Origin of the sequence: Microcoleus sp. PH2017_08_TRC_O_A (genome assembly GCF_020738665.1) — a bacterium.
Lineage (GTDB): Bacteria > Cyanobacteriota > Cyanobacteriia > Cyanobacteriales > Microcoleaceae > Microcoleus.
Genome location: NZ_JAEQCE010000038.1, coordinates 1 through 57003, shown reverse-complemented (window position 1 = coordinate 57003; position 57003 = coordinate 1). Strand labels below are relative to the sequence as shown.

Below are 57003 nucleotides of genomic sequence, written 5' to 3'. Positions count from 1 at the left end.
ATAGCAGTATATTAGTCAACTGTATTGCTTTATATCTAAGAAAGAGCGCTTAAGCGCAACTACGTACCTTTATTGCAGTATCTATTTTTCAGAGGAGTTGTTTTTAAATTCGATAGCTGCATCATTTTTTTTTGTTATTCAAACGCCTTGGTGCTTTTAATTTTGCTTTCATGCGATAGTGTAATTGCTTGTGTAATGTTTGATATTTGACTGATATTTGATAGTTATCTTCTACCCAGGCCGCAATTTCTTTGTAAGTTGTGAATTCACAGGATTCCTCACTTAACTTTTCTGCAATTCCTGCTATTACTGCTGAGGGAATTATTCTGGGTCTACCAGTTGCTTGCCGTATTTTTAACAGTTCTTGCAGACCGCCAGCACTATATTGTTTTAACCATCTATGTACAGTAATTCTATGTACACCTAAACGTTCAGCTACATCTGTAAGGCTTTGGCTATATCCAGTCTTTAACCAATAAAGTGCCTGGATTTTTGAGCGATTAGTCAAGGTTCGTTGCTGCGACAGAAGTTGTTTTAATGCGTCGGCTGTTACATCAATTCTTTCTTGGTAGTTTACTTTCATAGAACATTTCTCAAAGCCTAAGCGTCATTGTAGCATATTTTTGGGTAAATTCTCTAAGCTTTAGCAGTTTTGATGAGCGCACAAATGACCCGATTTCGTAAAGGAATCGGGTCATGCGTGTTATGTTTTTTAGCGGTTATGGTTAGCGGCAAGTGCGATATTTGACGTGATAAACTAAACCGCGATGAGCTAAATCGAAGGAGTCAACGGTGGCTGTGCCGGCACCGCGGGCTGTCATCGAAGCATTTACTCGCATATTTACACTGTCGCCACAGCGAGACCACACATCTGCTACAGTGGCTAAGCTATCTCGAACGTTGTAGTTGGTTTCGCCGTTGAAAGTGCGAGAAAAAACTGGGCCCTTGGCTCCAGCAAAAAAGTATTCTGCTCTGAGGTTTCCGCTGGTTTTAGGAGCAACGTAACCGCGATAATCGGCATCGTAAATCGAAATTTGGAAGCCTTGGGGTACTTTGATGGGAATGCTCAAATTGCAGCTTTTCCGGGTCTCTGCTGAGACGTTTCCTTGGGCTACAAACTTATCAAATAGGATGCTGAGTTCTTGACCGTCGGGGCTGACGCTGACGCTGGCGGATCTGTCTGGGCAACCGCTACCGCCGTAGCTTGCACCTAATATTTGAACTGATGGGTTAGCAGCCAAGGCTGGGCTGATAGCAGCAGTGGTTAATACTGTGGCTAGCAATAGTTTTACAAATTTCATGGATGTTCTCCTTAATGTTTTTTTGTTAGGACAAACCTGAATTATTCAAGGAAGATTGAGGCGATACCCTTCCAATTAGGAGATGGCAAGCCTTTACTGAAAAGGCAGTCAGACTCTGACTGGGAGCTAGATCGCTGTACCTGGCTCGGAGCTTGATCAAGTAGCATTAGTTGATGGACTAATACTTGTTTTGTCCTGATACTTTCTAAGATTCATGGCATTTAGAGATTGTTCCGGAAAATTCGATGATAAAAAATTGATTTTTTTTTACAGGTGTTTGCGGGAACAAAGCTCTATTTTTTTTGTCTGCTGCTGCGCGGAAAAATGTTTTTTCAGCAGCAAATATTTTCCCGTGGCTATTTGTTGAGAAAAGATGCTTGAATTCTGGAATCATAGGCTTTGTAGCTGTAGTAAAATGATCTGTGTGGTAGCGGGTAACGGTAAAAAAGAGGAGAGATGTATTCTCAGGCAGATCTAGGTAGGGAGAGATGATAGTAAGGTAGATTAACTCTTCACAAAAAAATGAGTTAGTGTTATCGACCATCTTTTGATACAGCACAAGTTAACTCTCGTGCTGCAAGCTCAAGCGCACACGGGAAAATTTCGTTAACTGCTGAAAGAAATTGGGATGCTGCTAGCCTGTGAGGTGACGCGAGATTTGCTGCTGAAATACGAAGAAATGGAAATGCCGATCGCTAAAGTGAGATGTTTTGATTGTCGATCGCATTCTGGTTGCTGCTAACTCAGCAGTGGCGGCAGTCGATCGGCTTAAACAAGTGAATCCGAAGTCTATTAAGTTTTTGTCCTTGCTGGCGGCGCTGGAGGGAATCGATATTGTACTGGGACTTGCAGATGTGGCGATCGCCTTTATTGCCCTTTGTAAATTGAATTAAATATATTTTTGCTGTATATGCTAATACATTCATTTAACAAAACTTTGTTAACATGAATCTTGGTTTGATATTGCCATAATTTATAAATAGTTACATCTTTATGTCAGGAAAAACCTATATATAGCAAGGATTACAGGATTCTTAAGATTTTATTCACAAATTGCATTATCAAGATGTATTTACTGCATCTAATCGTTAAATTCTATGTATTTAGTATAACTAATGGCAGCAATTACTACATAAAATAGAGGTATGATGCTCACTGCTTACGATCGACTAATAACTTTTTTTGAACGAGGAAAAAAACAATGGAGACTACAGCACAGAAGCAAGCCCCACATCAGACTGCTGAGGAAGTGAAAATTAACGATATCAACAGCTTGGAGTTTGAGCTTTGGGCTAAAGCGGTCAAACGACAGATGATTGCAGCACTCTCTAAAAAGGCCGCGATCTAACATCTCTGGGTTTTTGTGTGCAAGTGGTGTAAATTAACTTAACAAAATTGTTGTCTGCATTGTTGTCGGATCTCTATAGGGGGAGATCGAGAGAAGAGAAGGAGAGGGGGAGAGGGGGAGAGGGGGAGAGGGGGAGAAGAAAACTTTTTGCTTCTTCCTTGTTTTGAACGCACGGGTGGCCGGAAACTGGGTTTTTTTGCGGAAATACTTCTGTTGCGACGGGCAGAAATGGTAAAAAAACTGGTTTCTTTGTACCAAGAGTGTGTCCGTGACTTTTATTTCTGCCGAAGGTTTTTTCCCGGATTACCAGAAAAACATGGTTTAAAGCCTCTGCCTTAAGCGGGAGAAATTAAAACAAGACTATTCATTACTCGAATCCTCAAACTTCCAGGTAGAGGTCGCCCTCAACTGTCAACTGTCAACTGTCAACTGTCAACTGTCAAGATCGCTTATCAACCGCCGCTAGCAATCGCAGATTTCCGTCTTGAATCTGCACCGCTTTTACGGTTCCCACAGCGACTCTTTGTTGACCGTTAGCCATCGCTACTTCTATCTTAATCTTGGGGTCAGCCTGCAAGCCCAGGCGCCCCCACAACCATTTGATTTGAGTAGCAGGAAAAGAGCGGACTTCTACATCGGCAAAGGGCGGATTAACCCAGCGGGTTCCGTCGTAAAAACTGGCTACTTGTACCTGATACCAAACTTGTTCTCCGGTCAATTTTAACTCGTTTTTCGCTTCTGGTTCCAGCCACTCAGCGGGATTAATACTGCTAATTAAAGTAGCAGAACCCATAATTTGACTTTTGTGGTCTTCTAAACTTTCAGCCACAGAAATTGCTTCCTCAAGTTTATTGACCAAATTGCGAATTCTAGTTCGAGTTTCGCTGTCAGTATCTGGTTGCTGGTCGAGCCAATTCATCGCCTCGCGAGTTCCGTCTTGAGAGGCTACAATCAGGGTACCCCAAGCTTTGACATCGGCGTCAGCCGCGTTGACTCTCAAGGCGGCGTCTACGCGGTTCATGATCCGCCCGCCTTCATTTTTGAGGGTGGTGGCAATTTCGTGAGTGTTGCTGGGATCGGCTTCAAATACTTGCAAAGCTTGACTCCAGCGGCCGTCTATCAATTCTGCGAGAACTTGTTGGCTGGGACTGGCCCAAGATGCGATCGCCTGAGCACGAGTAATTTTAGCATGAAATTCGATCGTCTCTAGTTGAGCTTGGGCGACTGCGGGCCAATTCTGACCGGCTTTGGCTTTAGCTGAACGCATGACATTTAATCCGGGAGACCAAAGTCCGCTTTTTGCCAGTCGCAGCCCATTTTTATAAGTCTGGTCATTGAAGGCAAATTCTTCTAAGGAAATCGCGGTTAATTGAACTGGGTTCGGGATAAATTTGCGCGAACCAATTTGATAAATGGTAAATTGCGGTTCTAAACCAATTGTTTGGTCGATCGCCAACTGGGGGTTTTGCCCCTTAACAATTTGCTGCCAATTCGGCGCTTGTCCGGCCGCACTCGCCCAATCCAACAGCGAGATTAAATGATTTTGACTGGGGTTGTAGCGAACGACTTGTCCGTAGGGAATTTTCTTGTCGCCCCGCACGAGTTTACCGCTGACATTAAACCAAATGCCCAATTCGGGGGGCTTGCCGTCAAAGCGGCGCAGTTCTGTTAGCGGTAGCGACTGATTTGAGGCTTGATTGTTGGATCCAGAGTCATCCAAAGAAGCAATGACAAAAGATTCCGCCGGGCCTTCTATATTCACAGAACTTGCTAGCTGAAAATACTGTACGGTATCGGAATCGCGATCGGGAAGTTGCACCCGCTTGTACACGCGAAGTTCGACAATTTGACGGCAAGGATTTTTGCAAACTGTAGAAGCATTAACTGTTCTTTCCACCATCACCGGCAACAGCAAATCGGAAATAGAATTATCTGCGGATTTCTCAACAGGAAGCGGTAGGGGTTCGCCGGTGATGAATCCCAATTTGCGGATGCTGGCTTTGATTTGATCGAGAGTTTGGATGGTATCTCTGCTACCTGTAGGCAGGCGCGACCATCCGGGTACAAACTGAGATATCAATCTGTTCCCGTTGGGATCGACAATTAGCTGGTAACTCAGCCAAGCGCCACCTCCCATCAAAGCTGCACAGCCGCACAAGACGCTGAGGGCTGTCAAATTAGCTACCAGTCTTTTCCAAGGATATCTGGCGGGAGTTGGGGAACCAGGTATGGGAAGCTGGGACTCTTGAAGTTTTTTGGCGCGTCGGTTTTGGCGGCGGCGTCTTGTCGGAGAAGGAGTAACTTTGCGATTTTCTGGGGGTTTGGCTCGATTTTTTGAGGAGTTTATTTTGTGTTCCATCGTCGAAATTTTAGAATTTAGATTTTAGAATTTAGAGTTTAAATTTGGAATAGCCGATCGTACTGCCGACCTATGATATCCCAGGTATATTGGCTTTCAACGAGCGATCGGGCCCTCAGAGAGAGTTCCTGTCTTAGCTGATAATTTTCAAACAAACTGGTAATCGCCTCAACATACTCCTGAACTTCGTTTGCCCGCAAGGCCCTTGTCGGGGAAGGCCCGCCACCGACGGTTAAACCCTCCAAACCTCGATCGCTAGCAACTACAGGCGTTCCAGCCGCCATCGCCTCCAAAGTTTTATTTTTAATTCCAAAACCAATCCGCATCGGCACCACACAAACAGCAGCCTGATGCAAATATTCTGCCACCCTTTGCACCCTGCCTACTACTTGAATTCCCGGAAGTTTCCCCAAGGCGAGGACTTCGGGAACTGGCGAGGTGCCGACTAGGGTGAGGGTAGCATCGGGATACCGCTGCTGCAACTTTGGGAGTACCTGCAAACTGAGAAACCTGGCCGCGTCTATATTGGGCAAATTGTTCATGGCGCCTGCAAAGATTAAGGTGTGTCCTCCTGGATCGATCGACCGATAGGGAAATTCTGCCAAATCCACGCCGTTAGGAATCACATCAATGGGAGGGACAAAAAAATCTGCTTTCCCTCCGAGGCTGCCAGAGGACAGCAATTCTAGCAGTTGCTGCTTGTCTGTGGATGTGGTGGCGACAATACGGGAGAATTTGGTACAGTAACGTTTTTCGTAGCGGGCGAGTAGCGGTAAATTTAGTCGATCGCGCAGGGGTTTTTGGGAAGTCCCGGTGGCTAACATTTCCCTGCAAGTTCCCCAAACGGAACTGTGAATGTTTGCAACAGTTAGCAGTTTTTGCCGCCATTCTGGACGCACATAAATCTCGTTAACGCTGTGTTCGCAGCTAACAGCATCACATTTGCCTGTTGTGACTAAATTGTCTGCCCAATTTTGCATTGCTTGAGAGTAGCTGGAGATTACGTTCGGAGGCGTCCCGGATAACAAAAATTGACTAAATCTGTGGAATTTTCCTATTATTTCGTTCATTTTCTCATCAATCCCCCCCTTGTTAAGGGGGGGAGGAAAGAACCCCCCCTCAGTAGTCTCCTTGTTAAGGGGGGGAGGAAAGAACCCCCCCTCAGTAGTCTCCTGATTGAGTCTTAGCCCCCCCTTAGCAAGGGGGGGTTGGGGGGGTGTCTGCGGGTGGAGGAAAACTGCTAATTGTGTAACTTGTTGCCTCAATGCGTCGATTTGTGAGTCAGTGACATCTGGCGATCGCACAGTACCAAGAATTACATCATGCCGCCGGCTCAAGTATTGCAACAAATTAAATGTCCTTACCTGAGTTCCGCCGCGGCTTGGCGGATAGGGAAAAGTTGAAGAAAGCATCAAAATTCGCATGGGATGTTGAATAAATAAAGTTGCCACTGTCACGATAAAATTGATTGATAAAACCTGTTTAACAATCCTCCCACCTATGGATGAATTATCTGTTAAGGCGCTGCTCGAAGATTTGAAAAAGTCTGACGAAAGCGTGCGCGATCGGGCTACTACAGAACTCTGGCGCACTTGGTTTAACCAGAAGGGTGACTACGGGATGCAAGTTCTCAGGCGATCGCAAGTTTCCCTAGATGCAGGAGATGTTCGGCACGCTTTGGATTTGCTGACAAAACTGATTGCGGAAGCGCCGGATTTTGCTGAAGCTTGGAACCGGCGCGCCGTACTTCACTATACCCAAGGCAATTATCAAAGGTCGATCAAAGACTGCGAAACAGTCCTCCAACTAAATCCGGTGCATTTTGGGGCGTTGCACGGTCTGGGTTTGTGCTACGCTGCCCTGGGAGAATACAGAAGTGCTATTCGAGCTTTTCGTCGCGCTTTGGAAATTCAACCTTTTGCATTGGTGAATCAAAAGTTAATTCTGGAATGTACAGCTCGTTTAAATTAAAAGACATAGGGCATTGGGCATTGGGCATTGGGCATTGGGCATTGGGCATTGGGCATAGGTGGTTTCTTTCCCTGAACTCAATTGCGAATTTTTTTCGCAATCTCAATCCCAAATCTAAAATGGTTTTAATGCCGAAAATTAGTGTTTGCATTCCTACTTGCAATCGAGTGCATTTGCTGGCTAGTGCGATCGCCAGCGTGCTAGATCAAACTTATACAGATTTTGAGTTAATTGTCTGCGATGACGGTTCGACGGACACGACTGCGCTGTTGATGTCGGAATTTGTCGTAGCTTGCGGGGCTCCCAGCCATCGCCCGATTCGCTACATTCGCCACCCGCAGAATATCGGCAAAAGTAATAATATGCGATCGGGCTTTGCGGCGGCTAGGGGCGAATATTTTATCAAGTTTGACGATGACGATCGCCTGAGCGCGCAATTTCTAGAGCGGACATCTGCTATTTTAGATAAAGACCCCAGCATTGATTTTGTCAGTACCGACCACTGGGTCATTGATGTCAACAACAACATTGACGAAAACCAGACACAACTGAATTCGCAGCGGTGGGGCCGCACCGAGTTGTCGGCGGGAATTATTGAAGATTTACTTGCTACAGTTTTTCTGAGGCAAAGTTTGCAAATAGGCGCAACTTTGTTTCGGCGCCGCGCGCTGGAAACAGTCGGATTTCTGCGGCCCAATTGGCAAAATTGCGAAGATAACGATTTGTTTGTGAGACTTGCGCTTGCGGGCAAAAAGTGCTATTACTTGCCCGAGCTGTTGATGGAGTATCGATTTCACGCAGGACAGCAAGGATGCGATCGGGCAATTCCCTATTTGAGCGATAAATTGCGCTATTTGACCAGTTACGAATTTGATTCCGAGAAGTTGGAAACAGTCAGGCTCAAGAGGATTGCAGAAACTCAATTAGCGCTTGGTTTGCGGTTAATTGAGGTGGGTGAAACTGCAAAAGGGCGGCGGATGGTGCGAGCTGGGAAGTCGGTTTCTGAGACTAAAATGTGGGCTGCTTTGGGATTGTCGCTGCTGCCAATTGAGTGGCGGGGGAGGGCTTTTGCGCTAGTGCGGGAGTTGTTGAAACGCGAGTTGTGAAAGATGATTTCGAGACAATACCGGGCGGTTGAGACGGCGGTTGAAACCGCGTCTACACAGACAAAACCTGCCTCCGCAGGTTGAAGAGTGGGTAGTTAAAATCACATTTATGGAGACAAAATCTACCGAAAAAGCGGTTTTAATTCTTGATTTTCTTGAGTCCGCGGAGGCGGACATTGTTTGTGTAGACGCGGTTTCAACCGCCGAGTCTTTTATACTGACATTATACGAATGCGTCTTTCACAATACTCCTGACTCTAATTGGTCTAAATAGATAAATTCAGGAGCTTTAACTCCGGCTTCTTCTCTAATTTTAACCAGTGCAGGCGACTCAAAAAATGCCCTGGCATCTGCTGTTGATGTCCACGCGGAGAAATGAACAATTTTGTTGGGTTCATTCTCATACTTCAAAACCTGATACGAGCGCTCGCCAGCTTCTTTTCGGATATTTGCAGCATTGTCAAATACCTTTTTCCAAGCTGCATAATTTTCGACTTCATGAATAATTAAGACATATTGCATAGCAGTCAGATTTTCTGATTATTTCAAAACGTCAAGGGTTCGGCTTACTCCTCTTCTTCCTCAGCACTGTCCTCTTTAAATCCCAACCACAAAAGTATTACCTCTTCTACTTCAAGCATTTTCTCGGATGTCAGACTTCCCAATTTGCGTAGAAGCTTTGCATGAGGGATTGTAATCATATTTTGTACGTCAAATACTCCTTCTCGGAGGAACTTATTTTTGACTTTTACCTCAAATCTTGAACCGCGTAGACTTGTTGTATGTGGCACTAGAGTCGCTAAGGCCCGGTCTTGATTTAAAGCAGGAATACTCACGACCAAACATGGTCTGACTTTCGCAATATAACCTAGATCGACTAACCATATTTCACCACGATCTGGACTATTCATATACGGATTCTTCCTCATCTAACTCTAGAAAAATTCCCTCAGCATTCAGAACTAAATCGTCATCAGACAGGGGCGGAAAGTCTAAATCGACAGTCCGTTTCAAAATTTCCAATACCAAATCTAACCGTTCTGAGTCTGTTAATCGCTCAAAGGTATTCAAGAGTTCTTCTACTAAAATAGTCATAGCTTTTTCCCTAGACTTGCTTATAGCATAGCACAGGTTTTAAGTAGACCAACCTAAAAAAACATAACAGCCAGCTCCCCGCAGCACTTTAAGGCTGCGGGGTTCTAACATCGATCGCGCTTTCCACTAAAGTAGTACATAGTGCCCGATCGCAGTTTTTCCTAAATATCGTGTTTATATTGTCTGAAATTCCGACTGTGTGGTTGCAAATTTCCCTCGTGGGAGCCTGGTTGGGCGTAATTTTGCTGGTGGCTGAAGGGTTAAATCGCTTTACTGCTGTCGGTGCCGAGGTATCGCGCAAGGTGGTTCACATCGGTACTGGAAACGTGATTTTGCTGGCTTGGTGGCTGCAAATACCCGACTGGGTGGGGATTTCGGCTGGTTTTTTGGCTGGTACGATCGCCCTAATTTCCTACCAAGTTCCGATTTTGCCAAGTCTGAACACTATCCACCGCAAGAGTTTCGGGACTTTTTTCTATGCTGTCAGTATCAGCGTTCTCGTCGCTTGGTTTTGGCCGCTACAACATCAAGAATACGCTGCTTTGGGCATTTTAGTGATGGCTTGGGGGGACGGATTGGCCGCTGTTATTGGGCAGAAATACGGCAAACATCTTTATCGAGTTTGGGGAATGCAGAAGAGTTGGGAAGGTTCTGCAACTATGTATTTGGTGAGTTTTGCTGTTAGCAGTTTGATTTTGCTCTTCGTGCAAGGCAATATTTGGCAAACTTGGGCTGTGTCGGCTGTTGTAGCTTTGGTTGCTGCTACTTTGGAGTCGGTGTCTAAGTTGGGAATTGACAATTTGACTGTGCCAATCGGCAGTGGGGCGATCGCCTTTTTGCTCAATCAATTATGGCTAATTGGTTCGTAGTGAGGACTTCAGTCCTCATAAAACTCAAAACATTAACGTCAATCGATTTTAGATTTTAGATTTTAGATTTTAGATTTTAGAGGCGACCCCACTGATAAATTCGGGGGAAGAGAGGATTTTCGATTTTTGATTTGGGATTGATTCCACGGATAAATCACGTGGCGGGTACCACCTTTGAAAATCTTGATCATTACTACCAATTTTTAACGGCAAAACCCCAGCTAAACAAAGCTTAGCTGGGGAAAATTGAAGATATTTCAAAGTAGTTGAAAAACTTACCGTTATTGGGTGAGGCGAATGTCTTTGCCTATCTCACTAGAAATACTCCGATCGCCTTTTCATCTGTCCCATTTAGAGCCTTTGGGTGGCGTACCTTCAAAAGGCTGAACGCCAGTAGCCGGATAATCGTCATCGCTCCGTCTAAAAATCCTCGATGCAGCTTCCGAAACGTAACGCATTGCGCCTACCACAGATTTAGAAAGATTCATAAGAACCGCCTCTCTTTTCTGGCTGTTGATACTTTATAGATTAGTCTGAGTTTCTGCCCTGCGATCGCTTTAGCAATATTTGTTTGAATTACTTATTAGTCTGCAACATCGAAGCAAACTGAAGCTTTTACCAATTCAGTGTTTTGGTCGATCGCCCCAATCTCCTCATATATATTTTGCGATCGATTTGCTGAGATTGCTAAATGCGAACTTTTTAGTGATTCTACCATAATTATTTTGTACCCATCTACACAAAAACCCCTATTAGAGGGCATAAATCATAAAATATTCCGACTCTCTCTGAAATCTTAATCAAACCTTTACAAAAAGATATGGTATTTGTCACTATAATTAAATAAACAAAGTTTGTCCGGGGTTTTTTTGATGAAAACTGCGACAGAAAGCCTGCACGTCACAGGTTTTGAGGAAATCTTAGAAGATCGGGAATTGACGGTTTCTCCAGCAGATTACAGCCTGTTGACCGATCTCTACCAGCTAACGATGGCGGCTTGTTACGTCGGGGAAGGCCTCGACGATCGCCCTGCGAGTTTTGAATTGTTCGCGCGCAGGCTACCAGATGGTTTTGGTTATGCGATCGCCATGGGTTTGGCTCAGGCGATCGACTATCTAGAAAAATTGCGGTTCTCAGAGGCGCAAATTCAGGCTTTACAGTCCACCGGAATTTTTGCCGGGGCCCCCGAGCGATTTTGGGATCTACTCGCTTGGGCCCGCTTTACTGGGGATGTGTGGGCGGTACCCGAGGGGACGGCGGTATTTGCCAATGAACCTCTCTTGCGGATCGAGGCTCCTCTGTGGCAGGCTCAGTTAGTTGAAACTTATTTGTTGAATGCAATCAATTATCAAACTTTAATTGCGACGCGGGCTGCGCGGCTGCGCGATGTGGCGGGCCCGGAGGCTAAGTTGCTGGAATTCGGGACGCGCAGGGCTTTTGGGCCTCAAGCTGCTGTCTGGGCTGCTAGGGCCGCTTTGGCTGCTGGGATCGATGGTACTTCTAATGTTTTGGCTGCTTTGAAATTGGGCCGCAAACCTGTCGGTACGATCGCCCATGCTTTGGTAATGGCTGTGTCGGCTCTCGAAGGCAGCGAAGATGAGGCGTTTGCAGCATTTCACCGCTATTTTCCGGGGGCGCCGCTGTTGATCGATACTTACGATACTGTGGCGGCGGCGCGGACTTTAGCATCGCGAGTCAACAGCGGTGAAATGCCCTTGGAAGGCGTGCGGCTGGATTCGGGGGATTTGGTAAAATTGTCTCGGGAAGTGCGATCGATCCTTCCGGGCGTGCCAATTATTGCTAGCGGTGATTTGGACGAACACGAAATTGCTAGATTAAAAAGTGCGGGTGCTTGCATTGACGGTTACGGTTTGGGAACAAAGTTGGTCACCGGTTCGCCTATCAACGGTGTTTATAAGTTAGTGGAAATAGACGGAATGCCCGTGATGAAAGAGGCCAGCGGCAAGGTAACATATCCAGGGAAAAAGCAAATTTTTAGAACCATGAAAGATGGAGAAATTATCGGAGATTGTTTGGGACTGGCAGCGGACAATATTTACAATTCGGAGCATCATTTACCATTAATGCAATTGGTTGTCAAGGATGGCAAACGATTGCACGAACCCGAAAGTTTGGAGGATATCGCCAAACGAACTGCTGCTTCTGTCGCCAGTCTCCCGGCAGAAACTCGCCAATTAAATAACCCGATTTCGCCACCGATGGAAATTTCTACAGATTTGCAGACTCTCACTCAAAAAACGAAAAAGAGTCATTAGTTATTTGTGTCAACGTCAGACTAAAACTTATGAAATATCTCGCTTATAGCATCGATCAGGTACGTTGTTGGGCTTTAGCCCTCTTTATAGATATAGATAAAGAGGGCTAAAGCCCAACAACGTACCTATTTCCCCATTACCCATTCCCAATTCCCTATGCAAAGAATTGCCTTGTTTGGAACCAGTGCCGATCCACCTACTGCGGGACACAAAACAATCTTGAATTGGCTTGCTCAGCATTTTGATTGGGTAGCAGTTTGGGCGTCGGACAATCCTTTCAAGTCGCACCAAACATCCCTAGAACATCGATCGGCAATGCTGCTGTTAATGATTCAAGAAATTAATTCGCCCAGACACAACCTTTGTTTGCATCCAGAACTCAGCAGTCCGAGGACGCTAGAAACCGTGGAACAAGCAAGATTGCAGTGGCAGGATGCAGAGTTGACGATGGTAATAGGCTCGGATTTGGTGGGACAACTGCCTCGCTGGTACAAATTTGAACAGTTGTTAAAAGAAGTAGAGTTACTGATAGTACCGCGGCCTGGTTATCCGTCAGAACAGTTAGATTTGTGGCAGTTGAAGCGCATGGGTGCAGAAGTGGCGATCGCATCTTTGAATGCTCCCGATGTTTCTTCTACTTCCTATCGGGAAACAGGAGACACGGAAGCGCTAACTCCGACTATCGAAGATTACATTAATCGGGAGCATTTGTACGCATGGCACGAGGCACAAAAAAGAGCGAAGGTTGCTCATTAGCTGACTTTAAAGTAGGAGTAGATAATGTAATTTTCTCCGTCGATACGGTGCAGAACCGCTTGTTGGTGCTGTTGCTAATGCGGCAAGACGAACCGTTTATCGATTCTTGGAGTCTTCCCGGTACTTTGGTGCGCCACGGAGAGTCTCTGGAAAATGCAGCTTACCGGATTTTGTCGGAAAAAATTCGGGTGGAAAATTTGTATCTGGAGCAACTGTATACTTTTGGAGAACCCGGACGCGATCCGAGAGAATTCACCAGGGGCGATCGCTATCTTTCGGTGAGTTACTTTGCTTTGGTGCGGTTTGAAGAAGCTGAATTGATTGCTGGAAGTGTAGTTGCAGGTGTCGGGCACCGCGTCGGCGGCATTGCTTGGTATCCCGTCCAACAAGTTCCGAAGCTAGCCTTCGATCACAATCAAATTCTCGAATACGGATACCGGCGACTCCGCAACAAACTTGAATACAGTCCCGTAGCTTTTGAAGTTTTGCCAGAGCTTTTTACTTTGAGCGATCTGTATCAATTGTATACTACTATTTTGGGGGAAAATTTTTCTGATTATTCTAATTTTAGAGCTCGATTGTTGAAATTGGGCTTTTTGTGCGATACCCGTGTTAAGGTTTCGCGAGGTGCAGGGCGTCCTGCTAGTTTGTACCGCTTTGATGCTGCCGCTTTTGCTCCTTTCAAAAATAAGCCCCTAGTGTTTATATAGCTGTTCCTTGGATGACCTCGCCTAAAAATAGCCGCCACCGACGCTTGCTGAGAGTCGATCGCCAAATTTTAGACTAAGGTTAAATCTCTCAGATTAATCCGTGGAGTCAATCTAAGATCTAAAATCTAAAATCTAAAATCGACTGACATTACGAGTTCAATTGAGTAATATGAGAAAACAATCTATTAAGGAGTGCAGCAGATGAAAGACCCAGATCAATGTGCTAATATTCATGAAGTTCGCGAGGAAATTGATATCATCGATCGAGAAGTGATCGATGCTTTGAGCAAGAGATTTCAATACGTCATTGCAGCAGCCAGGTTCAAAACGAGTGAAGCGAGCGTTAGAGCGCCCGATCGCTTTCAGGCTATGTTACAACAGCGACGCGAGTGGGCTTTGGAATCGGGTTTGAATCCTGATGTGGTAGAAAAACTCTACCGGGATTTGGTCAATCATTTTATTGAGGAAGAATTGAAGCGTTACAAATCTGATTCAGTTGACAGTTGACAGTTGACAGTTGACAACGACCTCTACCTAGAAGGAAGTGGATTGAAGTAATGAATCGTCTGATTTAACTTTCTCCTTAAAAGGGAGAGGCTTTCAACCAATTCTTTCTGGTAATGTTTCCCTACATTCAAGTCTAAGACTATAGGAAATTGAGTCCGCGCGAGCGGACTGCTAGCAAGATTTATTAGGTGACTTGGTAATATGAAAATTGCGATCGCACAACTCAACCCTACTATTGGTGATATCTGTGGCAACTCCAACCTAATTCTGGAGGCGGCGAAACAAGCGCAGATTGAGGGCGCAAACTTATTACTAACGCCAGAACTTTCCCTGCTGGGTTATCCGCCCCGCGATTTGTTGATGAACCCGAGTTTCATTGCAATTGCCACCGCACATTTGGAACAACTGGCGCAAGCTTTGCCACCGGAGTTAGCAGTCATTGTCGGCACTGCCATACCTAATGCTGATGCTGTGAAACTAGGCGAGAAGTTATTATTCAACAGTGCTGTTTTGTTGCAAAATGGCGCAGTGCAACAAGTTTTTCATAAACGCTTGTTGCCTACCTATGATGTATTTGATGAAGATAGATATTTTGAACCTGGACAAAACAGTAATTATTTCACTATTGGTGAACTCAAAATTGGTGTGACAATTTGTGAGGATTTGTGGAACAATGAGGAGTTTTGGGGTAAACGCAGTTACGCGGGCGATCCTATTTCCGATTTGACAAAATTGGGTGTGGATTTAGTGGTGAATTTGTCGGCATCGCCTTATTCTGTTGGCAAGCGGGGAGTGCGATCGGCGATGTTGCAGCACAGTGTCATCCGTTCAGGAATACCGATTGTTTATGCTAATCAGGTAGGCGGAAATGATGATATTATTTTTGATGGCAGCAGTTTTGCGGTGAATCGTCAGGGGAATTTGATTCGGGTATTGGCTTCTTTTGAAACGGATTTTGCTGTGCTGGAATATGACGAAAACAAACAAGATTTGATGGGGGGTGGGAACGGGCAAGATGCCCGTTCCACAACTGATTTGGGATTAGGTGAAGGACAAAAACTAGGTTTAATTGGCAGTGGCGGGAACGGGCAAGATGCCCGTTCCACAACAGATTTAAGTTCTACAACAGATTTAAGTTTTGAACCGCCATTCGGGGATGCGGAAATTTGGGCTGCTTTGGTTTTGGGAGTGCGAGATTATGTTCGCAAATGCGGTTTTTCTAAGGTTGTACTTGGTTTGAGTGGCGGGATAGATTCGGCTTTGGTGGCGGCGATCGCCAGTTGCGCGATCGGGCCCGAAAATGTGTTAGGGGTGCTGATGCCTTCTCCTTACAGTTCGGATCATTCGGTTAATGATGCTTTGGAGTTAGCCCGAAATCTCGGAATTGCGATCGAAATGTTGCCGATCGGCGATTTGATGAAAACTTACGATCGCACTCTCGGCGATTTGTTTCTCAATACCACTTTCGGAATTGCCGAGGAAAATATCCAATCGCGCATTCGCGGCAATCTGTTGATGGCGATTTCTAATAAATTCGGACATTTGCTGCTTTCCACAGGCAATAAATCGGAAATGTCGGTGGGTTACTGCACTCTATACGGCGATATGAATGGCGGATTGGCAGTCATTTCCGATGTGCCAAAAACTCGCGTTTATTCGCTTTGTCGGTGGCTGAATGCAGGGGGATATGTAGGGGCTGTACTCTCGTCCCCTGATAGCGAAATTATTCCAGTTAATATTATCAATAAAGCGCCGAGTGCTGAACTGAAACCGGGGCAGGTTGACCAAGATTCTTTGCCTGCTTATGATATTTTGGATGACATCTTGCAGCGGTTGATAGAACATCACGAATCTGCCCAACAAATTATCGCGGCGGGACACGATGAAGCCGTGGTTAAGCGTGTAGTAAAATTAGTCAGGCAATCGGAGTTTAAACGGCGACAAGCAGCGCCAGGTTTGAAAATTAGCGATCGAGCTTTTGGTACCGGTTGGCGGATGCCGATCGCCAAATCTTCCTCTTATGAAACGCATCATTAAACGCAAAATGGTTAACATCGGCGGTACTTTCGGCTTCGATTTTCTTCTGGGAACTCCCGGAAGCGATACTATGAGAGGATTTGCGGGGAATGACACTATTCAAGGTTTGGCAGGGAATGACCTGATTTTTGGCGATCGCGACAATGACTCGATCGCCGGAAACGAAGGTGCCGATACGCTGTTTGGAGGTCAGGGAAGCGATACAATCTATGGAGGACAAGGTGAAGATGCGATTAATGGCGATCGGGGTAACGATTTACTAATCGGCGGCGATGGCAAAGATATCTTGACAGGAGGCGCGGGCGATGATTTATTTGTGCTAGAAAACACATCCCCTGCATCTACTGTCGCCCAAGCCGATGTGATTACAGATTTTGGCAGCGGCAATGATAAAATTGTCTTAACAGAAGGCATCAAGTTTAGCGATTTGAACATTTCTATTTCTGAGAACCAAACTGTGATGCAAAATAAAAATTCTGGTAACTATTTAGGAGTAGTTTCAGGAAGATTTAATTTGACTGAATCAAACTTTATCTCAATGTTTGGTGGGATGGATATGGGTCAACTTTTACCAGTTTCTGTAAATGCGATTATAGGCGATCGGGCCCTGGGACTAGAAGTGGCGAAAACTCCTCAAGAACAAGCAATTGGCTTAATGTTTCGCACAGAATTGCCCGATGACAGGGGAATGCTTTTTGCGATCGCCCCCCCGCGCAATGTGCGTTTCTGGATGAGAAACGTGCAAATCGAGCTCGATATGATTTTTTTGCGCGAAGGCATAGTGCAGGCGATAATTCCCAACGTACCGCCGTGTTTCAGCGACACTTGCCCCAACTACGGCCCAGACTTTCCCGTTGACGGAGTGATCGAGCTCAAAGGCGGTAGGGCGGCCCAGTTGGGACTCAAAGTGGGCGATCGAATTCCAAATTTGCCCTAAAAGGTATAGCCCTTCTCAGATAGGTTCGCGGACGTTGTTGGGCTTGGGCTCTCTTTGTTTAAGCGGTTATATAAGCTGTCAGTCATACCTCATCTTTCTGATAAATGCTATATATGATATCATGTCTGTTTGATTCGGAATTGTATGATGTTAAATTTTGTAGGGGCGGGTTCACCAACAATAATTGCCCATAATCTACAATCTCATAAACCCGCCCCCGCCCATGCTATCGGACATGATATGATTCTGTAAAAACATTCAACATTTTTGCATCCAATGAATCCTATTGAATTAACAATAATCCCCAATCAAACTCAAGACGGTTTAGCCTACCAACATTTACGCTTACGAATTACTACTCAAGACGGTATTATTATACCAGATGATTTACAAGGTTTGAAAATCCCTCAAAATGTTCAATTCAGCCAAGGAATTGTCATTGAAGGTAGAGGAGCAATTTGGCTGTACGGGTATTTAGTGCACGAATGCCATCCTGCTGCTTGGGTTGGATGTTATGATCCGCGACTAGAAGGCGCCGTGGTAGTAGCAACTCATAAGCACGAAGTATCAGTGGGACAAATAATCAAATTGAACTTACCAACTTAGTAATTTGGTTCGTAGTGAGGACTTCAGTCCGCATCAATAGAAGGACTAAAGTCCTCACTACAAACAAATTGTACAACGTTATTCGATAAAACTTTTCAAAATACCGATAATTTTGCCAGGATTGCCCACAAAATACTCATTGATATCGATCGATATAGTTTGTTCTTCTAGCTGCATAAATTTCCAGAGACTTCCCGTTGTCACAACTCCGTAAACCTTCTTAATTTCATTGCCTGTTTGTTGGTTAAACAATTGAGCTGCGATCGTTTCAGCCATACATTGAGCCAAACCAGATTCTATATTATCATTTTTGGCTTCGACTAAAGCAATAACCGGCGCTTCGATAATTAACTGTTCCGGCGATTTGCTAATCAGGAAATCGCAAAATCCGTTTAAACCTCTCAGGCTATCTACCGTAAAATCTTTACCGGAAAATAAAGCTATTCGATTGTCAAATTGTTTTCTGAGTTCAATCAAAATTGGCGCTACAGCGGTTCTCAGAAAGATGAGGTACGTTGTTGGGCTTCAGCCCTCTTAATTTAAGGGTTATATAAGCTGTCAGTCATACCTCATCTTTTTGAGAAAGGCTATACAATCATTTCCGATCGAGATTTGTCCGAGTTAATTGCCAAAGCTAGCGGAATATTGTACTCTAGGGTTTCCGACAAAAACTGGCTGTAGTTAGCCTCTGGAATCTCTGCAAAAAGTCCGAATTGCTCGCAGAGAGTTATTCCAAATTCTGATTTGATTTGTTCGAGCCTAAATTGGCTGTAGGGCATTTGAAAAACCCTCTAAGAGAATTGACTGGTAAAATTAGATTTTATCACGCGATCGCCCAAAAAACCTTTAATTTTAATTAATATTTATCCTTTCACTTTCACAGGCAAAACGATCGCAAACTCAGTGCCAACTCCAGACTGGGACTTCGCCTCGATAGTGCCGCCATGTTTTTCTACCACAATCTGATGGGCAATTGCCAACCCCAATCCCGTTCCTTTCCCGACAGCTTTTGTCGTGAACAAATGGTCGAATATCTGTTTTTTTACTTCTTCTGGCATCCCGGTTCCGTTATCAGCAATTTGAATTATAATATAATCTTCCCCAATTAAATTAGTGCAAATCGTGATGCGGTTGGGATTGACAGCAATTTCGTGAAAAGTGCGTCCAATATTTAACTCTTCTAAGGCATCGATCGCATTGGCAAGTAAGTTCATAAAAACTTGATTTAATTGACCGGGAAAACATTCAATTTTAGGGATATTACCGTATTTAGCTATCACTTCAATCTGCGGGCGATTTTCGTTAGCTTTTAGACGGTGTTTCAAAATCAAAATAGCGCTATCAATGCCGTCGTGAATATTAAAAGGAACTTTGTAGTCTTTATCGCCTCGGGAGAATGTACGCAAACTGGTGCTGATGCTGGAAATGCGATCGCACCCGACTTGCATGGAATTAATCATCTTCGGTAAATCTTCCAAGAGATAATCGATATCTATCTCTTCGGCATGGTTCGCAATTTCCGATTTGGGTGCATCAGAGCGATACAATTCTAAGTGTTCTATTACATCCCCGAAACTTCTTTTAGCTTCACTTAAATTGCCCGAAATAAACCCAATCGGATTGTTAATTTCGTGGGCGACTCCGGCAACTAAATTACCTAAAGCCGACATTTTCTCATTTTGTACGAGTTGCAGTTGCGTTTGTTGTAAGTCTTTTAAAGTTTGTTCGAGGCGCTGATTTTGCTCTTGCAAAAGTTCCTGTGCTCGCTTACGCTCGGTGGCATCAACACCCAAACCAATAATCCCGATCCTCTCGCCATCGGATTTTTTTAACTGCACTTTTGTGACTTCTAAATAGTGCAGTTTGCCGTCCACAAACATTAGAGTTTCGTTGGAGTAATGGGGCGAATCTTGGGCAAGACAGGCTGCATCTGAAACCAGGCAATTCGCTGCATTTTCTCCTAGTATATCTTTGTAATGTTCGACAGCTAGTAAAGCGGAGAGAGGCACACCGATATCTTGACAAAAAGTGTTGTTGAAAAAGTGTACTTTTCCATGAGGATTAACCATCCAAATCCAAATCGGAGCGACATCAAGAATCGCTTGCAGCATTTGTTTTTGCTCGGCAAGCTGAACTTCTGTTCGGCTGACTTTTGTTAGCATTCGCTCTAATTTTTGGCTGTAATCCTGAGAATTTTTATATAGCAGAGCATTTGACAAACTGATGGCTGCTTGAGAACACAGGAGATTGAGATATTGCAGCCGATCGCGCGTAAAAACTCTTGCAGTTAACAGATTCTCTAGATACAAAATGCCGACTAACTTGTCTCGATCGAGAATCGGCAAACACGACAGGCTCTGCGGTTGGTATTTGAGGATGTAGGAGTCGGACTCCCAATCACATTGTTGAGGAATGTCCCGCAAAATCACAGGTTTTAACAATTCTTTAACGCAATCAACAATGTTTAGGGGCAGGATATCGCTGTTTTTATCGAGTGTTGCGGATGATAAGTCGATCGCCCGATCGACACCCAAATTGTCGATCGCTCTTGCAGCAGCAATTTCCCATTGATTGCCGTTTTGCAAAATCAGCACTCCTTTGTCAACGCCTGTATTTCTCATCGCCAGTTGTATCAGTTTGGCAATTAGTTGATCGAGATCTCTTTCACTAGAAAGCGCTTGACAAGCTTTTAGCAGAGTTGAAAAATTCCCAAAATCTGAGACTGTCGCCGACACAGACGGATTCATCAATGAAGGTACAGATTGATTTTGTTTGACAGGTATCGCGAAGGTTGCTAATGAATCTGTAGCGAGTTTAGCAGGCTGCAAAATCGCTGACAACAATTGAGGATAGCATTTTTCTAATTCATCAATTTTGGCTCTATCTCCCCAGCGCAGATAGCAATCATAGGTGTCTATCATGTAGACTGTAGCAATTTTTTCTCTTCCCAATGACAGGTAAAACTTAGCAGCGAGTTCGCAAGCAAGAGCTTCTTCATTCAAAAAATCGTTAGCTTTAGCTCCGGCAATAGCTCGATCGTAAAGTTCCATTGCTTCTGTAGTCTTCCCAAAAACGCGAAGCCATTCTGCTTCAACCAGATCTAATTTGTGCTGGTGACTATTCGGGTTACGCTGCGCGAATTCTTTGAGGTTTTTTTGAATTACAAAAACACGTTTTAGGATTTGTTTTCGCTTTGTCGGTGCGGCATCTTCATAGATTGCTAAATCTGCCAGCGCATCGTAAAATTCGTGCATCATAGTTACTAGCATTACAACACAACTTTCCCATGAATCTTGTTGGTATCTCCCTGTCTAACTACTTCGGATTGCGGCTGGAATTTATTGCCGATCCGGCGTCTATTTGTGCTAAGATTTATCCCATTTTATCTGGCAGGTTACTATAAATAAAACTTCCCATATAGGAATCTTTCATATATTTTAAAATAACTGACCTCCTTTCGATTTCGTCCTGGAATATCTGTTTGCTTGATGACTATTTCGAGCGATGCAATTAACTGTCACGCGATGCAACTCGACGATCGCATTCTGGCACAACCGCCTCGCAGAAGTCCACAACAAATCGGTAACTGCGGGCGTAGGTTTTTATACTGCGGGCAGGAATTGCGCCCGGAATATCTAGATTTTTGGTCGTTTCGCGCCGATCGGGAAACTACAAGAGTTTGCTACAGGCGGGTTAGCGGTTTCAATCGCCCACAGCCCCGAAAGCGGTTCGATAAATCGGTGTAAAATTCGCGATCGGGCGATCTCCAGGCATTACCGCAGTCAAATGTACTGCATCTATTGTTGCATCCATATTGGCTGACCCCAAGCCAGGAATTAAGTTGAAAATAGTTAGTGTATCTATCTTAGGGCATAAACAGCATAATTTTCGAGCTTTCGAGCTAAAATTCTACTGATCTACTACGGAATAGTATTTTATACTGGGACGATCGGGATTAGAGTTAATTACTTACGTATAAGTTTCTGCGGTTAATATTAAATGCCTTATATGAACGCAAAACACTGGTGTCTTGCGTATTAATGCGCCAATGCAGTGTGCCTAAAAATACTTGTTAATGTTCAGTAAATCTAATATATGAGAATTGGAAATTGGGCATTGGGCATCGGCCAAAGAGGGCATCGGGAATTGGTTGTTATTAATTATCACCAACAACTCACAACTGACAACCAACAAATAACAACCAACAAATAACAACTGACAACTGACTACTAAGAGGGCGGGCACGGGGGCACCGCCCCTACTAACTACTAACTACTGACTACTGACTACTGACTACTGACTACTGACTACTGACTACTTTCGCCCGAGCAACAAATAAGTCATCATTTCTCCTTTACCTTTAATTTCAACAGCACCGCGCATTTTAAAGGAAAAATTATCTTTCAAACGCTCATAAACCGCAGCAGTCACCTGAATTTCTCCCGGAATACCGTTTGATTCCATCCGGTGAGCAACATTCACTGTATCCCCCCACAAATCGTAACTAAATTTAGTTAAACCAATGACTCCCGCCACCACCCCACCAATATTTATCCCAATGCGGAGACTAAAAGTTTGATTGTGTTTGAGATTGAAGCTAGCGAGAGCAGCTTGCATATCGAGTGCCATTTGGGCGATCGCCTCTGCGTGATTTTCTTGCGGTTGGGGCAAACCGCCGACTACCATGTAAGCATCACCAATAGTTTTGATTTTCTCTAAACCGTGCTCTAACGATAACCGATCGAATTGACTAAAAATTTGATTGAGAACTTTCACCGTTTCTGCCGCACTTTTTTGAGATGCAAAATTTGTAAATCCCACCAAATCAGCGAATAAAACGCTGACATCCGAAAAGCTGTCAGCAATTATGCTTTGTCCTTCCTGCAAGCGATCGGCAATCGGTTTAGGCAAAATATTTAAGAGCAATTCTTCAATTTCTTCTTTCTGAAATTTGGTTGTTTCCAAGAGCAACCGCGTTTCAATTTCTGCCTCTTCCCGAGAAGCAATTTCCCGCTGCAACATCTGATTTTTATGCGTAAGTTGCAGTTCTAATTCCCGCAGCCGCAATTGATTTTCAACCCTAGCTAGCACTTCTACTGCTTCAAAAGGTTTAATAATGTAATCCACCCCGCCAATATTAAAGGCTTTCACCTTATGAGAAACTTCTACCAAAGCACTCAGAAAAATAATGGGAATGCCGCGAGTGCGATCGCTAGCTTTCAAGCGACTGCAAACTTCATAGCCATCGATCCCAGGCATCATAATATCTAGCAAAATTAAGTCAGGTTGAGTCAACTCCACAGCTTCGAGTCCCCGTTGGCCGCTAGATGCAAGTCGTACTTCATAGCCTTTTTTCGACAAGATTCGCTCCAGTAAACTTAAATTGTTAAGAGTGTCGTCAATAATTAAAATACTGCCCCTGAATTTTTCAAAAGATAGTTGATTCATCAGCTTGCTAGGAAGTTAGTTAAACTTATAGCCTTTCTCAGAAAGATGAGGTACTCATGGGCATCGGGGATAGGGCATCGGGCATCGGGCATACCTCACTTTTTTGAGAACCGCTATAAGATTGGTTTAAATTCAAAACTTACGCACGGTGCATCGAAATCTTTTTTTTCATGAAACTACTTGTTGAAGCAGGGAGAAAGAGCGATTGGCCCTATTTTTGATGTACGAATGCCTCCTTGACTCAAATGTATACTAATTTGTCAGGCACAACAAAAGCTTTGCCAAAAACTTCATGTTGTGGGTAAATTCGATCGCCCTCCATGTAGATTGATTGACTGGTAAGTTGATTGACTGCTTGGTACCCGTTTTGAAAACAAACATATCGCACTATTCCCACCGCTGTTGCAATTTACACTACACTCATGGACTTACTGGCACAGTTGGCGGGGCTAATTTTCCCGAAATTCTTAGTATAGCTGGATTTAAAAGTACGATCGACATGGCGGGCGATCGAGAAATGGGCGTGATTTTTTCGTCATATCATCCCTGAGTCTCTGGTGCCACATTTTATTAAGAAATAATACAATAATTTTACACATGGGGAAACTCGGGAAGGGAGCAAGTCAAACCATGCGATTAGCGATCGGATCGAGTACAATTTTGATAAGATTTAAGATTCAGAAAAAATTTGCTATTGTCCGTCGGGGTAACAACAATGAGCGATCGACCAATCATTCTCGGTATTGTCGGAGACAGCGCAGCAGGCAAAACCACCCTGACGCGGGGAATTGCCCAAGTATTGGGGCCAGAAAATGTCACTGTGATTTGCACAGACGACTATCATAGGTATGACAGACAGCAGCGCGCCGAAATCGGGCTCACAGCACTGCATCCCGACTGCAATTACCTCGACATCATGCAGCAGCACCTCAGCCTGCTGCGTACAGGTCAAGCAATTCTCAAACCCATATACAACCACCACTCAGGTACATTCGATCCCCCGGAATACATCAAGCCAGAAAAATTTGTAATAGTTGAAGGTTTGCTGGGTTACTCAACCCGAACCATCCGCGATTCTTACGATGTCAAAGTGTATCTTGCTCCCCCAGAAGAGTTGCGAACTCAGTGGAAAGTTAAGCGCGATATTATGAAGCGCGGTTATACTGAAGAACAGGTACTTGCAGAAATAGAAAAGCGGGAACCGGATTCAGAAAATTATATTCGCCCCCAGCGCAAATTTGCCGATGTTGTAGTTAGTTTTTACCCGCCAGAAGCCGACAAAGAATCAAATTTGAGCGTGCGTTTAGTCCTGAGACCAACAATTCCTCACCCTGATTTTACTGAGATTTTAGCTCAAGGCAGCGATAGTTTTAAACCGGCCATTCGTTTGGGACTCGATCGCGATATGGGGAAACCAGTAGATGTTTTAGAAGTAGACTCCCACGCTACGAGCGAACAAGTAAACGAACTGGAAAAGATTTTGTGCAACGAAATGCCCCACCTGCGGGGATTTTGCAGTGCCCAAGGCAACCCGGAAATTGGCAAACTAATCGGCACAACTGGCGAAGTTTTGCAAAGTTACCCGCTAGCTTTGACGCAGTTGCTAGTTGCATATCACATGATGAAAGCAATTCATGTGTATTAGTTAGTTGTTAGTTGTTAGTTGGCAGTTGGCAGTTGGCAGTTGGCAGTTGGCAGTTGGCAGTTGGCAGTTGGCAGTTGGCAGTTGGCAGTTGTTAGTTATTATTGCCATAACCAATAACCAATAACCAATAACCAATAACCAATAACCAATAACCAATAACTAATGTGAGGGCAAAGTCTGATTAACTGTCGCCAATTGCTGAACTTGCAGCGATACTGGCAACTGACTTTGAGGTGCGGGAACCATTTCGCCTCGGAAGTCGAGGAGAGTGACGAGCAGCAGGTAGGCAACTGCTAGGATTACAGAAATGACGCCGGTGATAATAGCAATAATTTTTGAACGTTCCATATTCAGAATATTTTAAGTGCAGCTAATCTTAGTTTAACATTAAATGGAGCAATTATTAAGGGACTTATGCAATACAATATAATCAGGTGCTACTTATTTTTATGACGAAAATGGAACCTGTTATAGATGCGCCAACTTCCACCCAGATGCCAGGGGCTACCCCAGTGGTGCAAACATTCGATCTGGGGAAGTTCTACCGTACTGGCTTCTGGATGAACGAAAAGATTGAATCGCTCAAAAATTGCACTCTGACTGTCTCTGAGGGGGAAACTTTCGGGCTGTTAGGGCAGAATGGAGCGGGGAAAACTACGCTGCTGAAGACTTTGCTGGGGATAGTGCGGCCGACTTCTGGCAGGGCGCTGTTGTTGGGGAAGCCTTTGGGCGATCGCACTGTGAAGCAACGAGTCGGCTATTTGCCAGAAAATCCCTATTTTTACGATTATCTCACGGGCTGGGAATTTTTGCAATTTGCGGCGGGCTTATTTCAAATCCCCCCCTCGATTCAGCGGCAGCGAATTCCGCATTTACTAGATTTAGTTGGGCTAGCTCAATCGGCGGCAATTAAAAAACAGTTGCGCCAGTATTCTAAGGGAATGCTGCAACGGATCGGCATGGCTCAAGCTTTGATTAACAATCCCGATGTAGTATTTTTGGACGAACCGATGTCTGGTTTAGATCCGATGGGGCGCTATCAGATGCGGGAGATAATTTTATCGCTGAAAAATCAAGGGAAAACGATTTTTTTTAATTCGCACGTACTCTCGGATGTGGAGAAGATTTGCGATCGGGTGGCAATTTTGGCTCGCGGTGAGTTAATCTGTGTTGGTGCGATCGATGAACTTTTGGGTAATACTAAAACTTACCGAGTTCAAGGTAAGGGTGGCCATTTGAATATTCTGCAAAAATGGATACCGGATATGGAAGTTGATAATGATTTATGGTACGGTCATTTGCAGGGACATCCGAAGGACTTTATTGCTAATTTGAGCGTGATGGGAGGGCAGCTAATTGGGATGAATTTGGCTAAGCCTTCTTTGGAAGAGTTTTTTATTCAGCAACTGCAAGAAAGAGGTATTTATTCGAGCAGTTGAAATAGGGATATTTGTTGAAAACGGCTACCGCCGAGGCCAGATCCGATCGATGGACAGGATGAAAACCCTGCCAAGAATAACTTGCTTGTTTTTCTTGGCATCAACCGCCCGAGTTAGGTGATGTTAGACAGGCCATGCAATCGCAGTTTGACCTTAGAATCCCCGCGCTTTTACGTGCCCGGAGTATGTCCGCGACGGAACCAAGCGAATATATTAAAATCTCCCTGCATTTTCTGCAATTCTTGTTGGTGCTGCTTGGCTGTAGCATAATACCACTGGCAATAAAGCTCAAATTCTTGACGGTATTTAACTTCGTCATAAAACTCACGGACAACTTGATGTCTCTGAAAAATTTCAGCCGTTGGAGTCGGTTCTGGGACAATGTTTTGTAGCTCGTGGGGCAACATAATTGTTTGGGGGCGACTGTGGCAAATATTTGGTGTGATTACTTTAAGTTAACACATTAAATCCTCGAATTTTAGATTTGGGATTTTAGAATTTATAAGATTTATAAAAAATCGTGCGTTGAGTTGGTTTATTCAGAGATTGTCGTGCTGGTGCGTCGCTGGGTAGATTTTTAGGATCGCAAATTAAATAATTTACAGAAGTTCGTGGGATGGGCGGGACGCCCGTCCTCTCTGGACGGGCGGGACGCCCATCCCACAATAATCATCATCAATATTGTTGCATTGATTGTTCTTGCTTGATATTAGTTAAAATTCTGCAATCCCAAATCCAAAATCCAGAATCTAAAATCCATTAAAGCCATCCCCGCAGGCGATATACGATTAAGCCGATGTATTCTTTTAGAGCTTTAGTAGATTGGTGTAGATAATAGGTATCCGGCAATAAGTCGAGGGCGAATGCTAGCCCGTTGCTTTGAGATGTGGCGATATCCTGCTGGGTTATCTGAAAATCTGTTGGTGCTGGGATTACTTTTATTCCCTGGCGCTGAAAAATCAAGAGGGATCGAGTCATGTGCATCGCCGATGTCACTAGCAAAACGGGCTTTTTGATGTTTTTTGCGTCTAAGATTTGCCGCACGTTGACGGCATTTTGATAGGTGTTGTGGGAATCGGGATCTTGCAGAATTGCTGATGCCGGTATGCCCATTGTTTGGGCAATTTCTGCCATATCTGCCGATTCGGGAGAGCCCTCACCTTTCCAATCTACTCTACCGCCACTGAGCACTAACAGGGGAGCTTTGCCTTGACGGTAAAGTCGGGAAGCGTATATTATACGATCGCCCGCTTCCCCCAATTCTACCCAAGGGCGGGGCGCTAGTCCTGCTTTCACACCGCCACCCAACACGATAATCGCTTCAGCTTGAGGGAACTCGGCGGTTGGTAAATTTTGCCATTCGAGCGATCGCACTAACGATTTTGACACCCAACCGCTACTCCCAAGCAGTAAAATAATTAGAGCCCCAGCCATTGGTGCTGCCGCCCATTTGGGATGCTTCCAAAGCACGATTAAAGCCGCCATCATTAACAGGCAACTGAACCCCAAAGGATAAATAAACAGCGGTAAAAGTTTAGACAGAAATACAAACATTCAGGAAGTAATTAAAATTGCTCGTTAGCGGGAATTCGGAATTCGGAATTGGGCATTGGGCATTGGGCATTGGGAATTGGTAGAGTTATTGCCAAGATTTTATTAATAAGAAAACCACAGATTAAAGGCAGATGTACCGAGATAAACGCAGATATGGCTTTTCTCAAAAAGATGAGGTATGACTGACAGCTTATATAACCACTAAACTCAGATAAACTCAGAGGGCTAAAGCCCAACAACGTACTTCATCTTTCTGAGAACCGCTATATTTTTAAAATAGGCAAGCTTGGGAGTGGCAGGGATCTGCTAACTATTTTGGTCTAAAAGTTTAATTTTTATGATTGAGTTTTGAAGTTTACACTGTTAAAATTAAAGCTCAAAACTCAATACTAAAAACAAATCGGTGCTAGCGACGATCCTCAGGCTCTGATAGCCAGTCAAAGAATGAAGTAGGCTCACGCCGGGAGGTTTTGTATTTATGCCCGTCTACTTCCACGACTTCTTTATTGAGGATAGCATCCGAGGTTTTCTCCTTGGAACGTGTATTCGGGTTGAGTAGTAGTTCATTGTGCCACCAAGCAACCATTAAGCCTGCTGCCACGCCGCCGAGGACACCAAGGCCAATACTCACGGGCAGACTACATCCTACTAAGCGAAACCCAACGGTAAACAACACGAACCAGATCAGCGCGGGGTTAAACCCCTTGGAGTCTCCGTTAAATTTTGCCATGAGCTGCAAGTTATTTTTGTAATAATACAGAAAGATATTGACAATATTAGCAGAGAATGAAATTCATCGCGGGCGATCGCACTCCAACTACTTCCCACAAATCAAATTTAATTGTACATCTAAGTCTTGTGCGGTATCTACAACGTTTAGAGAAATTTGCTCTAATTGTGTAAAAGGTTCTGCTTCTGCTTGCTGCGAGGTCAATAGTTCTGCTGTGGCGTCGGCAATATCGCCTCTGCGCTGTTGCAGTCGTTGTCGCAATACTGCCATTGGTGCGGTGCAGTAAACGATTTGCAGGGGCAAGCCGTGGGATTGAGCCAGATTCATCGCATCGGTTCTCCAGTTTTGGCGATCGAACTTAGCATCTAAAATCACATCCCAACCTCGGTCAGCCAGCATTATCCCCAACTCTAACAATCTACCATAAGTCCGTGCCGTCATCTCATCCGAGTACAAATCTTGACCACCGCGTTCATTTAAAGGAATTCCCCCTAAATGTTTGCGAACAGCATCGGATCTAATGTGAATCGCCCCAGTGTGGCGGGCCAAATATCGAGCCGCTGTACTTTTCCCAGAACCAGACAAACCAGACATCAAAGTTAACTTTCCCGAGCGCGGCTTTGTGTATTCCCAAGCCAGTTTGTAGTAATGAGCGGCACTCTGTGAAATCTGTGCTTTTTCATTAGTAGAAACCGCTTCATCGTCCAACATTAACGAAGTTACTTTTGCTCTCACATAAGCTTGACGGCTCAAATACAGCGGCAGCACTTGCAGTCCTTCCCAATCGCCTGTTTGTTCGACGTAAGTATTGAGAAAAACATTTCCTAAATCTCTGCGCCCCCGCGATTCCAAATCCATGACGGTGAAAGCAATATCGTACATGACATCCACAAAGCGAAAATGCTCGTTAAATTCAATGCAGTCAAACAGCAATATTTTATCTTGCCACCAAGCGATGTTCCGCAAGTGCAAATCTCCGTGACACTCGCGAATTTTATTGTTAGCAATCCGTCGCTCGAACAAGTCTTGATTTTCATCAAAAAACGCATCAGTATAATCTTTAGTTTCCCGATATTGACTCGCAGTCTGCGGCCCGCCGATATATTTTTGGGAAATCCGGTAGTTGTTATCTATTGCTGTACGAATCTGAGTGACTTCGCCAAATTTGCGAATGTAGCTATTACTAACTGCCCTGCTGTGAAACCTAGCAACTTCGCGCCCTAAGTCTGCCATAATTTGCTCGGTCAATAGTCCGTGTTCCAACAAACTGAGCAACAGTGAATCTTGAGGAAACTGCCGCATTTTAAGCGCGTATTCTACAGCAACTTGGGTGGGATTTACATCTGGTGAATTACTGCCAAATTGAAACGCATCGCCACTTTGAATAATTGGCAAAACTTCGAGATAGATTTCCGGTGCTGTGCGTCGGTTCATTTCCAATTCTTGGATGCAGAAATGCTGCCGTTTCTCCACAGTCGAATAGTCCAAAAAGCCAAAATCGACTGGCTTCTTGATTTTGTAAGTATAATCTCCAGTCAGCAGGACAAAGGAAATGTGAGTCTGAATTAGTTGCACTGGTTCTGTCACCCCGTGCGGGTAAAACCCGGGCTGCAACATCTGCTGAATCAGAGGTGGGAGACAAGTCATATCGATTTTGGATTTTAGATTTTAGATTTTGGATTGAGGATTTTTAGATTGGGGATTGGGGATTTTTAGATTGGGGATTGGGAATTTTTAGATTGGGATTGGGGATTTTTAGATTGAGGATTTTTAGATTGGGGATTTTTAGATAGGAGATTTTCAGATTTTGGATTGAGGATTTTTAGATTTTAGATTGGGGATTTTTAGATTTTAGATTGGGGATTGAGGATAGGTATTTTTAGATTGGGGATTAGGGATTGGGGATTGAGGATTTGGATTTGGGGATGCAAGGATGTTGACTTTCATCCGATTTATTATAGAGTTGATAGGGGAGCATCTCAATTTTGCAAAAAGCATTTTTTTTTATAGTGCGAGCGTCCCCGCTCGCGATTTGTAGCATACGCGAGCGGGGACAGCACTATAAATGCAAAACTAAGATGCTCCCGTTGATAGTTAGTGTAAACCAAAAATTAGTGATGACAGAAAACAATCCAGAATCCGGTTCCGTAGATGTGTTTGGCGTGGGCAATGCCCTTGTAGACATCCTAGCATTAGTCGAAGATGATTTTGTGGTCAAGCACGGGCTGAATCGCGGCGCGATGACGCTGATGAATTCGGAAACACAGGGGGGAATTTTGCACGATTTGGAACACAATTCGCTGCAAATGCGATCGGGGGGTTCTGCGGCAAATACGATGATTGGTTTGGCTCAGAGTGGCGGTAAAGGCTATTATTCGGGGAAGGTTGCTAAGGATACTAACGGCGAATTTTACCGCCAAGATTTGCTGGAGGCTGGGATTGATTTTAATGTGCATCCTGCTACTGAGTCGAATGGGCCCACGGGTACTTGTGTCGTGCTGACTACGCCGGATGCGGAACGCACGCTGTGTACTAATTTGGGGGTTTCTACTACTCTGGCGGCGACTGATATTGATGTCGATCGCCTGTCTCACTGCAAGTACAGTTATGTTGAGGGCTATCTTTGGGATGCGACCGAGCCGCGAAAGGCTAGTATTGAGACGATGGAACAGTCTAAGCGTCTGGGTGTGAAGGTGGCTTTTACTTTTTCGGATGGCTTTTTGGTCGATCGATTTGCGGATGATTTTCACAAGGTGGTTTCGGAATATTGCGATGTCATTTTTTGCAACTCTGACGAAGTTCGGAGCTTTTTCAAGGAGGAATCTCTGGAAGAGTGCGCTCGCAAGATGAGCGAGATTTCGGATTTGGCTTTTATCACAAATGGGGACAAAGGCTGCATGGTGGTGGAAAACAAACAGATTGTAGATGTGGCTGGATTTCCCGTAAAGGCGATCGATACTGTGGGTGCTGGCGATGCTTTTGCAGGCGGTGTTTTGTTTGGAATTACTAATGGTTTGAGCGCTGAAAAAGCGGCTCGTTGGGGCAATTATTTGGCTTCAATGGTGGTGCAGATTCACGGCCCTCGTCTTGAGGGTTCTCAGGCTCATTTGCTGAACCAGGTGATTTCTGGTTAGTAGTTGAAAATGGCGATCGCACTTTTTGTCGTAAGGGGCGATCGCCTGTGGAACTAATCGGATACAAATACATTAATCTACTACTTCAAAGGACAAGGAGAAGTTACCTAAAACGTTCTGTCAGAGTGAAAACAGTTTTATGGTGGAAAGTAGCGATAAATATCTTTCCGGTGAAGCACCCTGGCAAAAGTAACAGTTTCGCCATCAAAATAAAAACCTATTCGATAGTCACCAATCCGAAGCTGATAGGCATTATCATCCCCTTTCAATTTTTTCAAGTTAATAATTGCCTGTAATATCAAGTCCGGTCGATTAACATAACAAAAATTGTTCGTAGTGTGGACTTTAGTCCGCAGTATGTTGCGGACTAAAGTCCACACTACGAACCTTCAATGGGAAATGGGAATAAGCTACCTTATCGACACCCATCGCACCCGACACGATCGCCTTTTTCGTGTAGTACAATATAGTTATATTCGTGTTATACGCGTAACTATAACCGCATCATGCCATGTCACAGCCAAAGTCCCCAAAACCCAAAATGGCGACAATCCGCGAGATTTACGATCGCATTTTATGGGATAGTCGTTTAGACCATCGTGCCTTTAGCCTTGGTTTTAGCGATCGCATTTCTGGTAATATGCGGGAAAAGCCTTTGTCAGAATGGGCAGTCGATGGCGATATTCCCTGGCATCGGATTCGTTATGTTAAATGTGGGGAAACAATTGTTTGGGATCGCGATCGGCTGGTAGACTTGTTTACTACTGGAGAATTACCAGTCGCGGCATGGGTTGTCGCCACGGAAAATATAGAATCGGCAAACCAGCAACTGCAAATCGATCCTCAACAATCAAATCCCACCTTTGTGAAAGACTTCCCGACTAGATCTATTTACCAATACAATCAACAAAATTGGCAAGCCAGGAATTTGCCCTTAGAGTCGGTAACGATAACCAGATTAAAAATTGTCAGTTATAACGTATTATCAGATCTCTACGAGTCAGAACTTACCGAGACAGCCCAGCGAATTCCGATAATTATAGAGCATCTGCGTCAGTGTGATGCCGATATTATCGCCCTTCAAGAAGTAACACCGCGTTTATTAGAAAAATTATTAGCTGAGGATTGGGTTCAGGCTTATCATATCTCCGAATCTCCCCAAGGCGAAACGCTGGAATGGCACGGTTTATTAGTGCTATCGCGATTGCCATTTACTTTAGTAGAATATCGCTACTCGCCACGGAAGCGGGTATTAGTAGGAAAGTGGTTGCTGAATAGTAAAACTCTCAATGTCGCCGCCGTCCATTTCACCAGCGATTACAATAAAAATTCTGAAAAAGTCAGGTATAAGCAACTTAATATCTTGCTAGAATACCTAAACTCACAGCCGGGAGATTGTCTAATTGTTGGCGATTTCAATGCCAAAGACAACGAACCAGCAGAGATATTAACGACAAACAATTTTATCGATCTTTGGCAAACACTGCATCCCGAAGATCCGGGATACACTTTCCATCCCCAGGCTAATCCTTTGGCAGCATTAATGAGTCTAACTGGACTTGCGGGACGGTTAGATAGGATGATGTTACGGAGTCAGAACCGAGATTGGATATCTCGTCAAATAGAATTATTTGCCTGCAATCCCATACCAGATACAGAAGGAAAAATCTATCCCTCAGATCATTTTGGTCTCCTCACCCAACTAGAATCCATCACCTGTTTGCAAACCATCTCACCTGTCTATAAAAGTGCAGTTGTCATCATTCCACCGGATGACATTTTACCTGCAATTCAAAGTATTCGCCGCCGTTGCGATCGGCAATTTCATCGTTGGATGCCTCATATCAATATAATATATGGTTTTCTGCCAGAATCATATTTTTCAGAAGCAGCAGCAGCCATTACCCAAGCACTGACAAAACTAGAACCATTTACTATAACTTTATCAAACTTTGAAACTTTCACGCACTCTTCTAGCTGTACGGCATGGTTAAATCCGATTCCTCAACCTGCCGATCCACTGCATCAATTACAAGCAATACTTCAACAAATATTTCCGCAATGTGATGAACAAAGTAGCAAATCAGCTAACGGATTCACACCCCATTTAACTGTAGGTCAATTTGACACAACCGAAGTCGCCAAAACCGAACTTTCCCAATGGCATCCAGTCAAATTTCAAGTAGACTCGATCGCCCTAATTAGCCGCCGCGATAACGAACCATTCGAGATTAGATATCGGATACCTTTAAAATCAGCAACTCCCTCAGAAATTTCCGGCGCAAAAACAGGAGAAAATGAGTCTAACTTATCGCTAATCCAAATAATCGACCAACTCGATCCCAAACTCACTCAAACACAGACACTGCATCAAGAACTAATTCAGTCGATCGTCACCCAAGCCTGTCAAGAATGTTTAGGCTACCAACCATTATTACAGCAAATTGGATCGGCGCGGATCGGCATACAAAGCAGCCACAGCGATTTAGATTTACTTTGTATAATTCCTGCCCCTTTAACAGGAGAAACATTCCTCAAACAGGTACAAACTAGATTAGCAGGATTGTGCTATTGCTCCCAACTGGTAAAATCGGGGAGAGTACCAGTATTGAGAATGGAAATAGAAGGAGTGGCAGTCGATTTACTCTCTGCCACAACCCTCGGACAATTCCAGATAATTGAACCATTATCTCAAGAGGCTAGACCATTTTTTGATGCCGTCAGTTGGAGTGCCGTAGTAGGTGCTTTGGAAGCGGATTTAATGGTAGATACAGTCAGCCAACATTTGTCCTGGGATTTATTTATAAACTTGTTAAGGGCGGTGCGAACCTGGGCGAAAGCACGTCAGATTCACGGTAATGCTTGGGGATTTCTCGGTAATTTTTCTTGGGCATTACTGACAGCTTGGAGTTCTATTCATAGCGAACACTTAAACCTAGATATATTACTTGCTCATTTTTTCCAAATCCTCAGCCAACACGATTGGACTCAACCAATAGCATTAACTGAAGCCGGAACACAGTATCAAGTACAAAAATCGCGGGAATGGTTGCCTGTAATTACATCGATCGCACCTTGTCAAAACAGTACCAGAAATGTCACGCGATCGACCGCAGAAATATTGCGCCGCGAATTGGGTCGCGGTGCAGAAATTGCGTCGGAAGTATTGGCGGGAAATACCACTTGGACAACTCTATTTGAGTCCGTTGATTTACTGGAACAATCAAATGCGTTTTTAGTATTGACGGTAAGTAGTGCAGAAGTTGGTAATTTAGAAAAATGCGGCGGCTGGATTGAAGGTCACATAATTGGATTAGCGATCGATTTAGAGCAAAAACTAAATATTTCTGTCAGACCTTGGCCTGGAATTCGGAGAAGGCAAAATCTAGTTAGTGTCGTGCTAGGTATCATCTGTAATATAGATGAAGATTCTGGTGCGATCGCCCAAATTAGCAATGAGTTTATCGATCGGTTCAATGCTGCTAACGATTGTAGCAGTATCTTGCAGATCGAGTTGTGCGATCGCGACTCATATCATGTCCAGTCGGGTTGGTCACATTGTACCTCATCTACCTGAGAAAGGCTACAGAACCCATTTGACATCTTTTCTTGAACAAGAAAGGCAGATCGATCGGTCGTCTGGTGTAACTCAATGGTAAAATTGTAATTCAACTGTAGCGCTCCGATGAATTTGCATCCTACATTCCCAAATAAAAACTCAAATTAGCGCCTCCACCGAGTCACTAACCTACCAGCGTTATCTGCGCCTAGCAGTTTTTAAAGAAATGGATTTACCAAAATTTTTATGAATATAAAATGGTCGATAAAAAACTTATTTCGATCGCAGAACTTCTGGATAATTGTGCTAGTTGTGGCCATCTCTAGGATTGTCTTAAATTCGCAGCTTGACGAGTGGATTGGTGTAGCGCCACCTTCAGCAGCAATCGAACGTCTCGCCACCGCCACCACCATGACGCGGGAAGCGCAACAAATTTTCTACCGGCAAACTCCAACCATCGAACCCAAGCAAACCTTCTTTAAAATCTGTCAAACAAAAGAAAAGGTGAAGGATACCTTAATTATCTTTGGGTGCTATTTCACCAACGGTAAATCGGGCAAAATCGCGATTCAGTCGGTTACAGACGATCGATTTCAAGGCGTGATGGAAGTGACAGCAGCCCATGAAATGCTCCATGCCGCTTACACTCGCCTCAGTCCATCGGATCGCGACAAGCTAACACCCCAACTCAAACAAGCTGCTTTGCAAATCAAAAACGATCGCTTGTCTAGCATATTGAAGCAATACCAGCAAAAGGATATAGCTTTGTATGTTAACGAATTGCACTCGTATCTGGGGACAGAACTCGGCTATCTCGGCGATGTCGAACTCGAACAATACTATCAGCGTTACTTTCGCGATCGCCAACAAGTGGTAAAGTTAGCCGATCTGTCTCAAGAGATCGTGCGAAAATTAGATGAGAAATCCCAGCAACTCAAACCTGAAATTGAGACCTTAGAAGCAAGTCTCGCACAAACCAAGCAAACAATCAAAGAGCACAATCTCGAACTCGGATCGAAGAAACGCAATCTAGATGCGTTGCAATTGGATTTAATGCGTTTTAAGGAACAAGCTGAAGAATCTTACCGACAGGGTAACGGCTCTCCAGAAAAGGTGTTTCAGTTTGAACAAAAAAAATCTGATTACAATCAAAAAGTGCAAGAATTTAACGATGGAGTGCGCGAACAGCAGGAGCGCGTTGCTGCTTTTCAAGAGCAATTCGATATTTACAAGCAGAAAGTGAACGATTACAATGCAATTGCTCGTGAAGAAAAAGCCCTCTTCGACGATCTCAAAGCTACCCCACCAGTCAAGCTCGAAGCCCCAGCCGGCCATGATTCCCATCTTGCCAAATGAGATCGTGCTCCTTATTAGGTACGTTGTTGCGCTTCAGCGCTCTTTGCTAATCTTAGGAAAGAGCGCTAAAGCGCAACTACATACCTTGACCTATTGGTAGTTTTATATATCCTATCCTGACAGGAGGGTTTTATTGCAGTCACACAAATTAGGTACGTTGTTGCGCTTGGGCACTCTTTGCAAATATTAGGAAAGAGCGCTGAAGCGCAACTACATACCTTAGCCTATTAGTAGTTGTATATATCCTATCCAGAAAGGACGGTTTTATTGTAGTCAGAGAAATTAGGTACGTAGTTGCGCTTGGGCGCTCTTTACAAATATTAGGAAAGAGCGCTGAAGCGCAACTACATACCTTGGCCTAAAACTTTTATTATAATACCAACGGAAGTGTCACCACACAAGTTGTACCAATACCAACTTCACTGGTAATCTCAATACTACCTTGATGCAAGTCAACGCACTTTTTAACCACGATCAATCCCAATCCCGTACCAGGGATAGTTCGGACATTCTTACCTCGGTGAAATGGCTCAAACAACTGCTTTATATCTTCTGGAAAAATGCCAATTCCTCGATCGCAAACCTGGAGTAGCACCTGATGCAACTGAAACTCTAAACCAAGATGCACATTACCTCCCTTAGGCGAATACTTAATCGCATTGGATAATACGTTGGACAGAATCGATCGCAACAATTTTTCATCCAAGCAAACGGGAATTGGATTTCCTTCACAGGTAAAGGTGATGGTATACTGACTGCCAGCGCTGAGCCGCATTTCTTCCACAAATTGTTCGCAAAATTTGTCCAAAACCAAAAATTTTGGATTAAATTCTAGTTTCCCAGTTTCGGCGCGATTGATGGTTAAAATATCGTCGAGCAATTGCACCATATTCCTTACAGAATCCTGAATTCGGTGCAGGTTTCTCAGTCGCTTTTGGGAGTCATTCCATTCGTCTGGGCTGTTTTCTAGAATTTGAGCTGCTGCTAAAGCCGTACTGAGTGGAGTGCGAAATTCATGGGATGCCATTGAAAAAAAACGGGTTTTCAGAATACTCAGTTCTTTTTCGCGCTCCAGGGCTAACCGAATTTCGTCCAGTCGTTTTCGTTCGGTGATGTCACGAGTATTGACGATAATTTGTGTGGTGGCTGCATTGTTTATAAAAGGCTGGCTAATCGCTTCCAAGGTTCGCCAAGAATTATCTTTGTGCCGATAGCGGAATTCAATGGGACGGTTGAGTTCTGCACTTTGCCAAGTATTGGTGAGACTTTGATAAGTAGTGGTAAAATCATCTGGGTGAATTGGCTCAAATATTTTTTTCCCCACGAGTTCAGATACTAAATACCCTAAGACTTTTTCCACAGAAGGACTGACATAGCCGATCGTACCATCTGTATCTAGAATCATAATGATGTCTAGAGCATTTTCAATGAGCGATCGAAACCGTTCTTCGCTATGTCGCAGGGCTTGTTCTGCTTGTTTTCGTTCGGTGGTGTCTCGCTGGATGGCGATCCAGTGAGTATACCAACCCGTGCGATCGCCAACAGGAACAATACTAAATTCATTCCAATATTCGGAGCCATTTTTCCGATAATTAATCACTTCAACGGTGACAGATTCCCAACGCGAAAGTGCTATCCGAATTTTGTCTAATTCTGTGCTATCGGTTTTTTTACCCTGCAAAATCCGGGGTGTTTTACCCAAAACTTCTTCTAGGCTATATCCTGTAATCTGGGTAAATGCTTCATTGACATAGATGATGCGAAGACCAACTTCATCGATCGCTTCCGCTTCGGTAATTACGACGCCATCATTTGTGTTAACAACAACTGATTGGAGGAGTCGCACCTGTTCTTCCTGTTGCTTTTGTTCGGTAATGTCGGCAATCACTGCGACAATGCCCTCAATCTGATTCTCACTATTCTTTAAAGGAGCAGCGGAGAAGATAATGTCGATCGCACTTCCGTCTTTTTTGTGGCGGCGCAGTTCGACACTATATGTGATTCCTTGCAGGAGATTGCTGCGGAGAGTGGAATAATTTTCTAATGGATCGTCGATAAAAATTGGGTTGGGATGGTTGATGACTTCTGCTTCAGTCCAACCAAACATCTGTTCGGCGGCAGGATTCCAAATTTTGACGTACCCTTCTATATCCAGCGTGAAGATAGCGCGAGGAGAGGCGCTAATCAGGGTTTTTAGGGTGTGGTTGGTGTGGCGCAGTTCTACTTCGGTGCGCTGTCGTTCGCCAATTTCGTCTCGTAGAGCGACGTTGGCTTCAGCTAATTCTTCGGTACGTTGTTGGACGCGCTGTTCTAGTTCGGCGTTGAGTTGTTGAAGCTGTTGGTATAATTCTGACTGTTGAATGGCGATCGCCACCTGCGTCGCTAGTTGCTGCATTAACTCCAATTCCCAGGTTTCCCAGATGCGCGGGCGATCGCACTGGTGAGCAATCAATAACCCCCAAAGATAGGGTACAGAAGGATTCCCCTCAACCTGCCGATTTTCTTGGACGATGGGGACAACCAATTTTGCTATGACTCCAAATTGTTGGAGAAAATCAGTCAGACAAGTTTCGAGATCGGCTTCTTCAATATTTTCTATGAGGCGGGTTTTTCCCAGAGAATAAGCCTCATGGTACTCGCTGGGAAACACTTCTGGTGGAAAGGATGTTCCTAAAATGACGGGGTAAGGGGGTAAAACGGCTTCGTTAATGGCGCTGCCCGTTCCGTCTGGCCACAGGCGGTAAATGAGAACGCGATCGGCTTCCAGAAAGCGTTGCACATCTGCTACCGTGGTTTCTAGCACGTGGTCTAAATCCAGGGATTGTCGGATGTGTTGAGCAATTTGATTGACTAACCGTTCGCGATCGGTTTGTTGGCGCAGCACCCCTTCGGCTGTTTGTCGTCGGGCTACTTCCTGTTTGAAGCAGGGGCAAATTACTACCACAACTAAAACGCCGATCGCAACTAGAAAAATGTTACTTAGCATAGAAAATGGTTGGATAATTCCTATGAAAATCAGGATGCCACCAACAGACAACAACAATGCTACAACCATGCTAACCAGTATCAGCCAGATCAAGAGCTTGGATCGAACCTAGTCTGGAAACTACCATATTTAAACCAGTATTGCTTGAGGTTGTGACAAGGCGTATGCAAACTGGCTTTGGCACGATATAGAATGACTTGACGGTGATCGCCCATCCAAATTTTGTCGATCGGCTGAACCGAGATTAATGTTCCTCCTAAAGCCGTAATCGACTCGGTAAATCGCTCAATAGCGCTATAGTCTATAGTTTCAAAGATGTAAAAATTGCCAGAACAAATTAAATGACGGCTGCGAATCCAGCATTGCAACTTTTTTTGGGCTTGTGGTGGCAACATTCTAATATGATTGAGTATCAATACTTCGGACAGTTTTAGGTGCTAATCGAGTACATGAAACCTAGGCTGGATCTATTGTGAACTATTTTTTCCAAGTTTGTTTTTAATGGCAACGCAGAAAAAAAATTAAAAATTGCAGGGCTGGTACTGTCCAACTTACAGAGGCTTTAAACAAACTGTCTTAAGTATTGGAGTATAGAGAATCATGGTCGATCGCAAAAACGTGATGAGGATTTCAAATTAAATTTTCTCCAGCTAGTTTATTAATAGAGTTGGCATTCTCCAGAATTGGGCATCCTCCAATTCTGGAGATGTTTACGGCTCTCAAGATGAGGAAATACCAGTTATCCCAAATTATACAGTAATAACAGTAGGTTGATTGTAGAATATCGACCCAAAGATGTAGATTGTACAATTATTTTGAGAAACTGATATAATCTCAATTTCTATCCAATTGTTGCTAGAAATTTAGAGATAGCTGAATCTAATTAGAGAAGCCAGAAAAACCCTCTAAATATGACTTAAATCCATCTATTAAACTTCTTGTTTTTGTTGGATTTAGAGAATCTCAGTGATGCTGACAATTTTGCCAGAGGTGCGATTGATCCGCTGAATTTGCGGACTCATATTGTCTCCTGCCACAATGTATGTCGTGTTACTGAGGCGCCGAGGTCTGTCGAATTTCGACCCTGTTACCACAATTTTGAACATTTTTTCGGTTGCGACATAAGCGCCTCCTCGACTGGTTGAGGGCTTGATGGCGTTAGCGCTGTTGGTAGCAACGGCGTAGACTAACTGAGATGCTTTGACGGCACTGTCGATTTGGGCGAAACCCCGATCGAGCAGCGACATCCGATTGTAACCTACTTGCTTGGTATTTGCTTCGCTGCTTCTGCCTCGGTAGTAGGGAACAACGTTTTCACCAAAAGCGGTTTGATACTCGTCGCTGTCGATATAGGAGTCAATTTCGGCATCGTAGCCTTGCTCAACACAGCGGATAATGTGTTCAGAAATTTCTGTTTGATCTTGTGGTGCACGACCTAGCAGGTGCAGGAAATTGAGTTCTACAAATCGATAGGGAGCGCACTTTTGAAAATAGCGAGTGCTATAAAAATCAGATTTAGCAACCAATCGGACAAATTCACGCACGGAGATGCTGCGATCGCACAATTGAGATTCCGCAGTTACCAAGCGCTCGCTTTCCATCACGTGGGGATTGCCCAAAACCTGCTTGTAGACGGCGCGAATCACAGCTTGCACCTCATCTACACCGCTGGTTGGCCACAGTTCACATTTTGTCGAATCTGCCATTGCAATTAATCTCCTTTACAGATAATAGTTGGTAGTAGCTGAAATCTTGCACCATTTTCAGCAACAGGCTCTCCGGCCTGTTCCACAAAGAGTGGATTTCTTGTGGAACAGACCGGAGAGCCTGTTCGTAAAATGTTAATTGAGAATGGTTCAATATGTCAGCAATACACGGCTTATATCAATTCCAGTTGTACCGGAATGATTGTTGATTTTTGATAATTGATTGTTGATTGTTGATTGAAGCAAAGCTCCGAATTCTCATTACAAGCCCCGAATAATTCTTCAATCTAAAATCTAAAATCTAAAATCTAAAATCTAAAATTGATCGACTTTCAACTAGACAGGGGTGATACTAGCGATCGTCCCACCTTGTTTGTGAATCCGTTGATAGGTTTCGGATAGCTCGTTAAACGACACCAGGTAAACTTGGTTGCTGCGGCGAAACTTGGAAATCCGATTCACCACATTGGCGCGATAGCCGGTAACTTCAATGCGATAGACTTTTCCGTTTTCATCCGATCCAGCGCCATGACGAGTCCGAGCGCTACCGGATGGATTGCGGAATGTCGATCCGCTGCTGGCTGGAGAAATTACGGCGGTTGGCGTGCCCTGAATTACTAGGGAATTCAAACGCGGACTCTTACCAGCCAGATTTCCCTTCAAGCTGCTGCTACAAGCACCTCGCACCAACTCGAAGGTATGGGTAAACTGCACCATGCTTTGACAAGCTTCGGTTTTGTATCCCCGGATGTAGGGAACAATGTCATCTCCAAAAGTATTCTGGTATTCATCGCTATCGAGATAAGAATCGATCTCAGCCTCAAAGCCCTTGGTATCCAGAATGGTACTTTTGCTCCGCATTTCTTCGAGATCCAGCGGAGGGCGACCAAGTAGATGTCTGAAGTTGAGTTCGATCGCCCGATAGCGAGCACAACTATCGAAAAATCGCGATCGATACAAGTCAGACTTTGCAACCCGACGCACAAACTCCCGTACCGTCAGTTCATCGCGTTTAAACTGCGACTCACAAACGGTGAGGCGTTCGCTCTCCATGACGTAGGCATTTCCCAAAACTTGTCGGTATACTGCCTGAATGATGGTTTCAAGGTCTTCATTGGAGTTACCTGTAACCCGCTCTATTGGTGGGGTTTCATCAAACAGGCTCACTCCCAATCTTGAAGCTGGTCCAAAAGCCATTTAACACTAATCTCCCAAATTAACTATCAAGTGGGTGGGAGAATTGACCCCATCCAAGTGCCGATCCCACCTACAATTACATATAACAAGTAAAGAAATGAGTCAGAAAATGGTAAAGAAATCGGAAAGATTCTCAATAAGTAATAAATCGTGATTTTTGGCAATATTTGTTAAGAAAGCTTTGGCCAATGGTTTCTGAGCTTCCCTTGGGTCAATCGAATAAATTCGGGGGAAGAGAGGATTTTCGATTTTCGATTTGGGATTGATTCCACGGATAAATCACGTGGCGGGTACCACCTGTGAAATTCTTGGTCAAAACTTGTTGACATCTCGATCGCAAATCGGTAAAATTTGGGGCCCAAATGCGAATAAGATGTTGAGGAGCCAGCATGGCGATCGCCCTAGCCCTATTGGTATTAGAGCGCTCTGGTTCGCTAACTCAATCTTGTCTAAAAGTCAATAAGTGGCTTTGTACTTTCCCCCAGCCTCTTGATTATGAGGATTCTCTTGGTTGAAGACGATCTGCGCCTTGCAGAAACGTTGGCAGAAGCCTTGACAGACCAGCGCTATGTTGTTGATATAGTTACCGATGGGGAATCTGGATGGCATCAAGCAAAGATGCTCAACTATGATTTGCTGCTGCTAGATTTGATGTTACCAGAACTTGATGGAATTAGTCTCTGCCATCGATTGCGATCGCACGGCTATACTATGCCTGTCCTGATGATCACAGCCCGTGACACCCTCAGTGATGAAATTAATGGGCTTGATGCTGGGGCTGATGATTATGTAGTCAAACCCGTGGACTTGCAAAAACTATTTGCTCGGATTCGAGCCTTATTGCGTCGAGGTAGTAGCACTTCTGGGCCGATTTTAGAATGGGAAGAAATTCGCCTCAACCCCAGTACCTATGAAGTTAGCTATAGATACACCCCACTCCATCTCACGCCCAAAGAATACGCGCTTCTGGAACTTCTGTTGCGAAATGGTCGCCGTGTTCTCAGTCGAAGTGTCATGATCGAACACGTCTGGTCGTTGGAATCTCCACCAGAAGAAAATACTGTCAAGGTTCACATCAGAGGTTTGCGTCAAAAACTCAAAGCTGCGGGAGCTGCTGAAGATTTAATTGAGACAGTTCACAGTATGGGGTATCGTCTCAAGCAATCAGATTCCAGTACAAATATGATAAAAACCCCTCTGGAATTGAAAACTACACGGTAAAAACATTCACTTAATTGAGGGGGAGACGGGGAGACGGGGGAGAGGGGGAGACAAGGGAGACGGGGAGACGGGGGAGAGGGGGAGACGGGGAGACGGGGAGACGGGGGAGACGGGGGAGACGGGGAGAGGGGAAGAGAATTCTCGATTGTCATCGAAATATAGAATTTAACTGCGGCACGCAACAGCTTAGGATCTCGAATTAAATAATTTACACATATTTGTGGGATGGGCCAGAAGAACAATAAAAATTGTAAGTTATTTAATTCTCATTCCTTGGCAGAGATAAAGGACACGGCAGTGCCGTTTCCCTACGGGGCTCTTACGGTTTACTTCATCAACGTGGACTCTGCTGTAATATCATGTCCGGCCTATTATTAATATGGTAAGGGCCCTTTCAACAACAATACCCGCCAATAATTGACAAGCTCAAAAACCCGCTCTTGCCGGCATATTATTATGGTAAATCGCTCGTCCAGGATATAATAAGCAGAACCCCGACTTCTTTAATAAAAAGTCGGGGATATAATAGCACAAAACAATACTAAAGCTAGGCTTCAGCAGAAACCAATTCGACTTCATCTTCTTTGAAGTGAGCTCGAAATTTTTTGTCAAACTGAACTAGCACCGGCCAATTGGCACTGACAGGTCTGCCGTGCCATTCGTGAACGATCGCCACGATTTCTCCTTCCATACCCTTAATCTCAACTGGTTGACTGCGATTTTCCGGGTGGTGGTAGACAACAACAGAGTTTTTAACGCAAACGCGATCGCCAATTTTCATAGCTAAAAAATTTAGTGTTCTTTCTTCAAAACTCTACAAAGCCTGCAAGTGCAGAACACTTGTTGGCTTTGGGGACAGTCTTTTCATCTTCCCACAGAAGTAGAGCGAATACTCAAAGAAAATTGGCGGTTGTTTGTCGGTACTTCGATTCCGGGAAGCCTGAATGCCGATCGACTCTAGCTCGATCCCCACCGCCCGATCGGCATTTAAACCGATCGGGCGGATTCTGCTGTGCCGGAATTGATCCAGGCTAATCGACCAGCGATCGGCTTAACTGATCCAACCAACACTCAACATCAACGGCGAGAGTTTGACCCAACTCCAGCAACTGCCGGATCGAAGACAACTCCCAGCCACCGTCTGAGCCGACGATATCTAAAGCAACCGGGTCAACCTTATTTTCGCCGTCCGAAGTAGCTTGCCGTTGCAGCCAGCCCAAACACAGAGGCACAATTTGACTGTACAGAGAATCGAAATACAGTTCCTGCGATTTGTCCAAACACAAACCCAGACTCAGCCGATCGCCCACAGCAATCAAACGCTCGATGTACCGGATATCGGCTTCTAACTCCAGAGGCGATCGTTCATCTACGCCCGATCCTGCTTGCAGCAGCGTGTCTAGCGATCGCCAAACCAGCCGTTCCAAAATTTGCTTAACTTCAGGAACCTTCAACCGACTGCGGAGGAGACCGGCTTCAGTGGCGATCGCTTCAATGTCAGCCAGCAGAGGTTCCGCGTCTCCGGTTTCCAGTTCCAGCGCCTTCGCCGCCGTCAAACAGCGGTGTCCCAAAGCCACCTCAGCAGCCACTTGCAACTCAACCGGCACCGGCAACTCATCGCGATGGAAAGCCATCATCACCCCGTAATTTTCCCGATAAACCTGAGTGTAAAGTTGATCCAAGCGAGTCAAATTTTCTTGACTCAGCAACTGGACGATGCGGTGGCGTTCCTCTGCGAACAAATCCCGCAAGCTAAACGACTGATCCCCAAACAACCGCACCATTTCCAGAATCGCGTGGGCCGCCGAAGCTTCTTGCAGAACTCCAAACAACCGCTCTTTGAGCATATTGTAAGACCGGCGGCTGCCAAAAGGCTGAATGCAGCAGTGGAAATCCCAGCCCCCAAGGTGGAATGCAGCAAACACAAACACGTCTGTTTCCCGGGTAATTTCCGAGGTTAACTGCAATTGACCCACAGCCAGAGTCATCGAACCCATGCGCTGAATTTGGAAATCTTGCTGTTCGGCCTGATAGCAGTAAACTCGCTGTTCGCGGGGATATTTGGCAAACAGAGCACTAATCGCGTAGTGGGCGGCGACTTGTTTGAGACTGACTTGGGCTGTTGTCACCAGTTGGCGGTAAACTTCTGCGCCTGTTTTGAAAGAGTCAACGTTGCTGGGTATTAGGGCTAGTCGATCGATAAAATCCTGTTCTAGCTGAACACCAGCAACTTCCCCCGCCAATTCCAGCGCCCTGGCGGCGTAGCGCAAAATTTGCACGCCTTCGGGGCGAGAGACTTCTTCAAAAAACCAGCCGCAGCTAGTGAACATTAACAAAGTGTGGCGCTGCATTTCCAGCAGGCGCAGGGCGTCTACCTGTTCGGCGGCATCCAGTTCGCGAATTTGATGGCGTTGGAGGAAACTGTCAACATTCGCGGGCGATCGATCGCGGATGACATCAATATATTCATCTCTGGCTTTCCAGGGATCGCAAAACAGCTTGCGCCCCGCTTCCTCATAAATCGGAATCAGTCGATCGCGCAGCCAATTCAAAGTATCGCGCAAAGGCTTGCGCCACAGGAGATGCCACCCGCCGCCGCCACCGCACCCACAATCATCTTGCCAGCGATCGACCCCGTGAGAACAACTCCAAGCCGTCACCGGTTTGAGTTCCACTTCCCAAGTGCTGGGATTTTGACCTAAATAATGAGCATAATTCGTCACAGTCCAGCCGCGGCGGGGAAACTCCTCTGTGAAAGCGTAGGCGAGACATTTTTCCGTACTGTTTTTGTGGTGGCCGAAAGTTTCGCCATCTGTGGCCACGGAGATTAATTGAGCCGGTCTGTGGTCTCCCCGCACTGCTTGACCCAAGCGCCCAGCCAAGTGGTGGCTGCTGCTGAGAACGTCATTGAAGCCCATATCCCGCGAGATCGGGCCGTCGTAGAAAAAGATATCGATGTAGGGAGTGTGAGGATTTGGGGCTGAGGACTGCTGGCCGTGTCCGCGAGTAAAGTGGTAAGTGCTCAGGGGCGAAAGTTGGTGGTCAGCCATCAACCGCATTTCCGGCTTCAAATAGCAGCGGTAGGGGCGAGTCGGATCGATTTGGCCGCCGCCGACTTCGTGCCATTCGCCATCTGTTTGTTGCTCTCCTTCTTGGTTTTGCGCGATTAGCGGGCGGCAGCGTTCGGCTTGGGAGGGGGCTAAGACAATAAAACGAATGCCTTCAGCCACCAAAACTTCCAGGGTGGCGTAGTCTACGGCGGTTTCGGCGAGCCACATTCCTTCGGGATGGCGATCGAATCTAGAGCGAAAATCTGCGATCCCCCAGCGAATTTGGGTGTATTTGTCTCGCTCGTTCGCCAGCGGCATGATGATGTGATTGTACACTTGGGCGATCGCGTTGCCGTGACCGTTGAGGCGCTGACAGCTTTTGCGATCGGCTTCCAGAATCCGTTGGTAAACTTCGGGATCGTAGCGTTCCAGCCAGCTCATCAGAGTCGGGCCGATGTTGAAGCTGAGATATTCGTAGTTGTTGACGATCCCGGCGACTTCACCGCGATCGTTGAGTATGCGCGCAAAGGCGTTCGGGCGGTAGCACTCGTTGTCAATGCGTTCGTTCCAGTCGTGGAAGGGAGAGGCGCTCCCTTGGCGCTCGATCGCGTCTAGGTAAGGGTTTTCTCGGGGGGGTTGGTAAAAGTGACCGTGAATCGTCACGCACACTCCAGTTGCAGTTGCGGCGGTGCTTTGGGTTGCAGTCGTTACGGTTGGTGCAGACACAGAGAGCACGTTGGACTGAGTTTTAGAAATCGAAACCATGCGATCGAATCCTCAAGTAGTTAAAGACATGAAAACCAGCCTAATCAGTAAGTTAAACCTTACGCAGCAGGCGTTTGGGCTAGGCATCTGTAGGTGCTAAATTTTGGCAGATAATTTTTGATTCATTTGTAGTATTTCGAGCAAAGCATTCGTTGCAATATACCAACCGTCGATCCCTGAGTTTTTCTGCCAATGCTTTGCTGTTGAAAGAGTTATAAAAGTTAGCTGTTGCTGCTTTGTGGCACTTTCGACCCATTTCAGGTTAGTGCGTGCAGGGCTGCTCGTTGAGAGTTTATATTTACATTGCTGCATCTTAAAGTCTTATTCATTAAATGGCAAGTTTTCCCCGGAAAAATTTAATCTTTGGCGATCGATCGATGGTGGTTGTGCTGTTGAAAGTTAACAATAGGGTGAAACCCCTCAGCAGCCCTAATTTTTGCTGAGGGGGTCTGTTGCACGGCATTGCTGCGTTGTGTCAATCCAAAATCTTTTGTTGAGTTTTCTTTGTGAAATGTTCCCTTTACCGACACCAGTAACTTATCGAAGCCAACAGATAGCCTTGATGCGATCGGGTGCGTGGGGATTTTCATGTCGGGAGCATCTCAGTTTTGCATTTAATAGTGCGAGCACTTCAAGAGCTCGCGTATCGTATAATACGCGAGCTCTTGAAGTGCTCGCACTATATGAAAAAAATGCTTTTTACACAAATGAGATGCTCCCTTCATGTCTCACCTCTACTTGAGGCAGACTGCTGAAACAGCCTCGATACAATACCCTTCAAAATGTGCGGAATCAACTTCGGCCCCGGCAGAAAAACAATCCCTAGCTGCTGCATCAATCCCAGCGCATCGCCTTCCAATGCTCCACAATTTTCCCGTCTTCTAGACGAATGCTCCACAATTTTCCCGTCTTCTAGACGGTCGATGTGCATAATTGACAGCTTGATTTGTTTACCAGTCGGCGGCAGACTCTGAAACTCTCCCAGATGCGTCGCCGTAAATATCCCACAAGTGACAACTTTATCTCCTGCGACAATCACTTCATCAAAGACGTGTTCCCCATTGGCAAAGGCAAGATAAAACGCCATCCCCAATCGCTTGAAACCTTCACTATCTAAAAGCTCAGGAATACCAGCCAGATGAGCGGAAAAATTTGGAGCAAGCAGCTTTAAAGCTCGATCCATCTGGCGATCGTCAAATGCCTTGTAGAAATCCAGAACCGTAGCTTTATTTTGTTCGGTTAACATTGACAGCTTCGTTTTGACCAAAATTGTAACCGATCGATCGCGCACACAGATCCAATTCCAGCTAAACGATCGATCGCACCAGGCCGCCTTCCACTCGCAAAGCAGCCCCGTTAATAGCAGACGCTACCGGACTGGCAACAAACGCCACCAGTGCAGCCACCTCCGAAGTCTCAGCAAAACGCTGGATCGGCGACGAAGGGCGAATCTTTTCAAAGAACTCTTTTTCCACCTGTTATGAGTATTGGCTTGTCTTCGATTTTATCTCAGAGAGCCAAGTGCTACTAATTAATATTGGGACTCACAATGAAGTTTACTAGCAGTTCCTAAGAATGTAGTTTACAGGTGGGTAAATATCGCACAACAACTCTCCCTTAGCGCCAATCATCCAATACAAAAACCTCTGGTCGATTGTAACCTGGATCGTTGGGCCTGTGCATTACTAAACCTGTACTTTCAGTGCGAAAATGGCGATCGACCATTCTGGTATAGGCGGCATCATGGCTCGTATTCACTCCAGCCCTGAGACGCAACATTTTTTGACTCGCCCCAAACGCTTCACAGACATCGAGCAACCGTTCAAACAGTTCGCCTGCTTGCACTCCCAGCCGCACAGCTCCAAATTTGACGTAACATACATCAGAACCAGCTTCGCTACCCGCACCACAATGACAAACAGCAAATCCTGCCAAACCTTTGTCATCCCACAGTAAAACCGTATCGCCCAAGTTTTGAGCCTCAACTGCCAAAATCTCGCGCGATAAGTCCAGCCCTGGATAAATAGCATCTGTCAGTTGGTAACATTCTTTGAGAAAGTGCGATCGCTCCTGCGGATTTAGTTCAGAATATTTTGTTACTGGTAAGTCCAACTCAACCGACTCAATGGGTTTTACCATGATAAATGTCAAAAAACGCGGGTAAAACCCGAATTTTTGATACAGCGCGTGGTGTTTTGGGCTGTTCGGAAAAGTAAATAAACCCGCCTGTCCTGTCTCCCATTCCGAGAATTTGTCGATCGCACATTCAATCAAAAGTTTAGCAACACCTCGACCCCAGAAGTCAGGATGAACGCTCAGCGGCCCCAAAAAACCGACACTCCCCCAACAAATAGCTATATTCGAGCCAACTAGCTGCCCATCAACCTCGGCGGCAAAAGCTGCTGTCGGATCGATTTGCGATCGGGTTTGAACATAGTTCGCATCAGCACAAAAATCTGTGGGTTCAGGCAATCCAATAAAAGTACCAAACGCTAGTCTAAAAATATGTTCAGCCGTCGATAACTCATTTTCTTGAAGCAGTCGAATAGAGATGTTCATTGCGATAGCTACTCGTTAAAAATATAAAAATTACCAACAATTAATATCTCCGAATTATTTGACAATTCGGAGATACTTGCCGCACGAGTGGCGTAATTAATTTTAGTTGTCTGCTGGCGACGGTCAAAATTTACGCGATCGCCTCAGCGGGTGCAGCTACAAAGTTTTTCAGCACATCCGGCTGTTGAGTGAATGCCAAATATTTGGCAGTCATTTCTGGTGTCAGGAACTCTAACATCAAATGGTTTTCCACCCAGAACTCAATCACATCAAAGAAAGATTCGCGATCGCAGCGCACGACTCGCCAACCTTCGCGCACTCCAATCTGTTCAATTTCGGTTTGACTGGTAGGGACGGACACGGCGGCATGAGTAGCTGTAAATTGAGACGCCTGAGGATTGTGCATGAAACCGCACCCATCCTGCCCGGAACCTGGACTGATTTCCACTCCCAAAGGCAAGACTTCAATGGCTGTACCGTGTTCATCCATCGCGACGACCATGTAGCTGTTTGGATGAACTTGAAAGGGCACTGCTTGACCTTTGAGGATTTCTGCCAGGACTTGGGCGACGTGCTGGGGGTTTTGAGCGGAAACGGAAATATGATGGATCATAAAACCTCTCTTGAGATCTGTACTTGTGGACTAAATCGGAGTGTAATGACGCTGCCCTGAAAGCGACTTTGGGGATACAAAAAACTGTGTAGAGTTGTCAGGTGCACATCCTGATGGACTACTACCAACATAGGAAGGCTCGCCCCTCTCCATCTTTTAGATTCTTGCGATTTTTTATAGATTCTTGCGGTGTTCGAGAATCATTTTTGGCGTGACACCCAACAATCGCTTGATGTGAACGTTCAAATGCGCTTGATTGGCAAATCCAACTTGTTGGGCAATTTCCGCGATCGACTCTTTTCCAGCTAGCAGCAAAATTTTTGCTCGTTCCACCCGACATCGAATCACAAATTGATGGGGCGTAAATCCAGTGGATTGCTTAAACAAGCGCGTAAAGTAGTGCGGACTCAGATGGGCGATCGCAGCTAAGTCTGCTAGTCCCAACTCCCCACCGAGATTTGCTTCAATATACTCAATAACTTGACGCAGTATAGACCGAGGCAATCCATCCGTGTAGCTTTTAAATTCTAGTTTCCGTTTACCGTACTTTTGCAGTAGATGTACCGACAGCATTGCCGCTGCGATTTCTGCATACAAGCGACTGCCAGCAGGATCTTGTTCGAGAACAGATTTAAGCGACAAACCAAGTTGATACACCAAAGGATCTGGCGTAGAAAAATGGGGCAATAGTTCGGTCTGAGTGAAATAGGCTGCATTGTCGATCGCACTGGAAACCAAAGAAGTATCTAGCCCAATGACAATCATCTCTCCTTCAGTGAACCAGCGAACGCTATGACCAATATTTGCAGGAACAACTACAATATCTCCAACATTGGTTGACTCGCTGTTAGAAATACCATCGATCGTGCGTTCTGAGACATTGGAACTTGTAAAGATACCAACGCCATCTAGCGGAATCGAAACTTCGGGGAGTTCGTAGGCAGATTGTTGCATGGCAATCACTGAGATTCCCTCCCACTGCGTTGCAAAACTGGTCAAGTGCGGTGGACGGGGAAACAGACTCACATACTCGCGGGGCGATCGAGCAATTGACGGTTGATGCTGCTGCATGGCACATTTACCGTTCAGGACTATTCCAATTATATGCGACTGCTGTCCCGGCGCCTTTCGTCCGCCCTCACCGTGCCGTGCAAGTGCCGTTCAGCCCCTGCACAGCCTATTTTCAGCCAACTTTCTCCACCGTAAATCTAATTTCTTGCCCGTAGGATAGTTCCAGAGTATGACCGTCCGGGTCTCGCAAAAAGGCCCAATAGCCGATCGGATATCCAGAATCTTTTGGTTCATCAACCAGCACACCTTCTTGACGTGCACTATCGCAGAGAGAATCCATATATTCCCTACTCTTGCAACCAACCCCAAGGTGTGCCAGCGGAGACAAAACTGGATGTACAGAGTTTGTCTGAATCAGCACAATTACAAAAGGACGAGTGCCATCAGAAAGCCATACAACAGCAACACCTGCTGCTGCATCAATCCGGCGGTGAACGACCTGCATCCCAGCATACTTCGAGTAGAATTCAATACTTTTCTCAACATCGGAAACTGGGAGTGCGATGTGAGTGAAACCGATATCAATCATTTGTGATGTTCCTCCATGCTTTAGACTTAAAACTTTATAAATACTCCGGGACGCAGGAGAGGTTAGAAACCGGGTTTTTTTACAAAAACTTTTCGCTGTAGCCCTCAGATTAGGTGAAAAACCAGGTTTCTTTAGTTTTAATACGTAAGTCATGACAAAATGACTTCATAATGTTCGACTGTTGGAAATGGGTCGTAAAAATGATGCAATAAGGAACGCCACATTTGATAATCTGGCGATTCTCGAAATCCAACGGTATGGTCTTCCAAACTTTGCCACCGCACCAGCAAAATATAACGATTTGTGTTTTCTATGCAGCGTTGCAGCTCGTGCGAGATATACCCCGGCATAGAAGATATAATAGCTGAAGCTGTTTTGAAAGCAATTTCAAAGTCAGCAGCCATATTAGGTTTAATGTCAAGAATTGCAACTTCTAATATCATAGATTTAATCAGATGCTCTCCACTTGGCAGCCTTCATATCCATTGCTTTAATAAATCCAGCTTTTCCGTCCATGTACGCCTGAATATTATCATAGTATTTATTTGCGAGTTCTTGTTTGAGCTCGCTGTATTGCTGTGCATCTTCAGGATGGGAAATCATATAATCTCGAAACCTTAAGTGACGCCCTATCTGTGGTGAGTTCACTTCAAACGTGTGAATGTGGTGCGTTCTAATCCCTGCCTCATTCCCCTTGCGAAAAAAACGACGACCCGATATCCCAAACTCACCCATTGCTTGATAACCTAATGCCTCAAGTGCTGAGTTTTGTGTATCCACTTTGATAATATCTTTGACCACAACTAGCATATCGATAATTGGCTTTGCATGAATTTGTGAAATTGCTGTGCTACCAATATGATGTATAGCGATCGCATTTTCGGTAAGTGCAAGTGCAATCTGTTTTGACTCAGCCTCAAAAACATCTCGCCAACTTGGATCGTGCGGGACGACTTCTACTTTGATAAAATCTAGTTTTCTTGACATGATTGATAATTATTTGCTCCTGTTGTTATTATCTAAGGTGAAGTAGACCGAAATTTTTCCTGAATAGCAGCATTTTCTATCTGGTTCCGAAATATATCGAGCATTCCGATAACTTCTCTGTGTAGCTCTAGATATTCATCCCTATCAAACACCGAATAATTTCCGTGTGCAATTTCGTTCCTTGTCTTCAAAAGCTTGGTGTCAATTAATACCGACTTAGTAGAGTAGATTGAAAAGTCTATTCCCAGAATATAAGTTATTTCCTTTAAAATTTCAGAAGATAGATTCGATGCAGTAGATATTACATCTTTAGGTAGGAGACATCTCTGATTCAATTCAGAAAGGAAAAAGTCACAAACAGGTATATACAATGATGGTTTATTTGTCTCTTTTGCCTCCTTAAGTTTTTCTTTCATAGCCAAAGCTAAAAAATTACTAGAAAGCTCCTGGTAGCTAAGCTTTTTTGAGATTATATATTCTAGATAAGAGTTTGCTGCTAACTTAACAAAACCTTCCCAATGGGAATACAGAATACATACTCCACCTCGAATTAATGCTTTATGTCTTTGGTCAGAAACATTTTTCGCTTCTATCAAAGATTTCATTTCTGAAAGTTCTTTCTTTCGCCAAGCAAGATCGGTAGCCAATTTATCACTTAATTGTTCCGCTGTTCGGATGCTCATAAAGGTGAAAATACCTTTCTACCAAGCGGAATCAGATAAGGTAAGCGTCTTGCTGCATTCATTCCAGCTCCCGACCATTGTTTATAAATTTGATTTGACCAAAGAGTTTTTATACGATTAGATATTTGGTCTATTTCAATTGGATTTTGATAGTTGTATCCAATTCCTAGTGCTACCACCTCATATAAAGATAATAGAAAGCCTCCGAGGAATTTATCCTGATCCGATTTATATCGCTTGAAGCTATCATCTCCCATAGCTCGATCGAGAATATTGAATGTTACATCGAACGCTTTCTCTATATGGCTGAAATCCAAATCTTTTTTAACAGCCATTTCACGCATTCTAGCAGTTAGGAACTCACTCACGTCACCACCCAACTTTTTAAGACTTTCATCATCTTGGTCGAAGAGAAGAATAAAACGCAATACTAATTCCATATCATACTGTTCTTCATAGAGTCGATCGCTCAAAGCAATGCAGCTTTTAAATGACTCGCGATCTGCCAGTGAACGCATCAAATCATACAAATTTTTATTCAACATTAAAAGAATGCAATTTCTTACTTCTTGTGGCGTGGCAATTGATCCTCCTGTATTTAGCCGCTGAAATAATTCATATTTAATCATTTCATCGCTTTCTTTTTCAACAATATTGACGGATATTTTGGCTCGCTTAATCAATAAACGTTGTACCTGACTAAAAGAGTTCTCTTTGTCGTCTGGGTCGTCCCATTTTTTGCCTTTCAAGGAAGGTAAGTATGTAGTTTCTTGTAAAGCGAAAAAAGATGTTTCTTGCTCTGGATTTTCAGGCTTCAAAAGACCGACAAATTCATAGATGGTTGAGAGTCTCTGCAAACCATCGATCACATCCCAAATCCCATCATCTCTTTGACTAACAAAAATCGGAGGAATCGGGATGCCTAAAAGAATTGATTCTATAAAAGTTGATTTTTGATAATCAGACCACCGAAAAAACCTTTGAAAATCTGGGTGAATATCGATTTCCTTATTTTCATAAAGACTGATCCACTCGCCAATAGACATTGAGTAGCTATCTGTCCGAATTTCTTGCCTTGTTTTGTCAATCTCTTCTTGTAGAGGCATGGCTGAAGCATTCCTAAGTATTATTATGTATAGCTATCCTTGCAGGGCAATACTTAGACATTATATCACTAGGCGAACATTTGAAGAAAGGAGGCCCAGAAATAGTCAACTTTGTTGTCAAGACCATGCGAAATCAGACCTGCTGAAGTTTCCAGGTATTTTCTACTGTAGTTTAGACTAAAAAATGAGTACAGCTAAAAGTAGCCACCTTTGAATCTCAGGCAAGCTGTTGCTTAAAAACTCAAGAGGGAGAAGATTAAATAGCTAATCTTGAAGACTTTTTGCGCCGAGAAACCCGTTTTTTGACAGTGGGATAGCACGGTGCCTTGGTACGTACCTTTCCTTTTTCCCAGCCAGGGGATTTTCCCCTATGTTTAGGGATTTTTGTAGGAGTCCCAATGTCAACTAAAAGCGAAAACATTGATTGAGCAACACGTCCAGGAGTTAAACTGATATTACCAGATTGCCAAGGTAAGACATTCTCAACCACTAAATCCCTAGCTAACCAGAGTTGCCAACTCATCAATGGCATTAAATCACTCCAACGCTCGGATTGTAGTTCTCAGATTAGGCAATGTCCAATGCAATCGTTGCTTGGCAAACCGATACCAATGATCCACTCCAAAACGTCGTAAATATTTGAACCAGACTGTTTCTAGAGGTAGAGTTCGTTCTCCCACCCAAGCCAACCATAAGGGTGGAAATGGCTGACCATTTGACATAGGCTTCATTCTTTCGACTAGGATTAAATTGACTTTTTGTCCAGGGGCGCGATAAAAATGTAAGTCAATCCATTGTCTGACGCGGACTTTTCCCAAATCTGGATGTTCGTCAATTTCAATCGCAGTATCCGCTTGAAGCCATGTGTTTGGGTCGTTGAGTCTCATTTTTTGCCCATGTTTCCGTGGTCTACCGCGACCACTATAGGCCGGTGGTGCTGACCACTCTTCAGGCATTCTTTCGGACTCTCATTAAACAATCAGCTTGAATGGAAGCTTGCGTTAGCGCCAGTACCCAACTTTGGGAAGCTGCTTGAAGTATGGGTGAAGACCCACTACTTATTCTTTCATGTAGCAGGGGTAATGCCCAACTTCCGATCGCTTCAGGTATCCACGCAATTGTACTGTATCCCTGTCCAACAATGGAGCCCCTCTGATATTCATGGGTTCTGTCTTTTAATGTTTTGGCATCTGGTCTCCCCCATGCAGTGTGGTCGATTGCTACTAATATGTGTTCTGTTGGGGGTGCTTTTTCCTGTAATTGCTCCAGATACAGCATCATCAGTTTTTTCCGGTCTGGTCTACAGTCTTGTAAGGCTTCATAGATGCGCTTGCCATTGACGAAGAGAATAATGGATTGAGCGAAAATTCCGCTAAACACGACGCATTTTTTGTGGTCATCACTGAATCCATCAGCTCGAATGTGGCATCCTTGGCTTTGGATAGGTTTTATTTTTCACCCTCATTCTCTCCCAGCGCGGTGGCTCTAGTTCTTCTTTTGCCACCGTTCTCATCTTTGGTTAGTCTAAACTACAGTTACTGAGTTACCGGCTGCACAGAAAGGTCTTAAACATACGGACAACGGGGAGAAACTGATTGTTTGGGAGCGGAATTTCAAATTGCTCGATCGCCCGATAGCCAAATTTTGTGTAAAATGGCTCTCCCGCCAGCGTTGCGATCGTCTCCACATCCAGGGCTATTTCGTTCTAGACAGTAGACAGGGTTTAGGTTTAGAGTTTAGAAGTCGGATTCACCCTAACTTATGATTTATGAGTTCCCTAGCAATTG

The 57003-nt window shown here is 44.6% G+C and carries 59 protein-coding genes; 21 read left to right on the top strand and 38 right to left on the bottom strand.

Going from position 1 to position 57003, the window contains the following annotated elements; genetic code table 11:
- Positions 1 to 121: 121 nt before the first annotated feature.
- The 3 genes from JGK22_RS15615 to JGK22_RS15605 form a co-directional block, all read right to left on the bottom strand.
- Entirely contained in the window at positions 122 to 583 is a 462-nt protein-coding gene (locus tag JGK22_RS15615; protein ID WP_293206380.1) for a helix-turn-helix domain-containing protein, read from the bottom strand.
- A 142-nt stretch (positions 584 to 725) separates the two neighbouring features.
- A complete protein-coding gene (locus tag JGK22_RS15610) occupies positions 726 to 1301 on the bottom strand; it encodes a DUF4360 domain-containing protein (protein ID WP_293182417.1) in 576 nt (191 codons plus the stop codon).
- Positions 1302 to 1506: 205 nt separating this feature from the next.
- The gene (locus tag JGK22_RS15605) at positions 1507 to 1845 is read right to left on the bottom strand and encodes a hypothetical protein (protein WP_293313141.1); all 339 of its coding nucleotides are present in this window, start codon (positions 1843 to 1845) and stop codon (positions 1507 to 1509) included.
- A gap of 166 nt (positions 1846 to 2011) precedes the next feature.
- Between JGK22_RS15605 and JGK22_RS33280 the strand changes: the two genes are divergently transcribed.
- A complete protein-coding gene (locus JGK22_RS33280; RefSeq protein WP_325315263.1) occupies positions 2012 to 2194 on the top strand; it encodes a hypothetical protein in 183 nt (60 codons plus the stop codon).
- 308 nt (positions 2195 to 2502) lie between these two features.
- The gene (locus JGK22_RS15595; RefSeq protein ID WP_293156176.1) at positions 2503 to 2649 is read left to right on the top strand and encodes a hypothetical protein; all 147 of its coding nucleotides are present in this window, start codon (positions 2503 to 2505) and stop codon (positions 2647 to 2649) included.
- Positions 2650 to 3088: 439 nt separating this feature from the next.
- On the opposite strand, the gene JGK22_RS15590 is transcribed toward JGK22_RS15595, so the two are convergent.
- Together JGK22_RS15590 and JGK22_RS15585 are read right to left on the bottom strand one after the other, a co-directional pair.
- Positions 3089 to 5008, bottom strand: coding sequence for a hypothetical protein (locus JGK22_RS15590; protein ID WP_293231661.1), 1920 nt, complete (start codon positions 5006 to 5008; stop codon positions 3089 to 3091).
- A 38-nt stretch (positions 5009 to 5046) separates the two neighbouring features.
- The gene (locus tag JGK22_RS15585; protein WP_293206425.1) at positions 5047 to 6432 is read right to left on the bottom strand and encodes a glycosyltransferase family 4 protein; all 1386 of its coding nucleotides are present in this window, start codon (positions 6430 to 6432) and stop codon (positions 5047 to 5049) included.
- A gap of 76 nt (positions 6433 to 6508) precedes the next feature.
- Here JGK22_RS15585 and JGK22_RS15580 point away from each other — a divergent pair, with 76 nt between their 5' ends.
- Together JGK22_RS15580 and JGK22_RS15575 are read left to right on the top strand one after the other, a co-directional pair.
- Complete coding sequence (locus tag JGK22_RS15580) at positions 6509 to 6979, top strand: tetratricopeptide repeat protein (RefSeq protein ID WP_293182411.1); 471 nt, start codon at positions 6509 to 6511, stop codon at positions 6977 to 6979.
- 128 nt (positions 6980 to 7107) lie between these two features.
- Complete coding sequence (locus JGK22_RS15575) at positions 7108 to 8085, top strand: glycosyltransferase (RefSeq protein WP_293313139.1); 978 nt, start codon at positions 7108 to 7110, stop codon at positions 8083 to 8085.
- A 240-nt stretch (positions 8086 to 8325) separates the two neighbouring features.
- Here JGK22_RS15575 and JGK22_RS15570 read toward each other — a convergent pair whose 3' ends face one another.
- From JGK22_RS15570 to JGK22_RS15560, 3 genes are read right to left on the bottom strand one after another with little or no spacing between them, the layout of a single operon-like run.
- Complete coding sequence (locus JGK22_RS15570; RefSeq protein ID WP_293182407.1) at positions 8326 to 8607, bottom strand: antibiotic biosynthesis monooxygenase; 282 nt, start codon at positions 8605 to 8607, stop codon at positions 8326 to 8328.
- A 44-nt stretch (positions 8608 to 8651) separates the two neighbouring features.
- Positions 8652 to 8996, bottom strand: a complete 345-nt coding sequence (locus tag JGK22_RS15565; protein WP_293197106.1) for a type II toxin-antitoxin system PemK/MazF family toxin — start codon at positions 8994 to 8996, stop codon at positions 8652 to 8654.
- The gene (locus JGK22_RS15560; RefSeq protein ID WP_293156198.1) at positions 8989 to 9180 is read right to left on the bottom strand and encodes a hypothetical protein; all 192 of its coding nucleotides are present in this window, start codon (positions 9178 to 9180) and stop codon (positions 8989 to 8991) included. The genes JGK22_RS15565 and JGK22_RS15560 overlap by 8 nt, the downstream gene beginning before the upstream one ends.
- A gap of 170 nt (positions 9181 to 9350) precedes the next feature.
- On the opposite strand from JGK22_RS15560, the gene JGK22_RS15555 reads away from it, so the two are divergent.
- Positions 9351 to 10049 carry a diacylglycerol/polyprenol kinase family protein gene (locus tag JGK22_RS15555; protein WP_293182401.1) on the top strand — a complete coding sequence of 233 codons (699 nt, stop codon included), beginning with the start codon at positions 9351 to 9353 and terminating at the stop codon, positions 10047 to 10049.
- A 338-nt stretch (positions 10050 to 10387) separates the two neighbouring features.
- Here the strand turns inward: JGK22_RS15555 and JGK22_RS15550 are convergent, their stop codons facing one another.
- Positions 10388 to 10537: an isochorismate synthase gene (locus JGK22_RS15550; RefSeq protein WP_293182399.1), complete on the bottom strand. Its 150-nt coding sequence runs from the start codon at positions 10535 to 10537 to the stop codon at positions 10388 to 10390.
- Positions 10538 to 10632: 95 nt separating this feature from the next.
- Positions 10633 to 10767, bottom strand: a complete 135-nt coding sequence (locus tag JGK22_RS15545; protein ID WP_293182397.1) for a hypothetical protein — start codon at positions 10765 to 10767, stop codon at positions 10633 to 10635.
- 154 nt (positions 10768 to 10921) lie between these two features.
- Here JGK22_RS15545 and JGK22_RS15540 point away from each other — a divergent pair, with 154 nt between their 5' ends.
- The 7 genes from JGK22_RS15540 to crn3 all read left to right on the top strand — a co-directional run bounded on the left by JGK22_RS15540 (position 10922) and on the right by crn3 (position 17878).
- Positions 10922 to 12325, top strand: coding sequence for a nicotinate phosphoribosyltransferase (locus tag JGK22_RS15540; protein WP_293190243.1), 1404 nt, complete (start codon positions 10922 to 10924; stop codon positions 12323 to 12325).
- Between the two features lie 156 nt (positions 12326 to 12481).
- Complete coding sequence (locus JGK22_RS15535; protein WP_293190241.1) at positions 12482 to 13081, top strand: nicotinate-nucleotide adenylyltransferase; 600 nt, start codon at positions 12482 to 12484, stop codon at positions 13079 to 13081.
- Positions 13042 to 13791, top strand: a complete 750-nt coding sequence (locus JGK22_RS15530) for an NUDIX domain-containing protein (protein ID WP_293206386.1) — start codon at positions 13042 to 13044, stop codon at positions 13789 to 13791. The genes JGK22_RS15535 and JGK22_RS15530 overlap by 40 nt, the downstream gene beginning before the upstream one ends.
- Before the next feature lie 201 nt (positions 13792 to 13992).
- Positions 13993 to 14298, top strand: a complete 306-nt coding sequence (locus JGK22_RS15525) for an isochorismate lyase (protein WP_293182391.1) — start codon at positions 13993 to 13995, stop codon at positions 14296 to 14298.
- 201 nt (positions 14299 to 14499) lie between these two features.
- Positions 14500 to 16335, top strand: a complete 1836-nt coding sequence (locus JGK22_RS15520) for an NAD+ synthase (protein ID WP_293313137.1) — start codon at positions 14500 to 14502, stop codon at positions 16333 to 16335.
- Entirely contained in the window at positions 16319 to 17272 is a 954-nt protein-coding gene (locus tag JGK22_RS15515) for a DUF192 domain-containing protein (RefSeq protein WP_293313135.1), read from the top strand. Before JGK22_RS15520 ends, JGK22_RS15515 begins: the two co-directional genes overlap by 17 nt.
- A gap of 276 nt (positions 17273 to 17548) precedes the next feature.
- Entirely contained in the window at positions 17549 to 17878 is a 330-nt protein-coding gene (gene crn3 / locus JGK22_RS15510) for a CRISPR-associated ring nuclease Crn3/Csx3 (protein WP_293182385.1), read from the top strand.
- 78 nt (positions 17879 to 17956) lie between these two features.
- Here crn3 and JGK22_RS15505 read toward each other — a convergent pair whose 3' ends face one another.
- The 3 genes from JGK22_RS15505 to JGK22_RS15495 form a co-directional block, all read right to left on the bottom strand.
- Entirely contained in the window at positions 17957 to 18355 is a 399-nt protein-coding gene (locus JGK22_RS15505; RefSeq protein ID WP_293211057.1) for a hypothetical protein, read from the bottom strand.
- 110 nt (positions 18356 to 18465) lie between these two features.
- On the bottom strand, positions 18466 to 18657 hold the full coding sequence (locus JGK22_RS15500; RefSeq protein WP_293197108.1) for a hypothetical protein: 192 nt from the start codon (positions 18655 to 18657) through the stop codon (positions 18466 to 18468).
- An 84-nt stretch (positions 18658 to 18741) separates the two neighbouring features.
- The gene (locus JGK22_RS15495) at positions 18742 to 21147 is read right to left on the bottom strand and encodes an ATP-binding protein (RefSeq protein WP_293182379.1); all 2406 of its coding nucleotides are present in this window, start codon (positions 21145 to 21147) and stop codon (positions 18742 to 18744) included.
- 219 nt (positions 21148 to 21366) lie between these two features.
- Between JGK22_RS15495 and JGK22_RS15490 the strand changes: the two genes are divergently transcribed.
- Positions 21367 to 21624, top strand: a complete 258-nt coding sequence (locus JGK22_RS15490; protein ID WP_293156235.1) for a hypothetical protein — start codon at positions 21367 to 21369, stop codon at positions 21622 to 21624.
- A gap of 568 nt (positions 21625 to 22192) precedes the next feature.
- Here JGK22_RS15490 and JGK22_RS15485 read toward each other — a convergent pair.
- The gene (locus JGK22_RS15485; RefSeq protein WP_293182377.1) at positions 22193 to 23326 is read right to left on the bottom strand and encodes an adenylate/guanylate cyclase domain-containing protein; all 1134 of its coding nucleotides are present in this window, start codon (positions 23324 to 23326) and stop codon (positions 22193 to 22195) included.
- A gap of 367 nt (positions 23327 to 23693) precedes the next feature.
- Here JGK22_RS15485 and JGK22_RS15480 point away from each other — a divergent pair, with 367 nt between their 5' ends.
- Both JGK22_RS15480 and JGK22_RS15475 read left to right on the top strand, forming a co-directional pair.
- Positions 23694 to 23876, top strand: coding sequence for a hypothetical protein (locus JGK22_RS15480; RefSeq protein WP_293182375.1), 183 nt, complete (start codon positions 23694 to 23696; stop codon positions 23874 to 23876).
- A 165-nt stretch (positions 23877 to 24041) separates the two neighbouring features.
- Positions 24042 to 24971: a phosphoribulokinase gene (locus JGK22_RS15475; protein WP_293182373.1), complete on the top strand. Its 930-nt coding sequence runs from the start codon at positions 24042 to 24044 to the stop codon at positions 24969 to 24971.
- Between the two features lie 159 nt (positions 24972 to 25130).
- Here the strand turns inward: JGK22_RS15475 and JGK22_RS15470 are convergent, their stop codons facing one another.
- Positions 25131 to 25319 (bottom strand): hypothetical protein, encoded by a 189-nt coding sequence (locus JGK22_RS15470; RefSeq protein ID WP_293182371.1) that lies wholly within the window; start codon positions 25317 to 25319, stop codon positions 25131 to 25133.
- A 110-nt stretch (positions 25320 to 25429) separates the two neighbouring features.
- Here JGK22_RS15470 and JGK22_RS15465 point away from each other — a divergent pair, with 110 nt between their 5' ends.
- A complete protein-coding gene (locus JGK22_RS15465; protein WP_293182463.1) occupies positions 25430 to 26410 on the top strand; it encodes an ABC transporter ATP-binding protein in 981 nt (326 codons plus the stop codon).
- Positions 26411 to 26580: 170 nt separating this feature from the next.
- Here the strand turns inward: JGK22_RS15465 and JGK22_RS15460 are convergent, their stop codons facing one another.
- The 4 genes from JGK22_RS15460 to JGK22_RS15445 all read right to left on the bottom strand — a co-directional run bounded on the left by JGK22_RS15460 (position 26581) and on the right by JGK22_RS15445 (position 30341).
- Complete coding sequence (locus JGK22_RS15460; RefSeq protein WP_293156254.1) at positions 26581 to 26817, bottom strand: hypothetical protein; 237 nt, start codon at positions 26815 to 26817, stop codon at positions 26581 to 26583.
- Positions 26818 to 27169: 352 nt separating this feature from the next.
- A complete protein-coding gene (locus tag JGK22_RS15455; RefSeq protein WP_293190229.1) occupies positions 27170 to 27964 on the bottom strand; it encodes a YdcF family protein in 795 nt (264 codons plus the stop codon).
- A 406-nt stretch (positions 27965 to 28370) separates the two neighbouring features.
- Entirely contained in the window at positions 28371 to 28694 is a 324-nt protein-coding gene (locus JGK22_RS15450; protein ID WP_293156260.1) for a hypothetical protein, read from the bottom strand.
- Positions 28695 to 28781: 87 nt separating this feature from the next.
- Positions 28782 to 30341, bottom strand: coding sequence for a bifunctional aminoglycoside phosphotransferase/ATP-binding protein (locus JGK22_RS15445; RefSeq protein ID WP_293190227.1), 1560 nt, complete (start codon positions 30339 to 30341; stop codon positions 28782 to 28784).
- Positions 30342 to 30811: 470 nt separating this feature from the next.
- Between JGK22_RS15445 and JGK22_RS15440 the strand changes: the two genes are divergently transcribed.
- The 3 genes from JGK22_RS15440 to JGK22_RS15425 all read left to right on the top strand — a co-directional run bounded on the left by JGK22_RS15440 (position 30812) and on the right by JGK22_RS15425 (position 36743).
- The gene (locus JGK22_RS15440; protein WP_293231648.1) at positions 30812 to 31828 is read left to right on the top strand and encodes an adenosine kinase; all 1017 of its coding nucleotides are present in this window, start codon (positions 30812 to 30814) and stop codon (positions 31826 to 31828) included.
- A gap of 541 nt (positions 31829 to 32369) precedes the next feature.
- Complete coding sequence (locus tag JGK22_RS15430; RefSeq protein ID WP_293216480.1) at positions 32370 to 35405, top strand: poly(A) polymerase; 3036 nt, start codon at positions 32370 to 32372, stop codon at positions 35403 to 35405.
- 228 nt (positions 35406 to 35633) lie between these two features.
- Positions 35634 to 36743, top strand: coding sequence for a hypothetical protein (locus JGK22_RS15425; protein ID WP_293182359.1), 1110 nt, complete (start codon positions 35634 to 35636; stop codon positions 36741 to 36743).
- 370 nt (positions 36744 to 37113) lie between these two features.
- Here the strand turns inward: JGK22_RS15425 and JGK22_RS15420 are convergent, their stop codons facing one another.
- The 4 genes from JGK22_RS15420 to JGK22_RS15405 form a co-directional block, all read right to left on the bottom strand.
- The gene (locus JGK22_RS15420; protein ID WP_293182357.1) at positions 37114 to 39798 is read right to left on the bottom strand and encodes a PAS domain S-box protein; all 2685 of its coding nucleotides are present in this window, start codon (positions 39796 to 39798) and stop codon (positions 37114 to 37116) included.
- Between the two features lie 20 nt (positions 39799 to 39818).
- A complete protein-coding gene (locus JGK22_RS15415; RefSeq protein ID WP_293182355.1) occupies positions 39819 to 40124 on the bottom strand; it encodes a CpeR family transcriptional regulator in 306 nt (101 codons plus the stop codon).
- 558 nt (positions 40125 to 40682) lie between these two features.
- Positions 40683 to 41435 carry a phycobilisome rod-core linker polypeptide gene (locus JGK22_RS15410; RefSeq protein WP_293313133.1) on the bottom strand — a complete coding sequence of 251 codons (753 nt, stop codon included), beginning with the start codon at positions 41433 to 41435 and terminating at the stop codon, positions 40683 to 40685.
- Positions 41436 to 41771: 336 nt separating this feature from the next.
- On the bottom strand, positions 41772 to 42632 hold the full coding sequence (locus JGK22_RS15405) for a phycobilisome linker polypeptide (RefSeq protein ID WP_293182351.1): 861 nt from the start codon (positions 42630 to 42632) through the stop codon (positions 41772 to 41774).
- Positions 42633 to 43139: 507 nt separating this feature from the next.
- On the opposite strand from JGK22_RS15405, the gene JGK22_RS15400 reads away from it, so the two are divergent.
- Complete coding sequence (locus JGK22_RS15400; RefSeq protein WP_363319152.1) at positions 43140 to 43853, top strand: response regulator transcription factor; 714 nt, start codon at positions 43140 to 43142, stop codon at positions 43851 to 43853.
- Positions 43854 to 44400: 547 nt separating this feature from the next.
- On the opposite strand, the gene JGK22_RS15395 is transcribed toward JGK22_RS15400, so the two are convergent.
- Entirely contained in the window at positions 44401 to 44634 is a 234-nt protein-coding gene (locus tag JGK22_RS15395) for a ferredoxin-thioredoxin reductase variable chain (protein WP_293182347.1), read from the bottom strand.
- Between the two features lie 48 nt (positions 44635 to 44682).
- Here JGK22_RS15395 and JGK22_RS15390 point away from each other — a divergent pair, with 48 nt between their 5' ends.
- On the top strand, positions 44683 to 44814 hold the full coding sequence (locus JGK22_RS15390) for a hypothetical protein (RefSeq protein WP_293182345.1): 132 nt from the start codon (positions 44683 to 44685) through the stop codon (positions 44812 to 44814).
- A 70-nt stretch (positions 44815 to 44884) separates the two neighbouring features.
- Here JGK22_RS15390 and JGK22_RS15385 read toward each other — a convergent pair whose 3' ends face one another.
- The 14 genes from JGK22_RS15385 to JGK22_RS15320 all read right to left on the bottom strand — a co-directional run bounded on the left by JGK22_RS15385 (position 44885) and on the right by JGK22_RS15320 (position 56596).
- The gene (locus tag JGK22_RS15385) at positions 44885 to 47668 is read right to left on the bottom strand and encodes a DUF3536 domain-containing protein (protein ID WP_293197113.1); all 2784 of its coding nucleotides are present in this window, start codon (positions 47666 to 47668) and stop codon (positions 44885 to 44887) included.
- Positions 47669 to 48024: 356 nt separating this feature from the next.
- The gene (locus JGK22_RS15380; RefSeq protein ID WP_293206393.1) at positions 48025 to 48258 is read right to left on the bottom strand and encodes a hypothetical protein; all 234 of its coding nucleotides are present in this window, start codon (positions 48256 to 48258) and stop codon (positions 48025 to 48027) included.
- A 131-nt stretch (positions 48259 to 48389) separates the two neighbouring features.
- Positions 48390 to 48914 (bottom strand): ester cyclase, encoded by a 525-nt coding sequence (locus JGK22_RS15375; protein WP_293206395.1) that lies wholly within the window; start codon positions 48912 to 48914, stop codon positions 48390 to 48392.
- Between the two features lie 61 nt (positions 48915 to 48975).
- Positions 48976 to 49143 (bottom strand): SDR family oxidoreductase, encoded by a 168-nt coding sequence (locus JGK22_RS15370; RefSeq protein WP_293206398.1) that lies wholly within the window; start codon positions 49141 to 49143, stop codon positions 48976 to 48978.
- Between the two features lie 142 nt (positions 49144 to 49285).
- On the bottom strand, positions 49286 to 50227 hold the full coding sequence (locus tag JGK22_RS15365) for a GNAT family N-acetyltransferase (protein WP_293206401.1): 942 nt from the start codon (positions 50225 to 50227) through the stop codon (positions 49286 to 49288).
- A gap of 130 nt (positions 50228 to 50357) precedes the next feature.
- Positions 50358 to 50840, bottom strand: coding sequence for a hypothetical protein (locus JGK22_RS15360; protein WP_293206404.1), 483 nt, complete (start codon positions 50838 to 50840; stop codon positions 50358 to 50360).
- A 174-nt stretch (positions 50841 to 51014) separates the two neighbouring features.
- On the bottom strand, positions 51015 to 51911 hold the full coding sequence (locus JGK22_RS15355) for an AraC family transcriptional regulator (RefSeq protein ID WP_293206407.1): 897 nt from the start codon (positions 51909 to 51911) through the stop codon (positions 51015 to 51017).
- A gap of 112 nt (positions 51912 to 52023) precedes the next feature.
- Positions 52024 to 52440 (bottom strand): VOC family protein, encoded by a 417-nt coding sequence (locus JGK22_RS15350; RefSeq protein ID WP_293190220.1) that lies wholly within the window; start codon positions 52438 to 52440, stop codon positions 52024 to 52026.
- 149 nt (positions 52441 to 52589) lie between these two features.
- Positions 52590 to 52883 (bottom strand): antibiotic biosynthesis monooxygenase, encoded by a 294-nt coding sequence (locus tag JGK22_RS15345; protein ID WP_293190218.1) that lies wholly within the window; start codon positions 52881 to 52883, stop codon positions 52590 to 52592.
- Between the two features lie 4 nt (positions 52884 to 52887).
- Positions 52888 to 53427: a GrpB family protein gene (locus JGK22_RS15340; RefSeq protein ID WP_293190216.1), complete on the bottom strand. Its 540-nt coding sequence runs from the start codon at positions 53425 to 53427 to the stop codon at positions 52888 to 52890.
- A gap of 32 nt (positions 53428 to 53459) precedes the next feature.
- A complete protein-coding gene (locus JGK22_RS15335; protein ID WP_293206409.1) occupies positions 53460 to 54110 on the bottom strand; it encodes an MAE_28990/MAE_18760 family HEPN-like nuclease in 651 nt (216 codons plus the stop codon).
- Positions 54107 to 55216: a DUF262 domain-containing protein gene (locus JGK22_RS15330; protein ID WP_293206412.1), complete on the bottom strand. Its 1110-nt coding sequence runs from the start codon at positions 55214 to 55216 to the stop codon at positions 54107 to 54109. Before JGK22_RS15330 ends, JGK22_RS15335 begins: the two co-directional genes overlap by 4 nt.
- Positions 55217 to 55752: 536 nt before the next feature.
- Complete coding sequence (locus JGK22_RS15325; RefSeq protein WP_293313131.1) at positions 55753 to 56103, bottom strand: hypothetical protein; 351 nt, start codon at positions 56101 to 56103, stop codon at positions 55753 to 55755.
- A 61-nt stretch (positions 56104 to 56164) separates the two neighbouring features.
- On the bottom strand, positions 56165 to 56596 hold the full coding sequence (locus tag JGK22_RS15320) for a hypothetical protein (RefSeq protein ID WP_293313129.1): 432 nt from the start codon (positions 56594 to 56596) through the stop codon (positions 56165 to 56167).
- Positions 56597 to 57003: the final 407 nt, after the last annotated feature.

What these genes read in the sequence shown, in the direction of transcription:
- JGK22_RS15335 (WP_293206409.1), bottom strand. Translation starts at nt 54,110, where the DNA reads ATGAGCATCCGAACAGCGGAACAATTAAGTGATAAATTGGCTACCGAT.
- JGK22_RS15395 (WP_293182347.1), bottom strand. Translation starts at nt 44,634, where the DNA reads ATGAAAATTGGCGATCGCGTTTGCGTTAAAAACTCTGTTGTTGTCTAC.
- JGK22_RS15325 (WP_293313131.1), bottom strand. Translation starts at nt 56,103, where the DNA reads ATGAGACTCAACGACCCAAACACATGGCTTCAAGCGGATACTGCGATT.
- JGK22_RS15460 (WP_293156254.1), bottom strand. Translation starts at nt 26,817, where the DNA reads ATGTTGCCCCACGAGCTACAAAACATTGTCCCAGAACCGACTCCAACG.
- JGK22_RS15455 (WP_293190229.1), bottom strand. Translation starts at nt 27,964, where the DNA reads ATGTTTGTATTTCTGTCTAAACTTTTACCGCTGTTTATTTATCCTTTG.
- JGK22_RS15475 (WP_293182373.1), top strand. Translation starts at nt 24,042, where the DNA reads ATGAGCGATCGACCAATCATTCTCGGTATTGTCGGAGACAGCGCAGCA.
- JGK22_RS15580 (WP_293182411.1), top strand. Translation starts at nt 6,509, where the DNA reads ATGGATGAATTATCTGTTAAGGCGCTGCTCGAAGATTTGAAAAAGTCT.
- JGK22_RS15610 (WP_293182417.1), bottom strand. Translation starts at nt 1,301, where the DNA reads ATGAAATTTGTAAAACTATTGCTAGCCACAGTATTAACCACTGCTGCT.
- JGK22_RS15585 (WP_293206425.1), bottom strand. Translation starts at nt 6,432, where the DNA reads ATGCGAATTTTGATGCTTTCTTCAACTTTTCCCTATCCGCCAAGCCGC.
- JGK22_RS15490 (WP_293156235.1), top strand. Translation starts at nt 21,367, where the DNA reads ATGACTATTTCGAGCGATGCAATTAACTGTCACGCGATGCAACTCGAC.
- JGK22_RS15425 (WP_293182359.1), top strand. Translation starts at nt 35,634, where the DNA reads ATGAATATAAAATGGTCGATAAAAAACTTATTTCGATCGCAGAACTTC.
- JGK22_RS15525 (WP_293182391.1), top strand. Translation starts at nt 13,993, where the DNA reads ATGAAAGACCCAGATCAATGTGCTAATATTCATGAAGTTCGCGAGGAA.
- JGK22_RS15410 (WP_293313133.1), bottom strand. Translation starts at nt 41,435, where the DNA reads ATGGCAGATTCGACAAAATGTGAACTGTGGCCAACCAGCGGTGTAGAT.
- JGK22_RS15415 (WP_293182355.1), bottom strand. Translation starts at nt 40,124, where the DNA reads ATGTTGCCACCACAAGCCCAAAAAAAGTTGCAATGCTGGATTCGCAGC.
- JGK22_RS15470 (WP_293182371.1), bottom strand. Translation starts at nt 25,319, where the DNA reads ATGGAACGTTCAAAAATTATTGCTATTATCACCGGCGTCATTTCTGTA.
- JGK22_RS15570 (WP_293182407.1), bottom strand. Translation starts at nt 8,607, where the DNA reads ATGCAATATGTCTTAATTATTCATGAAGTCGAAAATTATGCAGCTTGG.
- JGK22_RS15575 (WP_293313139.1), top strand. Translation starts at nt 7,108, where the DNA reads ATGCCGAAAATTAGTGTTTGCATTCCTACTTGCAATCGAGTGCATTTG.
- JGK22_RS15345 (WP_293190218.1), bottom strand. Translation starts at nt 52,883, where the DNA reads ATGATATTAGAAGTTGCAATTCTTGACATTAAACCTAATATGGCTGCT.
- JGK22_RS15340 (WP_293190216.1), bottom strand. Translation starts at nt 53,427, where the DNA reads ATGTCAAGAAAACTAGATTTTATCAAAGTAGAAGTCGTCCCGCACGAT.
- JGK22_RS15560 (WP_293156198.1), bottom strand. Translation starts at nt 9,180, where the DNA reads ATGACTATTTTAGTAGAAGAACTCTTGAATACCTTTGAGCGATTAACA.
- JGK22_RS15330 (WP_293206412.1), bottom strand. Translation starts at nt 55,216, where the DNA reads ATGCCTCTACAAGAAGAGATTGACAAAACAAGGCAAGAAATTCGGACA.
- JGK22_RS15465 (WP_293182463.1), top strand. Translation starts at nt 25,430, where the DNA reads ATGGAACCTGTTATAGATGCGCCAACTTCCACCCAGATGCCAGGGGCT.
- JGK22_RS15405 (WP_293182351.1), bottom strand. Translation starts at nt 42,632, where the DNA reads ATGGCTTTTGGACCAGCTTCAAGATTGGGAGTGAGCCTGTTTGATGAA.
- JGK22_RS15450 (WP_293156260.1), bottom strand. Translation starts at nt 28,694, where the DNA reads ATGGCAAAATTTAACGGAGACTCCAAGGGGTTTAACCCCGCGCTGATC.
- JGK22_RS15350 (WP_293190220.1), bottom strand. Translation starts at nt 52,440, where the DNA reads ATGATTGATATCGGTTTCACTCACATCGCACTCCCAGTTTCCGATGTT.
- JGK22_RS15520 (WP_293313137.1), top strand. Translation starts at nt 14,500, where the DNA reads ATGAAAATTGCGATCGCACAACTCAACCCTACTATTGGTGATATCTGT.
- JGK22_RS15535 (WP_293190241.1), top strand. Translation starts at nt 12,482, where the DNA reads ATGCAAAGAATTGCCTTGTTTGGAACCAGTGCCGATCCACCTACTGCG.
- JGK22_RS15485 (WP_293182377.1), bottom strand. Translation starts at nt 23,326, where the DNA reads ATGAATCAACTATCTTTTGAAAAATTCAGGGGCAGTATTTTAATTATT.
- JGK22_RS15605 (WP_293313141.1), bottom strand. Translation starts at nt 1,845, where the DNA reads ATGGTCGATAACACTAACTCATTTTTTTGTGAAGAGTTAATCTACCTT.
- JGK22_RS15550 (WP_293182399.1), bottom strand. Translation starts at nt 10,537, where the DNA reads ATGAATCTTTCTAAATCTGTGGTAGGCGCAATGCGTTACGTTTCGGAA.
- JGK22_RS15590 (WP_293231661.1), bottom strand. Translation starts at nt 5,008, where the DNA reads ATGGAACACAAAATAAACTCCTCAAAAAATCGAGCCAAACCCCCAGAA.
- JGK22_RS15495 (WP_293182379.1), bottom strand. Translation starts at nt 21,147, where the DNA reads ATGCTAGTAACTATGATGCACGAATTTTACGATGCGCTGGCAGATTTA.
- JGK22_RS15530 (WP_293206386.1), top strand. Translation starts at nt 13,042, where the DNA reads ATGGCACGAGGCACAAAAAAGAGCGAAGGTTGCTCATTAGCTGACTTT.
- JGK22_RS15445 (WP_293190227.1), bottom strand. Translation starts at nt 30,341, where the DNA reads ATGACTTGTCTCCCACCTCTGATTCAGCAGATGTTGCAGCCCGGGTTT.
- JGK22_RS15440 (WP_293231648.1), top strand. Translation starts at nt 30,812, where the DNA reads ATGACAGAAAACAATCCAGAATCCGGTTCCGTAGATGTGTTTGGCGTG.
- JGK22_RS15355 (WP_293206407.1), bottom strand. Translation starts at nt 51,911, where the DNA reads ATGCAGCAGCATCAACCGTCAATTGCTCGATCGCCCCGCGAGTATGTG.
- JGK22_RS15380 (WP_293206393.1), bottom strand. Translation starts at nt 48,258, where the DNA reads ATGAAAATCCCCACGCACCCGATCGCATCAAGGCTATCTGTTGGCTTC.
- JGK22_RS15500 (WP_293197108.1), bottom strand. Translation starts at nt 18,657, where the DNA reads ATGCCCTACAGCCAATTTAGGCTCGAACAAATCAAATCAGAATTTGGA.
- JGK22_RS15375 (WP_293206395.1), bottom strand. Translation starts at nt 48,914, where the DNA reads ATGTTAACCGAACAAAATAAAGCTACGGTTCTGGATTTCTACAAGGCA.
- JGK22_RS15540 (WP_293190243.1), top strand. Translation starts at nt 10,922, where the DNA reads ATGAAAACTGCGACAGAAAGCCTGCACGTCACAGGTTTTGAGGAAATC.
- JGK22_RS15515 (WP_293313135.1), top strand. Translation starts at nt 16,319, where the DNA reads ATGAAACGCATCATTAAACGCAAAATGGTTAACATCGGCGGTACTTTC.
- JGK22_RS15360 (WP_293206404.1), bottom strand. Translation starts at nt 50,840, where the DNA reads ATGATCCATCATATTTCCGTTTCCGCTCAAAACCCCCAGCACGTCGCC.
- JGK22_RS15385 (WP_293197113.1), bottom strand. Translation starts at nt 47,668, where the DNA reads ATGGTTTCGATTTCTAAAACTCAGTCCAACGTGCTCTCTGTGTCTGCA.
- JGK22_RS15615 (WP_293206380.1), bottom strand. Translation starts at nt 583, where the DNA reads ATGAAAGTAAACTACCAAGAAAGAATTGATGTAACAGCCGACGCATTA.
- JGK22_RS15365 (WP_293206401.1), bottom strand. Translation starts at nt 50,227, where the DNA reads ATGAACATCTCTATTCGACTGCTTCAAGAAAATGAGTTATCGACGGCT.
- JGK22_RS15430 (WP_293216480.1), top strand. Translation starts at nt 32,370, where the DNA reads ATGGCGACAATCCGCGAGATTTACGATCGCATTTTATGGGATAGTCGT.
- crn3 (WP_293182385.1), top strand. Translation starts at nt 17,549, where the DNA reads ATGAATCCTATTGAATTAACAATAATCCCCAATCAAACTCAAGACGGT.
- JGK22_RS15565 (WP_293197106.1), bottom strand. Translation starts at nt 8,996, where the DNA reads ATGAATAGTCCAGATCGTGGTGAAATATGGTTAGTCGATCTAGGTTAT.
- JGK22_RS15595 (WP_293156176.1), top strand. Translation starts at nt 2,503, where the DNA reads ATGGAGACTACAGCACAGAAGCAAGCCCCACATCAGACTGCTGAGGAA.
- JGK22_RS15545 (WP_293182397.1), bottom strand. Translation starts at nt 10,767, where the DNA reads ATGGTAGAATCACTAAAAAGTTCGCATTTAGCAATCTCAGCAAATCGA.
- JGK22_RS15420 (WP_293182357.1), bottom strand. Translation starts at nt 39,798, where the DNA reads ATGGTTGTAGCATTGTTGTTGTCTGTTGGTGGCATCCTGATTTTCATA.